At 32.7% G+C, this 42,339-nt stretch carries 35 protein-coding genes, 1 pseudogene and 1 riboswitch (1 of these 37 cut by a window edge); of the genes and pseudogenes, 17 read left to right on the top strand and 19 right to left on the bottom strand.

Translation table 11 applies throughout. The annotated features are described in order from the left end of the window. The 5 genes and pseudogenes from R6X41_RS14000 to R6X41_RS13980 form a co-directional block, all read left to right on the top strand. A pseudogene (locus tag R6X41_RS14000) lies at positions 1-107 on the top strand (IS1595 family transposase); the annotation flags it as partial. 90 nt (positions 108-197) lie between these two features. Then, positions 198-1,337: a DUF3732 domain-containing protein gene (locus R6X41_RS13995; RefSeq protein WP_318500966.1), complete on the top strand. Its 1,140-nt coding sequence runs from the start codon at positions 198-200 to the stop codon at positions 1,335-1,337. A gap of 95 nt (positions 1,338-1,432) precedes the next feature. Beyond that, positions 1,433-2,641 (top strand): retropepsin-like aspartic protease, encoded by a 1,209-nt coding sequence (locus tag R6X41_RS13990; protein WP_318500965.1) that lies wholly within the window; start codon positions 1,433-1,435, stop codon positions 2,639-2,641. Positions 2,642-2,790: 149 nt separating this feature from the next. Next, positions 2,791-3,705: a glutaminase gene (locus R6X41_RS13985; protein WP_318500964.1), complete on the top strand. Its 915-nt coding sequence runs from the start codon at positions 2,791-2,793 to the stop codon at positions 3,703-3,705. A gap of 69 nt (positions 3,706-3,774) precedes the next feature. Then, positions 3,775-4,311, top strand: coding sequence for a GNAT family N-acetyltransferase (locus R6X41_RS13980; RefSeq protein WP_318500963.1), 537 nt, complete (start codon positions 3,775-3,777; stop codon positions 4,309-4,311). Positions 4,312-4,470: 159 nt separating this feature from the next. Here R6X41_RS13980 and R6X41_RS13975 read toward each other — a convergent pair whose 3' ends face one another. The 6 genes from R6X41_RS13975 to R6X41_RS13950 all read right to left on the bottom strand — a co-directional run bounded on the left by R6X41_RS13975 (position 4,471) and on the right by R6X41_RS13950 (position 10,344). Further along, entirely contained in the window at positions 4,471-4,920 is a 450-nt protein-coding gene (locus tag R6X41_RS13975; RefSeq protein WP_318500962.1) for a hypothetical protein, read from the bottom strand. Between the two features lie 612 nt (positions 4,921-5,532). Beyond that, positions 5,533-6,864, bottom strand: coding sequence for a serine hydrolase domain-containing protein (locus R6X41_RS13970; RefSeq protein WP_318500961.1), 1,332 nt, complete (start codon positions 6,862-6,864; stop codon positions 5,533-5,535). 46 nt (positions 6,865-6,910) lie between these two features. After that, complete coding sequence (locus R6X41_RS13965; protein WP_318500960.1) at positions 6,911-7,729, bottom strand: sulfurtransferase; 819 nt, start codon at positions 7,727-7,729, stop codon at positions 6,911-6,913. A gap of 99 nt (positions 7,730-7,828) precedes the next feature. Then, a complete protein-coding gene (locus R6X41_RS13960; protein ID WP_318500959.1) occupies positions 7,829-8,509 on the bottom strand; it encodes an ABC transporter ATP-binding protein in 681 nt (226 codons plus the stop codon). Next, positions 8,506-9,423 (bottom strand): ABC transporter permease, encoded by a 918-nt coding sequence (locus R6X41_RS13955; protein WP_318500958.1) that lies wholly within the window; start codon positions 9,421-9,423, stop codon positions 8,506-8,508. Before R6X41_RS13955 ends, R6X41_RS13960 begins: the two co-directional genes overlap by 4 nt. A gap of 99 nt (positions 9,424-9,522) precedes the next feature. Next, positions 9,523-10,344, bottom strand: coding sequence for an alpha/beta hydrolase (locus tag R6X41_RS13950; RefSeq protein WP_318500957.1), 822 nt, complete (start codon positions 10,342-10,344; stop codon positions 9,523-9,525). 884 nt (positions 10,345-11,228) lie between these two features. Further along, positions 11,229-11,419: riboswitch (cobalamin riboswitch) on the top strand. Positions 11,420-11,527: 108 nt separating this feature from the next. On the opposite strand from R6X41_RS13950, the gene R6X41_RS13945 reads away from it, so the two are divergent. The 3 genes from R6X41_RS13945 to R6X41_RS13935 are packed head-to-tail and all read left to right on the top strand — an operon-like array spanning position 11,528 to position 15,840. Next, the gene (locus R6X41_RS13945) at positions 11,528-13,540 is read left to right on the top strand and encodes a TonB-dependent receptor plug domain-containing protein (protein WP_318500956.1); all 2,013 of its coding nucleotides are present in this window, start codon (positions 11,528-11,530) and stop codon (positions 13,538-13,540) included. Positions 13,541-13,557: 17 nt separating this feature from the next. Then, the gene (locus tag R6X41_RS13940; protein ID WP_318500955.1) at positions 13,558-14,694 is read left to right on the top strand and encodes a YncE family protein; all 1,137 of its coding nucleotides are present in this window, start codon (positions 13,558-13,560) and stop codon (positions 14,692-14,694) included. An 18-nt stretch (positions 14,695-14,712) separates the two neighbouring features. Further along, positions 14,713-15,840: a PKD-like domain-containing protein gene (locus R6X41_RS13935; protein WP_318500954.1), complete on the top strand. Its 1,128-nt coding sequence runs from the start codon at positions 14,713-14,715 to the stop codon at positions 15,838-15,840. Positions 15,841-15,933: 93 nt separating this feature from the next. Here R6X41_RS13935 and R6X41_RS13930 read toward each other — a convergent pair whose 3' ends face one another. Beyond that, on the bottom strand, positions 15,934-16,311 hold the full coding sequence (locus R6X41_RS13930; RefSeq protein WP_318500953.1) for a PH domain-containing protein: 378 nt from the start codon (positions 16,309-16,311) through the stop codon (positions 15,934-15,936). A gap of 322 nt (positions 16,312-16,633) precedes the next feature. On the opposite strand from R6X41_RS13930, the gene R6X41_RS13925 reads away from it, so the two are divergent. Both R6X41_RS13925 and R6X41_RS13920 read left to right on the top strand, forming a co-directional pair. Continuing rightward, positions 16,634-16,996 (top strand): CidA/LrgA family protein, encoded by a 363-nt coding sequence (locus R6X41_RS13925; protein WP_318500952.1) that lies wholly within the window; start codon positions 16,634-16,636, stop codon positions 16,994-16,996. 9 nt (positions 16,997-17,005) lie between these two features. Further along, positions 17,006-17,713 (top strand): LrgB family protein, encoded by a 708-nt coding sequence (locus R6X41_RS13920; RefSeq protein WP_318500951.1) that lies wholly within the window; start codon positions 17,006-17,008, stop codon positions 17,711-17,713. Positions 17,714-17,811: 98 nt separating this feature from the next. Here R6X41_RS13920 and R6X41_RS13915 read toward each other — a convergent pair whose 3' ends face one another. The 4 genes from R6X41_RS13915 to R6X41_RS13900 form a co-directional block, all read right to left on the bottom strand. Beyond that, on the bottom strand, positions 17,812-18,501 hold the full coding sequence (locus R6X41_RS13915; protein ID WP_318500950.1) for a DUF4369 domain-containing protein: 690 nt from the start codon (positions 18,499-18,501) through the stop codon (positions 17,812-17,814). Between the two features lie 51 nt (positions 18,502-18,552). Then, positions 18,553-19,818, bottom strand: coding sequence for a DUF819 family protein (locus R6X41_RS13910; RefSeq protein WP_318500949.1), 1,266 nt, complete (start codon positions 19,816-19,818; stop codon positions 18,553-18,555). A 545-nt stretch (positions 19,819-20,363) separates the two neighbouring features. Beyond that, positions 20,364-20,960 carry an alpha-ketoglutarate-dependent dioxygenase AlkB family protein gene (locus R6X41_RS13905; RefSeq protein WP_318500948.1) on the bottom strand — a complete coding sequence of 199 codons (597 nt, stop codon included), beginning with the start codon at positions 20,958-20,960 and terminating at the stop codon, positions 20,364-20,366. 2 nt (positions 20,961-20,962) lie between these two features. Continuing rightward, positions 20,963-21,322, bottom strand: a complete 360-nt coding sequence (locus R6X41_RS13900; protein ID WP_318500947.1) for a DoxX family protein — start codon at positions 21,320-21,322, stop codon at positions 20,963-20,965. A gap of 44 nt (positions 21,323-21,366) precedes the next feature. On the opposite strand from R6X41_RS13900, the gene R6X41_RS13895 reads away from it, so the two are divergent. After that, a complete protein-coding gene (locus R6X41_RS13895; RefSeq protein WP_318500946.1) occupies positions 21,367-22,032 on the top strand; it encodes a M15 family metallopeptidase in 666 nt (221 codons plus the stop codon). An 8-nt stretch (positions 22,033-22,040) separates the two neighbouring features. On the opposite strand, the gene R6X41_RS13890 is transcribed toward R6X41_RS13895, so the two are convergent. From R6X41_RS13890 to R6X41_RS13875, 4 genes are all read right to left on the bottom strand, one after another. Then, a complete protein-coding gene (locus tag R6X41_RS13890) occupies positions 22,041-23,279 on the bottom strand; it encodes a DEAD/DEAH box helicase (RefSeq protein WP_318500945.1) in 1,239 nt (412 codons plus the stop codon). A gap of 86 nt (positions 23,280-23,365) precedes the next feature. Continuing rightward, positions 23,366-25,615, bottom strand: coding sequence for an FUSC family protein (locus tag R6X41_RS13885; protein WP_318500944.1), 2,250 nt, complete (start codon positions 25,613-25,615; stop codon positions 23,366-23,368). Positions 25,616-25,670: 55 nt separating this feature from the next. Next, positions 25,671-26,066 carry a hypothetical protein gene (locus R6X41_RS13880; protein ID WP_318500943.1) on the bottom strand — a complete coding sequence of 132 codons (396 nt, stop codon included), beginning with the start codon at positions 26,064-26,066 and terminating at the stop codon, positions 25,671-25,673. 80 nt (positions 26,067-26,146) lie between these two features. Continuing rightward, complete coding sequence (locus R6X41_RS13875) at positions 26,147-26,515, bottom strand: 6-phosphogluconate dehydrogenase (protein WP_318500942.1); 369 nt, start codon at positions 26,513-26,515, stop codon at positions 26,147-26,149. A gap of 733 nt (positions 26,516-27,248) precedes the next feature. Here R6X41_RS13875 and R6X41_RS13870 point away from each other — a divergent pair. From R6X41_RS13870 to R6X41_RS13855, 4 genes are all read left to right on the top strand, one after another. Continuing rightward, entirely contained in the window at positions 27,249-28,073 is an 825-nt protein-coding gene (locus R6X41_RS13870) for an SHOCT domain-containing protein (RefSeq protein WP_318500941.1), read from the top strand. Between the two features lie 334 nt (positions 28,074-28,407). After that, the gene (locus tag R6X41_RS13865; protein WP_318500940.1) at positions 28,408-29,577 is read left to right on the top strand and encodes a Pycsar system effector family protein; all 1,170 of its coding nucleotides are present in this window, start codon (positions 28,408-28,410) and stop codon (positions 29,575-29,577) included. Positions 29,578-29,586: 9 nt separating this feature from the next. Continuing rightward, positions 29,587-31,932, top strand: a complete 2,346-nt coding sequence (locus R6X41_RS13860; RefSeq protein WP_318500939.1) for a hypothetical protein — start codon at positions 29,587-29,589, stop codon at positions 31,930-31,932. Between the two features lie 17 nt (positions 31,933-31,949). Further along, positions 31,950-35,606: a metallophosphoesterase gene (locus R6X41_RS13855; RefSeq protein ID WP_318500938.1), complete on the top strand. Its 3,657-nt coding sequence runs from the start codon at positions 31,950-31,952 to the stop codon at positions 35,604-35,606. 244 nt (positions 35,607-35,850) lie between these two features. Here R6X41_RS13855 and R6X41_RS13850 read toward each other — a convergent pair whose 3' ends face one another. Together R6X41_RS13850 and R6X41_RS13845 are read right to left on the bottom strand one after the other, a co-directional pair. After that, positions 35,851-36,345, bottom strand: coding sequence for a DUF6265 family protein (locus tag R6X41_RS13850; RefSeq protein ID WP_318500937.1), 495 nt, complete (start codon positions 36,343-36,345; stop codon positions 35,851-35,853). A 19-nt stretch (positions 36,346-36,364) separates the two neighbouring features. Further along, complete coding sequence (locus tag R6X41_RS13845; RefSeq protein ID WP_318500936.1) at positions 36,365-38,653, bottom strand: heparinase II/III family protein; 2,289 nt, start codon at positions 38,651-38,653, stop codon at positions 36,365-36,367. A gap of 314 nt (positions 38,654-38,967) precedes the next feature. Here R6X41_RS13845 and R6X41_RS13840 point away from each other — a divergent pair, with 314 nt between their 5' ends. Continuing rightward, complete coding sequence (locus R6X41_RS13840) at positions 38,968-39,288, top strand: 2Fe-2S iron-sulfur cluster-binding protein (protein ID WP_318500935.1); 321 nt, start codon at positions 38,968-38,970, stop codon at positions 39,286-39,288. A gap of 38 nt (positions 39,289-39,326) precedes the next feature. Beyond that, positions 39,327-40,274, top strand: coding sequence for a tRNA dihydrouridine synthase (locus R6X41_RS13835; RefSeq protein ID WP_318500934.1), 948 nt, complete (start codon positions 39,327-39,329; stop codon positions 40,272-40,274). Between the two features lie 85 nt (positions 40,275-40,359). On the opposite strand, the gene R6X41_RS13830 is transcribed toward R6X41_RS13835, so the two are convergent. Together R6X41_RS13830 and ribB are read right to left on the bottom strand one after the other, a co-directional pair. Further along, positions 40,360-41,154 (bottom strand): gluconate 5-dehydrogenase, encoded by a 795-nt coding sequence (locus R6X41_RS13830; protein WP_318500933.1) that lies wholly within the window; start codon positions 41,152-41,154, stop codon positions 40,360-40,362. 315 nt (positions 41,155-41,469) lie between these two features. Then, positions 41,470-42,339 carry the 3' portion of a 3,4-dihydroxy-2-butanone-4-phosphate synthase gene (gene ribB, locus R6X41_RS13825; RefSeq protein WP_412176269.1) on the bottom strand. The gene runs 288 nt beyond the window's last position, so 870 of the gene's 1,158 nt are visible here — the last part of the coding sequence; its start codon lies beyond the right edge, outside the window — the gene reads right to left on this strand; the stop codon is at positions 41,470-41,472.

Genomic DNA, 42,339 nt, shown 5'->3' with positions numbered 1-42,339 from the left:
GTTTTAGAATAAATCGTTCGCAAAGTAAGAACACAATATTCAATAACTTAATAACAAAAATGGTCGATAGAGATAAAATATATCAAACTAAATTAATAAGTAACTAACTACTGACCTCTAAAAGTTTAATAAAACTTAAGCGTAAGGAAACTGAAATAGCGAAAAAATCAGAATATTTTCAAAAAGAGCAAAAGGCATTGATTAAAAAGGCTAAAGAATTTGCACTGATCAATCCTGATACAATTGAAAAAGATGCATTAAGAGAATTAAACAATGTCGTAAAAGGTGTAATCATTGAAGCTGGTTCAGGACTTGAAAGAGAAAAACTAGAAAAAGAAAGGAACATTATTAAAAGAAAAATTAAAAACTTAAAAGATTTTACTAATGAATATTCCTCTTTTAAAAAGAATCTGACAGAAATTGAAGATAGCCTTAAACCGATAGATTTTATAAAAAAGGAAACAGGGGTAATTGAATCAGATAGTTTCAACACTTTAATTTCACAATTATCTAAAGAATTAACTGAAATAAAAGAAGCTAGAAAAACAAAAACTCCAATTGACAAACAAGTTCTAGATGAAATCTCTTTGTTAAATTATCAATTGACTACAATTGAATCTAAATTAGAATCTTTACCAATAGAAAACAAAATTTTTGAGAATGATAGAAATAAATATATGTTTATTGGTGAGGTTAAAGCTAAAATAAACTTATATACTAAATCAGATTCTTCCCCAACGGCTTCAATAGAGAAAGATATCAAAAAAATTGAAGAAGAACTTGAATCAATTACTATAGATGATACAGAAATAAAAAGAGAATTGACAATTAAATTAATTGAGGAAGTTATTAGAGAATATATGATTACTGTTGGTAATGCAATGGAAAATTATAAAGGTTTTTTACCCGAATTTGATTATAAAGAAAAGTCATTAAAATTAAGGAAACCAAAATCAACATTTTATGAAAATGTTGGTAGTAGTTCAAACCATATGTTCTTACATCTTTTTTTCTCACTAGCAATGCAAGAGATTATTTTCAAAAACAAATCACCTTATGTAGCACCATTAATTATAATTGACCAACCAAGTAGGCCATATTATGGTGATGATGGTTTTAGAAAAGCAGATGAAGACCAAAGTGATGATTTTAAAATCACCCAAGCTTTTAAGTTACTAGATAAATTCATTGCAGAACGAAATGAAAATAAAGGTGAATTTCAAATGATTGTTTTTGAGCATATTTCTAAGAATCTGTTTAAAGACATGGAAAACGTTCATCTTGTAGATAGTGAATTTAGGAATGGGAATGCTCTAATTCCAGCAGAGATGTTGTAGAATAAAGCTATTTTATCCAATCCACAGGTCTCACATTTATTCCCTAAATTAGAAGATTAATCCCACAAATAACTACCAAAACAACCTCTACATTTATGAAAAATAACCTACTCCTAATTCTAATATTTTCAGTTTCAATAGTGAGTTGTTCTTCTTTAAAACGATTAAAAACGGTAACTCAAGGCGATGTTAAACAAGAGCATTATTTTGAAGAAATCCCGTTTAAATACATTAAAAATCAAATTGTATTGGAGGTTTCTATTGATGGGAATGCCTATAATTTTATATTCGATACGGGTAACGATTTAACCGTGATAGATTATAGTGTATTGGAAGCGATTCATTATGAGTCGAATAACGTAAATGGCGAAATTTCCGATTCTAATGGTATTAGCCGTGAAAGTAAATATGTCTCTATCGACGACTTAAAAATAGGAAACATCAACTTTCTAGATACGGGTGCATACACTTCTGATCTTTCTCATTTTTATCAGTTTTTAGGAAAAGATAGTTACTCAGGCATTATCGGGAGTAATCTTATGCGGAAAGCAAAATGGCAAATCGATTACAAAAACAAAGTCATTCGATTATCCGATAATATGGACCATTTCAAGATTAGTACTGAAGCACTTATTTTTAAGACTAATTCTGGAAAATATGGAGATGCAGAAATAAAAATCAAATTAAATACAACTGAAAACAAGTATACGTTCGATACAGGATATAGCGGATTTGTAAGTGCCCAGTTATCGACCTTCAATACTCTAAATGCAAATAATACAATTCCGTATATAACCACTACAGGTATAAATAGTATTGGTGCGAATGGCATCATGACAAATATAAAATATAGCACTTTACTTTCTATTCAGTTACTAGATATTTTAAATGCTACAGAGCAACTTGTCACGTTTGCCGAAGGCGATTCAAATGTATTAGGGAATTCTTTTTTCGAGAAATTTACAGTTACCTTGGATTGGAATAATGAAAAGTTTTATCTAGACCAAAATGACCAATTTGAACCTTCAATATTAGAAGAATATCAAGTGTTTTTTCATCCCGATTACCTGAAAAATCAGATTATAATATACGGTTACGAAAATAATTATGTGTTGGACAAACCTATAGCAATAGGAACACAGATTTTAGCGATTGATGGTGTAGATGTTTCACATTTAGATACACAAGCGCTACATACGTATTGGACAAACAGAAATTTTGCAAAGACGATAGAAATTGAAGTCAACGAAAATGGGACGTCAAGAACAGTGCTTTTAACAGAAAAACAATTGCTTCCGAAGTAAATGCGTCCGCAGTATATTTCTAATTCCATTTAACGACTCACGATATACGTACTAAACCATTTTCTTATTTTATTTTTCGTTTGTAATGTTTACATTCGTTTTTTTACAGCGCATACAACACAAGAGTTTATTTAATACCATAGGGACACGTGAATTTTAAAGACATCATTGAAGACAGCTACCACAACGTTAAAAATATAACGAATGAAGGGCATTTAGCGGCTTATATTCCAGAATTAGCTCGTGTAGATCCTGAGAAATTTGGAGTACACATTTCTACAATGGATCATCAAAATTTTGGAATGGGAGATTGGGAAGAACGATTCTCGATTCAGAGTATTGCCAAAGTATTGTCGCTCACTTTAGCGTATAGTCGACTGGGAGCAAAAATTTGGGAACGCGTAGATGTCGAACCTTCTGGAAATGCTTTTAATTCGCTATTGCAATTGGAAGTAGAACATGGCATACCTAGAAATCCGTTTATTAATGCTGGTGCGTTGGTGATTTCTGATATTTTATTGAGTGAGTTAGAGAATCCAAAAGAAGAATTTTTAGCTTTTGTAAGGAGTATTTCTAATAATGCAGAAATTAACTATTCTAGTGTGATTGCGGAGTCTGAAAAAAAAGTAGGATATGGAAACATCGCTTTATGTAATTTTATTAAATCCTTGGGAAACATAAAAAATGAACCTACGGATGTGCTTGATTTCTATTTTAATCTGTGCTCACTGGAAATGAATTGCAAAGAACTTTCTGAACTCTTTTTATTCTTAACAAATAATGGTCGCAGACCAACAGATCAATACCAGATACTTACAGAAACTCAATCGAAACGTATAAATGCACTCATGCAAACCTGTGGGTTTTACGACGAGTCTGGGGAATTTGCGTTTAGAGTAGGTTTACCAGGAAAAAGTGGTGTTGGCGGAGGTATTATCGCAGTGCATCCAGATAAATATGCTATTGCTGTTTGGAGTCCGAAATTAAATAAAAAAGGGAATTCGTATAAGGGTATGAAGTTTCTAGAAGAGTTTACCACTGTGAGTAAACTATCTATATTTTAAGACTATTGTAATGAAAAATACGTTCAAAGAAACCTAGTCCAGATCTTTAATATAAATATCAAACTCAAAATGAATACTAATTTCCCTGTTTTAGAATCCGAAAGAATCCTTTTAAGACCATTTGTCAATTCAGATTTAGAACATGTTTTTAAGGGACTTTCTCATCCCGAGATTATAAAATATTATGGTATTAGTTTTAAAAGTTTAGAAGCAACTAAAGAACAAATGCAATGGTTTTCCGATCTTGAAAAAAATGAAACCGGTATATGGTGGGCCGTTTGCTCTAAGGTTAATGGTGAATTTTTAGGTGCTGGAGGTTTAAACGATTTAAGCAAAGCTCATAAAAAAGCGGAAATCGGATTTTGGTTATTAGCGGAACACTGGGGAAAAGGATTTATGACTGAAACTATTCCCCTTATTTTAAATTACGCTTTTAATACTAAGGGGCTGCATAGAATTGAGGGATTTGTTGAAACTGAAAATACCAATTGTAAAAATGCGCTTTCAAAACTGAAATTCAATTTAGAAGGAACCATGATAGACTGTGAAATTAAAAATGGCGAATTTATTAGTTTAGATATATATTCTAAATTGAATACTCAGTAACGTCTTAGAATAAAATAGCATTGAAATACTAATAGTGTCCTTTTTTATATGATAAAAAGCTCTGCATATTTAACGCAGATTAGACGTATTTACAAGCGTGTTAAAATATTGGAGAACAATAAGGGATTGTAAACACCTAGACCTCTAACTAGTGTAGTTTTAATGTTTTTCGGCGTAATTAAATTTATTAAAATTTTCAGGAATCTCATTCGTAACGTCGAGTCTGTTAGACGTAACTGTCGGTTTAATTTTAATTATTTTGGTGTCTTTATCAACTATTACGGTGTGGTTACTAGACATTTTTACAAAATCTATATGAAGCAGTTTAAATTCATATTGTCCAGGTTTAAAGTTAATAATTACGTACTCGCTAGGTCTAATTTGTCCTAGCTGTTTGTTATCTATCCAAACATTTAATCTTGCCGTATTATCCAATTTATGCAAAATATCTGCACTATTATAAATCAGAATTTGTCCGTTGCCCAACTGGTCGATATCGACATTTTCTATATCCGTTTTAACAAATGTGTATTCAGAAGTAATTGGTTTTAAAGCACAAGAATGTAGTAGAAAAAAAATTGAAAGAAGAAGAGGTTTGATTATTTTCATAAATGTCGTCTTACGGACGTGTGTTAATTTTTATTTTTTTTACTGAATGGTGGTTTGTGAATTTTTATTCTATAGGAGTCGCACTGTTAGATTGATTTAAGATTCATAACACTAAAAATTAAATAGTTCCTGCAAAGCGGCTTTTTAACAAATTGAGTTTAAATCGAAAGTGATTACATCAGCCTTATATCGACTGAAAAACTAAGATTAAAAATAGTAAATTTTAGAAGATGTTGTTACTGTATATTACTTAATTATTCATACCAATATCGAACCCTTGGAGCATAAAATTAAAAAACCTTCCCAATCTAAAACAATCCAAATAATAGGGATGAATAATAACACAGTTACAATATAAATATTGGCTTTGTGTTCTTTCTTGGAGAGTTTATTTGTCGTGAAATACACTATTAAATAATATAAAAATAAGATACCAAAAAGAACGGCAAATAGGATTATTAAATCTCCCATGAAAAGTGATACAAGGGTTAATACGCCTAATATGATTAATACTATTTTAGTGATTCGTTTAATAGTAGGCATTGGGTAGATTAAGGATATGAGTGCTATTAATGTCTAGGACTACGGAAATAGGTGAAGTGCTGTTATGATTTAATCATTTTGAAGTGAGAGCTTCTGGGTGCTTAATTTGGTTTCAAATTCTGATAAAGCCATCCAAATGGATTCTATTTCGGGCCATACAGCATCATTAAAATCGGTATCTGTATTTGTTAGGACAAGTTTTCCTAGGTCTGTTTTAGGATTGAAATACATAGCTGTCATTACGCCTGGATCAGATCCATTATGACCCACTAAATTTTCTTTAATACCAAAAAATCCATCTCTAAATTCCATAAAAACACCAACTATTTTATCTTGATCAGGATTGTTAAATTGTTTAATCTCAAACAGCGTTTTATAACTCTGGGCAGTTAACAATGTGCCTTTACCTTTATAGCCTTTAATGAATTCTGATAAGAGTAAACCTAAGTCTTTACTAGAGGTAATAAATCCGCCATCTGCAAAGGTAATAAGAGAATAACCTGCTACAGTCATCGTTTTAGTTACAAATAATTCAGAACGTTTTGTACTGTCAATATCCGCGTTAGACCAACCAGAATTAGTCATTTTTAAGGGCTTTAAAATATTGTCTATGGTAAATGATTGATAATCTTTTCCGGTAGCATTTGCAATCACTTGTGCACAAAGTGCCGCGGCGATATTCGAATATTCCCTAGCTTCTCCGGGTTTAGATTTTAAAAAAGTATCTTCAGTGTACCAAATCCCATCTTCCGATAAGCTATTCTGAAAAAAGGCTAAAGGTGAGATTTTAGTGTTTGGCTGATTAAAATATTCGAATACACCTTCATCTTCTTCGTGTTCAGATTTATCTAAAACATACGATTTTGAATAGATTTCATCAAGATCTGTAATAGATGAGGTATGATATGCCAGGTGTTTGATTAAAATAGGAATTTCTGGATAATTAGGATTTACAATTTTAAAAGGTAAGTAATCGTTAATCGGATCATTAATATTTAAAGCTCCTAATTCTTGCGCCTGCAGTAACGCTATCCCAATTAATGTTTTAGAAATGGAAGCAATGTTTTGAATACTAGAAGACGTATAAGGATGCTTTTTCTCAATATCTGTAAATCCAAATCCATTATCGTAAATCAATCCGTTTTCATTTACCACAGCTACCGAAAATCCCATTATAGCATCTTGTTTATAGACCGAATTTAGGTGTTTAGCTAAGGAGTCCTGTAATGCCGAAATATCTTGTTTCTTATTTGTAGTGACCTTGTTTTGTTGTTTACAAGACAATAAAAATGTGGTAAATATTAAAATTAAAAAGATGTGTTTCATGTCTTGTTGTGGAATGTTTTTGGTTTTTAATGCCTTTAAAGAGAAGTTGTAATCAAGAAATTTTATAGTCTCCAAAGCTTACCTTTTTGTTATATTAAAGGTGAGTAATTAATATAAATCTTTAAGATTTCACCTTTTCTCCCCATTCGGTCCAAGATCCATCATAAACGGCTTTAGCGTTTTTTAATATCCCTTCTGTTGCTAAATACACCACACAAGCTGTAATTCCAGAACCACAACTAAACACAACATTTCTATGCTCTTCTTCTAAGAAATTGAATAGTTGTTTTATGTTTTCTTCAGTTTCAAATTTTCCGTCCTTTAGAACTTTTGTATATGGTAAATTAATAGAGTTTTCAATATTTCCACTTCTAAGTCCTTCACGAGGTTCTTCAGATAAACCATTAAATCGGTCCTCTGAACGCACATCTATAATGAGTTCTTTTTTAGAAGATAAATTATTGAAAATAGCATCGAATTTTCTAACCATAACAGGATCCAATTTGGCTTGAAAGTCTCCTTTTAAATAGTCTTTTGTTGATTTTTTTTCGGAAGGGAAATCTTTTTTTATCCATTCAGGTAAGCCACCGTCCAAAACATAAACGGCTTTATGTCCCATAGATTTAAATAACCACCAAACTCTCGGACTAGAATAAATGCCATTAGCATCGTAGACCACTATAATACTATCATTATTAATTCCCAGATTTTGCGCTTCTTTTTCAAATTGCGCTTTTTCAGGATAAGCCGTAGGGAATGCATTTGTTAAATCACTGAATTTAAACTTTAGGTCGAAAAATCGAGCGTTTGGAATTTGAATATCCTGAATTTCTACAGGTTGTTTAAGAAGTTGATTTTTTAGGGTACAGTCTAAAATGACTAAATTTTCAGTGCTCAGGTGGCTATTTAGCCATTCAACAGTTACTATAGATGGATTCATTTTACTGATTTTATAAAATTAGAAACCACTAAAATACAATTTATGACTTAATCTGAAGTGTTGAAATTATCCATTATAACATTTTAATGTCACGGTTTTTTATTTTAATTCGAGTTTGTCTATGCGGTTTCCAATAGTAAATGCTTTCATTTCTGATTCAAGATTATCAAAATCTATTTGCTTTACTTTTTTAATGATTTCACCATCTTTCATTAGGAATATTTCATCACATGTATCTGCTAAAGTCGAAAAGATATGAGATGAAATAATTATCGTTTTATCTAAATTTTTAAGCTTTTTTATAATTTCAGTAATCATTAAATTACTTTGAATATCTACGCCGTTAAAGGGTTCGTCTAGAATAAATACAGCATTGTCTTGTAAAAGTATAGCTGTTAATGCCAATTTCTTTTTCATGCCAGTAGAGTAGGTGGAAGCGTACTGATTTAGCGGTAAATCAAATATATTTCGTTCTTCGATATTTGTCAGTGTAATTTGTCTAGAATTCGCTAAAAGTTGAATATATTCTTTTCCTGTAATTTTTGAGAAAAAAAACGGTTCTGTAAGTAACAGTCCTAGGTGATTTTTTAACGGATTAAGATGTGATGCGATTTTACCTTCGAAGGATTCTAGTCCTGCAAGGCATCGAAACAAGGTGGTTTTTCCTGCGCCATTTTCTCCAACAATACCGTATACATTCCCTTTTTTTATGTCTAAATTAATGTTATTAAGCACTTGGTTTTTTCCATAAGACTTCGATAAATTTTTAATTATAATCATTTTAAAACGGTGTTTAATTTTTTTATGGATTGCGAATAAAAGAGCGGAATTATAACAAATAACATAGGAGGAAACATTATGCTGATAGCTATTAAAATGCCTTGAGATATGTTCATCTCCTTAGGGAAACTTGAATATTTAGCAAAAATCAAGGTGATAAGATAAGCATGACATAAAAGAAAAAACACAAGTAATATAGAGATTTCATGAACAAAACAAATACATAAAGCAATTAGAATAGGCAGGCATAAAATAGTAAAATACGTTAAACAGGTTTTTGTTTTTTCAAATAAAAAATCTTTAGCAGATACGTTGAAGTTCCACACAAAATACTCGTGTTCTATTTTAGAATAGTATGACAAACAAATTAAGGCAATCAGGATCATAGCAAATACGCCCAGATTAAAATTACCAACTGTAATTGATATGTATGTTAAAAAATAAGAGATTGGAAAGATAAAAAAGGTCTTTCTAAATCCAACAACAAACTCAAATGGTTTTTTCCCAAAAGGCGTAGGGATGGTCATATTAATATGCGTATTAAAATTAAAGAGTATAATACTAATTCCCAATAAGTTTAAAAGTATTGCTGTTAAAAATTGGGTTTTATAGATTAAAAATAGTGTGAATGGTAGTGCATAGATAAGGTTTTCTATACTCCTTAGTTTTAAATAGTTGGTTTTGTTATAAATAGATTTTAGAAAATCGTTACGTTTCGGGTCGCTCAGTTTTGAGACGAAACCCAATGCAATTAAGCAATAAATAGGAGTTTCAAATTCAATGATTGAGAATAGATAATTAGAGAACAAAACAAATAGAAGCGGTATAAGTGTATATCCAATTAAAAGCGGCAAACCGAACGCAATCATATTTCTATTAAACATTTTAAATTGAAGTCGGAAATATGCTCTCATTCAGCGTTTTCTTTAGATAGACAACGAATGTAGTAATTATAAGTGGAACAAAACTTTGCAATTAAGCAGCTTTCTGCCATGTCTGATTAGATAGCTTTCTTAATTTTCATCAGTATCTTTTAAAGCCCATATCAAAGCCTTTTCTTTTGTCGCTCGGAAGATGGTATTATGCTGTTCATTTTCTTCTTCAGAATAGGTCCAAGTCAAATTATCTGGAGCATGTTGTACGAGCGTTTTAGCTAAGTTATTTGTGTGAACAGAAATATCTTCGGCAGTAGAACCTGCAAACCAAAGTTTAGTCTGAGCTTCTGGAAAAACATCCAAATAGATTGCAGATTGTTGTTCTAAATAATGGTTGTTCCACCATAATGAGGGATCCATGGCGATATAAAAATTGAATGTTTCCGGAGCTATAAAAAAGGTTTCCATAACAAATAATCCTGCTAGAGATTCTCCAATGATTCCTTTTTGATTAGATACGCGATAATTTTTATTTATCTGAGGCATTAATTCATCTGTAATAAAGGCTCTAAAGTTTTTGGCTCCATCTGTAAGCGGACAATATTCTGCATCGGCTTCTTCTTGAGAAGGACCGGATAAATCTCGACCTCTTTCTGTGTTTTCAATACCAACAAGAATAAAAGGTGGAATGCTACTGCTTTCTATAAGTTTTTCAAGTGTATTTGCAATATGTGGAAAGTCTTCTTTTATACCTCCGTCGGGCATGTATAACACAGGAAAGGTGTCATTTTTAGTGCTGTAATTTGGAGGAGTCCAAACATTAATTACTCGTGTTTCTTCTAGAATTTTAGAATCGATAGTAAAATTGTCATGTTTAGGTATGGGATCGTTAATTGCAGATTTTTTTGCACATCCCATAATAAGGAATCCGAGGAATAGGTAACATAATATGTTTTTCATAATGGGTGTTTTTTGTAACCTCTGTACATGATAAATTTAAATATTCAATTTACGATTTTAAAAATAATTTATTTAGATTAATAAACGGACGAAACTTTGTAGTCGTTCCTGGGGTAAGATATGAAAAGTTGAGATTTGCATTAAATCCTTGATTGACTATTGTGATCTTTTAGTTCTTTATATTAAGATTAAAACTGAAATGATTTTATCGTTTTCAAGGTGCCATAGGATATTTAACAACTTATTTTATTTCGTTTTCAAGTTGTATACCATGAAATTTATATTGACTAAACCTAGTAGAACTAGTCACAATTGGATCTCGGAGATGCATCGTATAAATTGCTGAATAAGAATAGTATTATGAAACATGGCTATTTTAGAAGTACATATTCTTTCTGCAACGAGAAAAATGATTCCAGTGAGTCTGTATTAAAAGGGGAATAGATATCAAAGTTTTCAAAATGACAATTTTTATATTTTTATAAGAATATTTTTTTACCTCAAATGGGAGCTTGGTATAATTTAGTGCTTAAAAGATATTGAATTGATTTGTTCTATCGAGATGTCTGTTAATTCTTATTTAACTCTGAATTCTTACTTTTAGGGTGCAAATGAGGTGTAATAGAATTACAATAATTTCTATATCATTCAAACCTGAAGGAAGATCTTAACTTCAGAATAATTACAAATTAGAAGCAAATTGATATCGTATGATAAATATCATAATTTATCAATTTTTGAGCTTTTACTTTTGTCGTCCTTATTAAAGGAAATATTTCATCTTAAATAAGTGAGATAAAATTAGTTTACAAATAATTTTAATAATATGAGCGTCAAATTTTGATTGTTTGTTCCTTAATTATTTGATTAAATTTGTTTTTTTTAAAGTATAAAGGGAAAATGGTTGTTGTGTTTTTTTTAACGCAAACATTAAAAGGGAATTCGGTGTAAATCCGAGACTGTCCCGCAGCTGTAAGCTCATAACTGAAGCCTAATTTAGTGTCACTTTTCAATAGAAAGGGAAGGCCGGGTGGAAGGAGTAAGTCAGAAGACCTGCCATTTTTTAGTAATTCAAATAGCTTTCGGGGATAAAAGCTGGGATTAGAATCTTATTATTCTTCTCTATAGGAGTAGCCATGTTTTGTCGTGGTTAGTCTACCTCGTTGGCGCTAAATTAAATGAGGTGAGGTTTTTAAAATATTTTTATAATTCTATTTTAATTGGGTGTTTAGCATGTTGCTGTTCGGTGTCGGTATTTGCACAGGAACAGGATACGATTTCTACTACCACAACATTAAAAGAGGTTGTTTTAAAATACAACAATTCACAACATAAAAAACATGTGTCTCCGGCGCCTGTACAGACTCTTGATGGAGCGACACTAACCCGATTAAATAGTTTAAATGTAGCCGATGCGATTCGGTATTTTAGCGGTGTTCAGCTTAAGGATTACGGTGGAATTGGCGGATTAAAAACAGTGAACATTCGTAGTATGGGATCGCAGCATACAGGAGTGTTTTACGATGGTGTACGCTTGGGAAATGCTCAAAATGGTCAAGTCGATTTAGGGAAATATTCCTTAAGTAATATGGAAGAAGTGAGCCTTTACCAAGGACAGCGTACCGATTTAGACCAGTCTGCAAATGGCTATGCTTCTGCAAATAGTATTTATTTAAAATCTAAGCTTCCGGATTTTGAAAATGAGAAAAAATATGCAGCTGATTTAACTTTTAAAACGGGGTCTTTCGGATTGGTTAACCCTTCGTTGTCATTCGATTATAGATTAAGTGATAAACTAGCCGCACGAATAAGTTCGGAATTGGTGTCTGCCGATGGGGAATATGAATTTAGATACACCAACGGAAGTTACGATACGATTGCTGTTCGAAATAATGCCGATATAAAATCGTATCGTTTGGAAGCGGCACTTTATGGGAATCCTTCAGAAAAAAGTAGCTGGCAAATAAAATACTATTTTTTCGATTCCGAACGCGGATTGCCTGGTGCAATTGTAGCGAATCGCTTTGAACGTCCGCAACGCTTATGGGATCAGAATAGTTTTGTTCAAGGGGAATTTAGATATGAAGTGAGCGATTCTTATTTCTTTGTGATTCGTGGAAAATATGAAGATGTCTACACCCGATATGTCGATCCTGAAATTGTGTCTCTAGATGGGATTTTAGACAATAGATACAATCAGAAAAAATATTATACTTCCATAGTAAATACTGTTAAACTAAAGCCTTTTTGGGACGTATCTCTAGCTTCAGATTTTGAGGAAAGCACACTCGATGCCAACCTGTATCGTTTTGCATATCCCAAGCGATTTACCTTGTTGAATGCTTTGGCGAGCAATTTCTTTTTTAAACGTGTAAACCTTCAACTAAGTGTACTAAGTACTACCGTTTATGAAACAGTACAGGCTTATGATTCTGCAGACGATTTTCAGAAGTTTTCACCTTCAGTATTACTTAATGTACAACCTTTTCAAAATTCAGATTTAAGATTACGTGCGTTTTATAAAAATATTTTCAGGATGCCAACTTTTAACGATTTGTATTACACCTTTGTTGGAAACACCTTCTTAAGACCTGAAGATTCCGAACAAATTGACTTTGGGTTTTCGTATCAGCATGCGAATCCGTCGGCATTTTTTGAAGTCCAAGCCGATGTTTATAAAGTATGGATTACCGACAAAATTGTAGCTGTTCCCGGAGCAAATTTATTCCGATGGATGATGCTCAATTTAGGAAAAGTGGAAACGACAGGTGTTGAGGTTGGCTTAAAATCATCCCTAAAATTCACTGCTGATTTGGATGTTACGGGAATGGTTAATTATACGTATCAAAAATCCATAGATGTCACTCCAGGAAGCAATAGTTATGGCGATCAAATTCCGTATATCCCATTAAACAGTGGGAGCGCAACTGTAATGGCGGGTTTCAAAGCCTTTCAGCTTAACTACAGTTTTATCTATACGGGAAGCCGTTACAGTCAAAAAGCAAATATAGAATCTAATTATGTGCAGCCGTGGTACACGCATGATTTATCGGTGAATTATACATTTCCATTTTTTGAAAATCCCATGCAAGTTGGGGTAGAGGTCAACAATGTTTTAAATCAACAATACGATGTGATTAAGAATTTTCCAATGCCGGGACGTTCGTATCGCCTTACACTTAATTATACACTTTAAAATTTATATAAAATCCTATGAAAAAGTTTCTACTCCTTTTTGTAACTGTTTTATCAGTTTACTCCTGTCGAACAGACGACACATTTTCTGTCGATGATGATATTCAACAACCTGAAGAACCCGATGTTGAGTCAGTTTTGAAAGGATTCTATGTTGTTAATGAAGGGAATATGTTTATGAACAAAGCCTCCCTAGATTTTATGGATTTTGAGTCTGGAGAATATAAAAGAGAGCGCTTTAAAGACGCGAATCCAAACGAAGTTGGAGGTTTAGGGGATGTTGCAAATGATATAGGAATCTACGGTTCTAAAATGTATATCGTTGTTAATGCATCAAATAAAGTTGAGGTTTTAGATGTGAAAACAGGTGAAAAATTGAAACAAATTAATGTTGACAATTGTCGCTATATCACCTTTTATGAAGGGAAAGCCTATTTAAGCACCTATTTGGGTGTTATTGGAGATCCGAGTGCTCCACAAGGTCAAGTTAACGAAATTGATACCACAAGTTTAAGTGTGACGCGTAAAGTAGATGTTGGCCGCCAGCCTGAAGAATTAGTTGCTTACAATAATAAGATTTATGTTGCAAATTCTGGAGGCTATAGTCCGCCAGATTATGAAACTACCGTTTCTGTAATTGATATTCCAAGTTTTACAGAAACAAAACGCATTGAAGTTGGTATAAACTTACATCGCTTAAAAATTGATGATGAAGGCGATTTGTATGTGTCTTCTAGAGGGGATTATTTTGAAACGCTTTCAAAGCTTTACGTTGTAGACACAAAGACAGAAACTGTTAAAAAAACATTCGATTTAGCCGTTAGCAATATGACTATTCACAACAATATAGCTTACATCTACAGTACCGAATTTAATTATTTTACTGGAGAAAACACCATTTCCTATAGCAAATTAGATACGAAAACGGAAACCATTTTAGACGGTTCTTTTATCGCAGCAGGTAATGAAGATCTTATTCAAATTCCTTACGGAATCGCTATAAATCCAGATAACGAAGACATTTACATTACAGACGCCAAAGATTATGTTACGCCGGGCGATTTGTATTGTTTCGATTCGGATGGTGAATTTAAATGGAAAGTCGTTACTGGCGATATTCCTGCCAAAATCCAATTTGTATATCAACCTCAATAAATATAAATAAAGAAGAACATGAAAAAATTAAATTTTTTAACAACAAACAAATTCGCCCTTTTAGTAGGATGTAGTGCTTTATTCTTAGCATGCTCAAACGATGAAGATCCACTTTTAGCTCCTGAAGTTGAATTGTCTGTAGAAGAACAAGCCGTATCAATGTCTATGGGATCGACTATTACTTTTGAAGCTACACCTTTAAATAATACAGAGTATACAAACGAATGGTTTATTGGAGATAGTTTAGTGTCTGCAGAAACCTCTTATAATTTTACTCCTGAAACTTCAGGCGACTATGCATTATCGTATCGTGCATATAATATAAGTGGAGAATTTACTTTCGATTACGCGATAACTGTAGATGCTTTTATTCGTCCTACAACAGCCAGTAGTATAGCTTATGTTACAGATTTATTTGAATATTTACCTGCTCCGGGACAATTCATAAATAAAAATCCAGGGAATTTAGAAAGTGCAGAAGGTGTTTTAAATGGAGCAACTGGACTTGTAACTCTAGGTGCTTGGGGAGGTTCAATTACTTTAGGATTCGACCATACAGTTATAAATACTACAGACGAAAATGATTTTATAGTGTATGGAAATGCAATGTCTAGTTTTGCTGAACCTGGAGTTATTTGGGTAATGCAAGATGAAAATGCTAACGGAATCGCTGATGATACTTGGTATGAAATTAAAGGAAGTGGTCACGATTTAGAAGGAACAATTCGTAACTACAGTATGACTTATTTTAAACCAGCTTCAGACGATGACGATGTGGCTTGGGAAGATAGCGAGGGCGCTACAGGAGTTGTGGCTAAAAATGCATTTCATAAGCAAGCGTATTATCCAGAATGGATTACCGAAGATTCTTATACCATACAAGGGACGCTTTTAACAAGTGAAAATGTGAATATGACTAATCCTACATTTATAACAAGTGCGGCATTTGAATACGGTTATGCAGATAATACTGCCGGTGGAGATCGTATCGATATTGCTGATGCTATTAATGCAGCAGGAGAATCAGTTTTATTATCAGGAATAGATTTTATTAAAATCCAAACAGGTATCCAAGCTAATATGGGTTGGTTAGGTGAATTATCTACAGAGGTAAAAGGTGTTGCCGATTTAAGTTTAATCGACTAGTTCTTTTAAGTTTAAACTATAAATTAAAAACGCTTCAAAATTTATTTTTGAAGCGTTTTTTCTTAGGTATTACTTTAGATTGCTATAGGGAAATCACATGACTTTCTGGGCCAAATACTTCTGAACTTCGTAGACATTTATACTCTTATTAAACTTTTTGCTTACGGAAGGTAAGTTCTCACTCGATATCCAAATTTTTAATTCAGCATCTAAATCGAATGTCCCTGCCGTTTCTAAAGAAAATCTAGAAATACTCTTATAAGGCATCGACCTATATTCTTGCTTACTTCCTGTAAGTCCTTGTATATCAATTAAAATTAAACGCTTATTTGTGAACATAAAAGTGTCTCTTAAGAGTTTAAATCCTAATTCTACAGATTCTCCATCAATTAGTAATCGTTTGTATTTTTCATTTAGTTGTTCAGGAGACACTTCAGAAGCATTTCCTAATATTTTATTGAATATTCCCATGTGTAATTAGTTTAAAATTTTAATGAGTCGTATAATGACAACTTTATATCTTACAAAGATATTTTGAATACGATGACATCATAGCGTTTTTACAATTTTTAATAACTTATATCCTTTTTTAGTAATTTTCATGCCATATATAATGGATATTCTGAATCATTTTAGTCGTGTTTGCTTTATTGTATAAAATCTCTTAAAATGGTTAAAACAAATGGGTTTCTGTCCATTTTTAGTCAGTTAATGGTTATTTTTGTGGTTAGAATAATTAATATGTGTGCGACTAATTAATTGAATTTAGTAGTACTTATAAAGACTACATTATATGCGGCAAGTAGTAATAATTTTAGGGTGTTTACTTTTTGGTGAGATTGTGGTTTATCTTACAGGAATTAAAATGCCATCGAGTATAATAGGAATGTTGCTTTTAACGCTGTCTTTAGAATTAGGTTGGATAAAATTAGAGTGGGTTAGGGGACTTAGTACTTTTTTAACTAAGAATATGGCATTCTTTTTTGTGCCTCCAGGAGTTGCCATTATGTTATATCTTGATTTAATTAAAGCCTCTTTTTGGCCTATAATTGTAGCCTCTACTTTGGGAACCATTATCGTTTTTGCATGTACAGGTTGGACACACCAACTGTTTATGAGACATAAAAACACCTTCAAAAAAAATAAAAACTCTTAAGCTAAGTTTATGAATGCTATTTTAAACTCAGAAATTTTTATTCTTACCTTAACGTTTGTCGCTTTTTTTATTGCACAGAATATTCAGAAGAAGACAAAAATGTTATTTCTTAATCCGGTATTAATTGCTATCATTTTTATCATCGGATTTTTAACTCTTTTTAAAATTGATTTTGAAGCCTACCATAAAGGAAGTAGGATGATTGAGTTTTTGTTAAAACCAGCAATTGTGGCTTTAGGTGTGCCTTTATATCAACAATTAGGAAAGATTAAGAAACAAGCTATTCCTATTATTGTATCGCAATTAGTAGGCTGTATTGCAGGCGTTGTTTCTGTAGTTTTAATTGCTAAAGCAATGGGAGCACCTAAAGAAATAATATTTTCGTTAGCTCCAAAATCGGTTACAACACCTATCGCTATAGAGGTATCTAAAACTTTAGGAGGAATTCCTCCTTTAACAGCTTCGGTTGTTATATTGTTCGGAATATTAGGATCTATTTTTGGATATGAAATCATGAAAATTTCACGTATAAAAAGCACCATTTCTCAAGGGATTTCAATGGGAACGGCCGCTCACGTTTTAGGAGCTTCAAAATCCATGGAAATTAGTGGTAATTTTGGAGCGTTATCTAGTATCGGGCTTATTGTAAACGGTATTTTTACGGCCTTTTTAGCGCCTTATATTATTGCGTTCTTAGGAATATGGATTGAGTTTTAGTACAAGAACAACTATTCTATAAAAGTCAAATTTCAACACAATAAAGGCTTCACGAAAATTAAACGTGAAGCCTTTGTCTTTTGTATTTAAGAAGGATATTACTTCTTAATATCTTCAAGATAACTCTGTAATTGCTTACCATATTTAGAAGATTTAATTTCTGGTGTAAGCGAGCTATTAATAGTATCTAACCACTTAACGTTAGCATCGTATATTTCAGATAATGCTAAATATGGTGCTATTTCTGCACCACTGTGATTTATGGCGTAATTTACAGTATATAAATATTTACGTTTAATTAAATTCATGTCATAATTAATAATACTGTCAATCTTAACCGAATCTTGTGCTCTTGTAGCTTCAAACTTAGCTTTAATTAAATCCAAACGCGCATTACTTATTTTTGAATTTATTAAATTGTATTCGTCTAAAAATACTTGATTTTTCGATCCCGTAATTTTAGCATCAATTACGAAATTTTTAAGTGTAGTATTAATATTAATGATTCCTGGTTCAGCAAAAAACGGAATACGTTCGTAAGAATTGTCATGTTTATTTAATACTAAATAAAATATTTCAGGCGAATCTACTTGTCCGTGTAATTCAAAAGCTTCATCACCATTAATCGTTAAAGAATCTATAGAAACTAAAAGAGAATCTTCAATTTTTTGAAGATAAATAGTTCCTTTTTTTAAGCCTTTAACATGAGCATTCACAGTTAAATTTCCTTGATCTTTTCCGCAGGATGCTACGATTAGTAAAAGGAATAAAATAGATAGATTTTTCATTTGTATTATTGAATTTTGGAGGGCAAATATGCCATATTTATTTATTATAAACTAACTGGTTGCAATGATTTTCATTAACTCGGTACAAAGAATTGCACCATATGTTCCTACAACATAACCAAACACAGCTAGAAGTGCTCCAACAGTTGCTAACGACGGATGAAATGCAGCGGCAACTACAGGTGCAGAAGCGGCTCCGCCAACATTGGCTTGACTACCTACTGCTAGGAAAAAATATGGAGCTCTTATTAATTTTGCAACTACAATAAGCAGCACGGCGTGGATAGTCATCCATACTATACCGATTAGGATTAAGCCTGGGTTTTCGAATAATTTGGTTAAATCCATTTTCATTCCAATGGTTGCTACTAATATGTAAATAAAAATGCTTCCGATTTTACTAGCCCCTGCACCTTCGTAGTTTTTAGCCTTTGTAAATGATAATAAAATTCCGATAAGGGTTGCTATGGTAATTAACCAGAAGAAACTGTTTCCAAATGAGGATAACGGACTTTTAGAATCGCTTACTGCTGTGAAATTTGTAGATAGAAAAGATGAGATTACTTCCGAACCAAAATGAGCAAATCCAACAGCTACAAAGGCAAATGTTAGAATCATCATATAATCGGTTAATGTAGGAATTTTTGTAGTTTTATCACTAAAACTTTGAACACGTGCTTGTAATTCATCAATTGCCGTATTATCTGCCTTTAACCAATTGTCTATTTTTTTGCGTTTACCAATCCCTAATAGAATTAATGCCATCCAAATATTAGCGACTACAATATCTACTAAAACCATTCCGCCATATAACTCCTGATTGTATTCATAAATTTCTAACATGGCAGCTTGGTTAGGTCCACCACCAATCCAACTTCCTGCAAGCGTAGAAAGTCCACGCCATACCGCATCGAAACCAGCTCCTCCAACAGTTTCTGGAGAAAAAGTTGAAATTAGTAAAATAGCTAATGGTCCTCCAATAATAATTCCTATTGTGCCAGTAAAAAACATAATTAGAGCTTTCCAACCTAAATTAAAAATAGCTTTTAAATCGATGCTAATAGTCATTAATACCAATGCAGCTGGTAATAAATAGCGACTTGCAATAAAATAAGTTTGAGATGTATCTGCCGAAATAATACCTAAAGAATTAAAAATCGCAGGGATTAAATAGCACATTAATAATCCTGGAATGTATTTGTAAAATGTTGTCCAGAATTTTGTTTTTTTAGACTCTGTATAAAATACGAAACCTAGAGAAAGCATAAGTATGCCAAATACTATGGCATCGTTAGTGAAGAGTGGCGTGTTTTCCATAAAATTTTGTTAAAGTCGCAAAATAGCAATTTAAGACCTCAAAAAAAAGGAGTTTGTTTTAAACTTTGGCACGATGATTGCATTTTATATATTAATTATTATGATGACAATTATTAGAGTGTGGTTACTTTAATATTAGAGTAGTAATTTTTCATATTGGTTGGTTAGTTAGTGAAAAAGCATCCCCAGAGGATGCTTTTTTTGTGCCTTATTTTTAGTGAATGAACTCTATAATTCATTAAAAAGAGTATCATGATCAAGTTTATTTCAGATTCTATTTTATTAAACACAAGTGTTATTCATGCCTTTTATGATGTTTTTTGTCGATTTTTGTTAAAATTTTGTGTATTTCATCGAAACAAATAGTCGTTTATCAGTTTAATTCATTCTTAATTTTATATTTGACTTGTACTAAATTTTTTTTAGTGAATGGATTAATTAATTAATGTTTGCATTATGTTGTTGATACTGGATTCCCAAATCTAACTACATTATAAAATGCAAATGACAAGAAACCGAGGTTGAGGGACCTCGGTTCTTTTTGTTTAATAGACTGTCCTAAACGTAAGATTAATACGTTTTCCAATCTGCTTTTTTGTTTTTGGAAGCTGATGAAGCCAGTATTGCTGAGTTTCCCCTTTCATAAGTAAAAGACTTCCGTGATTTAAAATTAGCTTCTGTTTTAAATCCGTTTCATGTTTGTGTTTTAGATGAAAAATACGCTCGGCACCAAAAGACACCGAAGCAATTATGGGATTAAGACCAAGCTCTTTTTCGTTATCTGCATGCCATCCATTACTATCTTGTCCGTCTCGATATAAATTACATAAACAAGTCGTGAATTTGTGCTTAGTTTCTGTTTCAACTTTAGTCTTAATACCTGCAAGTGTTTTTGTAAAACTGTGCGGATTCATACTGATGCCAGAATAGGAATAAGATTTGTTGTTATTGGCATATAGAGCGGTAAGTCTCGGTTGCTGAAATGTCTTTCCGAACAATGTAATATCATCCTGTTGCCAATTAATAGACTTTAAAAGTGAGTTATAATACTGGTCAGCTTCAAAAGGACTAAAGAATGAAGGAAAATAGATGACTTCTGCATCCTTCATTTTTAAAATTATAGAATCATCTTCAAACAGCATCACTAAATATTTAAATACATATACGCCCAATACATTAAAACAAACTGCAGCGGAATTCGTGAAATTAAAATCCATTTCGGAATGCCTGCTCCAGTCTTTTCATTCTTCAGCATATAAAAATGCACCAGTAAAAAGACAAGTAACATGGCTATAATGCCATAAATAGCAACTGTTTTTAATACAGGAATACATATGGAAATACCAAGAGCAATCTCAAAAAAGCCACTTAATGCTACTAGTAGCTTATGATTTGGTAAGTAATTTGGCATGATTCTTAAATACGTTTTTGGATTTACAAAGTGTAAAATTCCAGCAACAACATATAAAAAGGACATGAGATATAAATGCCAAGGATACAACATAGGAGAAAATTATTTTATCTAAATTAGCCTTTAATGTTGATGTCATGAAATTTAAAGTTGCCTTTTTCTGTTTTCTTATAAGTTACTATGCTTTTTCGCAGTTGCCTAAAGGATTTGTGTATGTAAAAGATATTGCTCCAACCATACAATTGGAAATGCGCTATTGTACGGATTATAATTTTGTAGGAGAACCTATTTACGGCTATTATAATGCAGTTGGTATTGTAACAGCAGAAACAGCAGAAGCTTTAAAGGCTGTACAAATGGAATTAGAATCTCAAAATCTGTCTCTTAAAATATATGATGCTTACCGTCCGCAAGAAGCCGTTAATCATTTTATAGACTGGGCAAAGAATGTAAATGATACGCTGATGAAACCCAATTTTTATCCAGATGTAGACAAACATTATTTGTTTAGAGATGGTTACATTGCATCTAAATCCAGACACAGTAGCGGTAGTACTGTCGATTTAACGATTGTACATAATGATACGGGTGAAAGTTTAGATATGGGTTCGCCTTTCGATTTTTTTGGAGAACCGTCTTGGGTTGCATTTACAGATTTATCTAAACAGCAAAAGCAAAATAGAATGTTGTTACAACAGGTGATGCAAAAACACAGATTTATTAGTTACAGCAAAGAATGGTGGCATTTTACATTAAGAAATGAGCCATTTAAAAATCAGTATTTTAATTTTCCTGTAGAGTAAGCGATGGTTTAATACCAGCGCTTCTTTTTCTTTTTAGAGGCTTCAGATTTTCTATTCTTTTTATGCTTACTTCCACCTTGTTTTTTATGTACTTCAGGCTTTGCTTTAGGGTCTAAAAGATATGGATGATCTTCTTCTATTGCGATTTCTTTCTGAATTAATTTCTGAATGGTTTTTATGTATGGCTTTTCGTCTGCAGAACAAAACGAATAAGACATTCCTGTCTTTCCTGCACGACCAGTACGTCCAATTCGGTGTACATAGGTTTCTGGAATATTAGGAATATCAAAATTAATAACAACATCTAAATTGTCGATATCAATTCCACGAGCTGCAACATCAGTGGCAATTAGAATATTTGAATCACCATTTTTAAAATTACTTAAAGCTGTTAGTCTGTCATTTTGAGTTTTATCGCCATGAAAACTTTCTACCTTATAGCCGTTTTTAATTAAAGTTTGTTCTAATTTTTCGACACCAAATTTTGTGCGTCTAAAAATTAGCATATTACCTTGAATTGTATTTCTTAATAAATGTAAACACAATTCGATTTTTTTAGGTTTAGGAACATAAAAAAGCAATTGAGATACACTTTTAGCAGCCGAAGATGTTGGAGAAACTTCAACACGTTCTGGATCTTTTAATATCGTTTTTGCGAGTTGTTCAACTTTAAAAGGCATGGTTGCCGAAAACAACAAAATTTGCTTTTCTTTAGAGCAAAGACGTTCAATCTTTTTAACATCGTCTATAAAGCCCATGTCCAACATTAAGTCGGCTTCATCGAGGACTAAAGTTTCAATAAAATCTAAATTAACAACATCTTGTTTATGTAAATCAAGTAAACGACCAGGCGTTGCAATTAAAATATCTACACCCTTTTTTAAAACCTCAATTTGTGGCTCTATAGAAGTACCACCAAAAACTACGGCGCTTTTTAAGTTGGTGTATTTACTATAATTATTGAAGTTTTCTTCAATTTGGATTGCTAGTTCTCGGGTCGGACTTATAATTAAAGCTTTAATCTTTTTTCCGCGTTTTGGAGCATCCTGATTATCGAACAATAATTGAAGAATTGGCAATGCAAATGCGGCTGTTTTTCCTGTTCCAGTTTGTGCAGAAGCAATAACATCTTTCCGTTGTAAAACGAAAGGAATTGTCTTTTCTTGAACCAAAGTAGGTTCGTTATATCCAGATTCTGCTATGGCACGTAAAAGCGGTCTGTTAAGTTGTAAGTCTTTAAACGACATGATTTAAATAAATAAGATTGCTGCAAAGATAGTGTAAAAGCCACGAGAAACAGTGACTTTGTGTTTTTACTCTAATCGCTTAAATTTTAATTAAAGATGTGGACGTATTTTTCAGTCGATTTTTTAAGGTTTTCCGAAAGCCCTTTTAGCCAAAGCAGTTGGTTATAAATTAAATGCGCTTCTTGTAAATCGTTAAGTAAAGTTTTATCGATAACAGTTTTGCCTTTTTCAATTTCTTTATTACGCTTTTTTGAAAGCTTTTGGAAATTGAGTAGTAGCTTGTCCTCGGCTCCAGAAATGTCTAATTCCTTATTTAAAGGTTTTAGTTCTTCTTTATGTAATAAGGAGTAAGTATGATCTAAATTGTTTTTAATATGAATAATAAAAATATCAAACTGCTCTGAAGCATCTCTAGTTTTATGATGCTGTATAAAACTACCTAAAGATGCAATTGCTGCCAAAAAGGTGTGATTTAATGTCACAATGTTATAAATTAAATCTAACTCAATTTGTTTCGATTTAGGATCTTGAGTCATACGCTGAAACGCAGCATTTAAATTTCCAACCGATAAAAAAGCTTCCTTTCTAGAGACTTTGTAATTTATATTATTGGCATTTTTATTATGATATAGGTTTTGTGTGGCTAACAAGTAAATGGTACTGTTTTTAATTACAGATTCTATAACATCGTCTAAGTTCTTATATTCCCAATTTGGCCATAAAAAGTAGGTGGCACAAAGTGATATTAATGCGCCTATAAAAGTGTCAATAACTCTAAATTTAATTACAGACATCGCATTAGGATCTAACAAGGCATACACGAATATGATGTATGTTGTAATAAATGCTGCGCCAACTCTGTAGTTTTGCTGAATTAAAGAAAATGCAAATGTTAGCGATACTGCTGCTAGAACAGCATAAATAATAGTATTTGTGGTTAACATAATAACCGCAATAGCGAAAATAGCGCCAATTAAAGTTCCTAAAATTCTGTTTTTAGTACGCTCTTTTGTTAATCCGTAATTAGGACGCATAATCACGATTACAGTTAAAATAATCCAATACGCATTTCTGATTTCAAAAAATTCACCGAATGAAAAAGCTACTAAAATTGAAATAGTTAAACGTAAAGTATGTCTAAAAATAGGTGATTTTAAACTGATGTTTTCGAAAAATATGGATGTAGAATATTCTTGATGTGTTATAAATTGAACTGCTTCTTTATCTTCTAATTTTAAACTTGAAGCACTTTTTACATTAGCCATAACTCGTCTTATAGAACGAATTTCGTATAACAGTTTTTCTTGGTAATCGTATAGATTATGAAGCATCATCGCACCTTCTCGTGCTTTAGGAAGTTGTACATCGTCTACATAATGTTTAATCCCTTTTGATGCTTTACTTAGTGCTTTTAGAAGTTTATTTTTAGTTGGAATTTTATTACCCTTTATTACCGATTCCGATAACATTATAAGGTGATCTCCCATTACGAAATTTAAATTCTTGAAGGGTTTTAAATGCTGTTTTCTTTCGCTAAAATGAGTGTCAATTTTTGTGTAATCTAAGTTGTTCGCTAAAGCCAATTCAAAAATGTCGACTAACGAAATAAAAATAAGTAAACGCTTTTCATCAAAATGCGACCGTCCCGAACGCTTACGTTCAGTTAAAAGCATTTCTCTTAAGGTTTCATGCTTTTCACTAATTTGTGTCTGAAGCAAAAATAATTCTTTTTGAAGTTTCGTTCTGTTCGTTTTTTTAGTGATAAGCTTTGCTCGAATTTTAAGGTATTTCCCAGTTAAAAGTAAGGTTTCAGAAATGACTTGATCCTCGTCTTTTTTTGGAATAACCCTATTTACTAGTAGTGTATATAGTAAATACCAAAGCCCTCCACAGGCTATTAAAGCGCTATGAATTATAATTTGTAAAGGTGTTTCATGATGTACACCTAATGCGATAACCATTGCAAGAAGTCCCGAGAAGGCAATTAAAGAACCTCTAAAGCCGTAAGCAGAAATTAATGAAATAAAGAATGTTAAAACAGTAATAAGGACTACTAAAATAAATAGATATGGTTTAGCAAAAAGAATGATGCAAGTTGTTACTGTTGTAATAATAATACTGAGTAATGTTCCATTTATTTTTCGTCTTAAACTTCCAGGAATATCACTAGGGGCATTTACAAATATACCAATAGCAATAGATGGTGCGTACGAAAACAAACCTATAAAGTGAAAAAGGAATAAAGGGATTAAAATGGAGGTGGTTAGTATAAGGCCTCGGTAAAAATGAGATCCTTTAAAGAATAATTCTATAGATTTTAAATTGTCTTTTATCATGGGTGAAATTCATGAGTAAAGATAACCTAAAAGTCTTAATCCGAATAAATATTAATTAATGTTTTACGTATTCAATTTTTCGGAAACGAAGCGCATTCCAATCAGAATTAAGTTCAATTTGGCGAATAGGTTGCAGGCTGTAATCCATAATTTCATCCCAAGCTTCATCCTTATATAATTCTAAAATATAAGCTTTAGATGTTTTATTAGGGTAAGCTATCCAAAGCACAGTATCGTCTGTAAGTTTAGGGAAAAGAGTTAACATTTGGTCTATTAGCTCTTTTTTTGAAGTGATAAATAATAGGGCACAAGAGACACTAGAGGTCTTTATTAGTGAACCTAAAACATTACAATCTAAGTGTCCGACGAGTGAAGAAAATTCTTCTGGTTCGTTTAACACCAAGATTTCGTTGTATTTATCGAGTTTTAATTTCTGACAAAGTGTTTTCATAACTTTTAAACTACTGATTGTTTTAAAGTTAATAAAAATATAAATGATAGCCTAAAGAATTTTAGTTCAGTTTAAACCAATTAACGGTTGTTTATATGCGGTGAGTTTTCAGCCGTAACCTTAGTTACAAAATACTTGCTATCTCCCCAAATAAAGAAAGTTTTATAACGTTCTTTGTATTGAAGTTTAACGTATTTACCTTGTAATTCGTTTAATTGTTCAATCACTTCTTGATCGTCGTCCAGGATAGAGAATGAAAAAATTTGAGCGCCACTAATACCTTGGCTAATTTCGCCTTCCCACGTTTTAAAAACCACCCCTTTCTTACTTACTTTTATAAGTTCGCCTGCGCGAGTACCTGTACTATAAGGTACATAATAAATAAAAGCCATGTATGCTCCAACCAAAATACCAAGGCCTAATAAGACAAGAATAATTGTTTTTTTCATTTCAAGAAATTAATTAATAAAAATCAAATTTAAGATAAATTTTATTCGAAATAGAGTCTGACTCTTATTTAATGTGTAGTATTTTGATAATAAGTGTTTTATATTTGGTTAATCTCTATTTGTGAATAGCCTATCGAATATTTTTTCTCTGAAATATGATCTAATCAGTTAAAGGAGATATGTCTTAAAAAGTAGAATAAAGATAGGCATAAATTCCTATTTAGAGTTTTTATTCAAAAAGATTTACCGCTGCTGATTTTATGGAATTACTTGTGATGAGAGAGGTGCTTTTTCTACATAAGTTGAATTTTGTTTTTTGTGTTGGCTTATCGAAAATTTAGATAAAAGTTCGTAAGCCTATATTTTTTGGCTTGGTTTATCCAGAGCGAAGCCGAAGGATCTTTTTATCAATGAAAAAAATGAATATGTAATATTATTTAGAACACGACTGATATTAAACCTAACTTTTTTATGGATACATTGTTACATTTTAGATGGTTAATTTATGATACACACACCCAATATAAAATCCGTTAGAATTCTCTAATGTGATCATTTCAATAAAAAAATGTAAATTTTTCGATAAATATTATTTAATCAGGGGTTTATGAGGAATTATTTCACCTTTTTTTTTAAAACTTCTATATAAAAATTGACTATTGATATGAGTAAGCACTACATTTGCACAAAATTGTTAGAAAAATATTTTTAACTAAAAAGAAAAGACACAATTATGAACGCAATATTCACAGATGCTAGTTTTCAGAATATGATAAATGTAGGAAATCGTTACGGAATAAGCAATAATGCCGTAAGCGATTTAACGCATGCCCTTATGTTAAGTAATGGAACAATGGCACAATTTAACATCCCCGAATTAGGTGGTGGAGGTCAGTGGATGCAAGGAGGAATGACAATGGTAGGCGATATGTTTAACAATAACCTTAAAGCTACTGTAGATGGACTTTGTGTCGAATTATCAAATTTAATTAATCAAGGAGCTATTCAGTTCAAGCCTTTACCTAAAATACAGAATCAAAATGGTTTTCAATCAAATTCCGGAAACTGGTGGGGAGATTTAGGTTCGCCTAATTCTACAGGAAGTCAGAATGGAATGAGCTATGCTATATTTTCTAATATTCACCGTTTAGCCATTCAGCAGAATGGAAATGTTACGGTTTTTGATACTCTAGACAATAACATTGGTGGTGTTGGTCAACAACAAGGTGGTAACTATTCTGTTACATTTACGAGCCAATATGGTACGGTTAATTTAGATTCTTTACCTATCGTTTCAGGTCAAGGTAATTCACAAAATAAGCCACAAGAGACAACTAACAATAACAATAATAATAATAATAATGTTCAACCTGAACCACAACAGGCGCCACAACCAATGGCTGTAGAACAACCTGTTCAGGAGTTTAAAAATAATTCTAATGGTTTAGAAGAGGATATTTTTTCAAAAATTGAAAAGCTAGCAGCTTTAAAAGATAAAGGTATACTTAGTGCAAATGAGTACGAAAATAAAAAGGCAGATTTATTAAGCCGTTTATAAAAACAAAATATTTTAAGTATAAAGCCTAATTTATTGATTACAATTGTAGTCTATTAATTAGGCTTTTTTTTGTTTCTTCTCTTATCTATAGGTCTTAATAAATATGGTTTTTAAGCCAGATTAATGTGTGTTTAGTGTTTTTTAATCATCTAAATGTTTTTTCGGGTTATTCAATTTTGTGTTTATTGATTCTGTTTTGCGGAGATTTAAAAGTTAAGTGAATGTTTTAGTGTTACTAAGACGTCTAAAACAGTCATTATTTCTAGATTTTAAGTTGTACATTATTCTAATTGATATTCAATTTCGGTTATTTTAGAATTATTATCTTTATTCCATGATAGAAACACTCTTACAACAAGCAGAATTTTTTGTTTGTAATTTATTTGAAACACAACTTTCTCCTAAGAATTATTACCATAATATAGAACATACACGAAATGTTCTAAATATGGTAACGCGACTTGCTGAAATGGAAAATTGCAGTGAGCAAGAGACTTTATTGCTACAATTAGCCGCTTGGTTTCACGATACGGGATATGTTAAAATAGATGCAGGACACGAAGAAGAAAGTGTTAAAATAGCACATCAATTTATGGTGAATTCGGGTTTTTCTCAAGCAGATTTATCTACAGTAGAAACACTTATTTTAGCTACAAAAATGGATGTGATTCCAGATTCTCAGCTTGAAAAAATAATGAAAGATGCCGATTGTGCGCATGTGGCTTCAGACGATTTTTTTGAAATTTCAGAAAAATTAAGACTAGAATTAAAATACAAAAACGAACAAGATATTCCAGAATTAGACTGGCTTATAAAAAATAAGTCTTTCATTTCTAATCATATATTCTATACCAAATTTGCTCAGGTAAAACTGCAGCCAAAAAAGGAAATGAATGCTTTCGAGCTTCAACAAAAAATTAATAAGATTGAAAAGAAGCTAGCTAATAAATTAATTGCAAAAAAAACGGGTAGAGGTGTAGAAACCATGTTTAGAGTTACACTTAAAAATCACATGGAATTAAGCGCTATTGCAGATACTAAAGCCAATATCTTATTGTCTGTAAATGCCATAATTATCTCGGTTGCACTGTCTAATTTGGTGCCTAAACTGGATAATGCTTCTAATGCGTTTTTGGTTTACCCAACCTTAATACTTCTCATTTTTAGTGTTACATCTATAGTGTTGTCTGTGATATCTACACGTCCAAATGTCTCAAATGTAAATGTGACTAGAGAAATGATAAAAACAAATCGGACTAATATTTTATTCTTCGGGAATTTTTATAAAATGAATTTGAAAGATTTTGAATGGGGTATCGACTATTTAATGGAAAATGAAGATACCTTATACAATTCGTTAACCAAAGATTTATATTTTTTAGGTTTGGTTTTAGAGCGTAAATATAGACTTTTAAGAGTAACGTATACCGTGTTTATGATAGGCATTGTAATATCGGCTTTATCATTTATTTTAAGCTATCATTTTTTTGTAAACGTTACCTAAAAAACTAATATGGAACAGTTAGTAGCAGGACCCTTTCAACCTATAATATCTTTTAGGTTTCTAAAATTGAAATTTGAAGAACTCACAATTTCAGGAAATCCTATGGGACAACTCCTAGCAAAACAGGTGCTGTCCATTTTAGAACGTAATCCGGAATTGGTTTCAGGAATTCGCTCTGTCGAAATATTTAATACTTATAAAAAGGAAGTAGATGAAGTCATGGCTTATTTGTTCCCATCCGTCTTGGGAGAAAACGAAATTAAGGCAGCGCTTTACCCATATTCTAATCAATATTTTTATTTAACCAATCGTTTTAAAACCATCATAAAAGATACGACTTCCAATGTAGATGAGGTGTTACGTAAGCTCTATAAAGATAATGAAGACTCTTTAGATTTAAATCCGTATGCCATAATTTTAAATACATATTATGGTTTTAATGTAGATTTCGAAAGACCAAAACAGATTAAGTTGGTCGATGGTTTAGGAAAAATTAGAACTTACAGAATTACGTTTAATGCCGATTTTTTAAACATTTATCCTAATGATAATGCTGTAGAAATTACGCCAGAAATACTGGACGAACTTCTAGAACATGCACAAGATAAAGAAGTTTGGAAACGGTATTTTCCGGATAATTCATGGACTGTAGAAGGTTTTGGTGTTTTAAGCATGATTGATACAACTTTAGACGAAAAGATAGATCAATTTAAAACGCATCTTATTCAGGCAAATGCCAAAAACTCTAAAATGATTTTAGAAGATGTGCGTAAAATATTCAATATAGACGATCTAGAAGTTGGAAATTATATTGTCGATGGCGATGCCTTAATACGTCCTTTTGGGGATGATGTAAAAGCTTTAACATTGCATCATGGAAATTCTATTTCATGTAAATCGTATGCTTGTAAACATGTTTATAATAGGTTGTTTCAAAAACATCTACCTGTTGTTTTATCTAATGTTCCTAATTATAGTAAGCAATCTAATGGTGATGTTTTAAGCGAAATGTTATTAGAAAAAGGGTTTAAAAGTGCGATTTTGTTACCTATAATTATCGATGGTAAACTTCAATTTATTGTAGAATTGGCGGCTTATAAAATCAACCAATTAAACGATATTAATAAGGTGAAGTTAGACACAATTATGCCTTTTATTTTAAGTCATTCAAAACGGTCAATTTCTGAATACGATAACGAAATAAGTGCTGTCATTCAAAATCAATGTACTTCTATTCATCCTGCTGTAGAATGGCGTTTCGTTGAAGAAGCACATCGATTTATTCAGGATCGAAACTCAGGAAATTCGGCTTCTTTTAAAGAAATTACTTTTGAAGACGTTTTGCCTCTTTATGGACAAATAGACATTGTAGGATCTTCTGTTGCTCGAAATCACGCGATTCAGGAGGATTTAAATATGGCGCTTAAACAAATAAAAAGCATCCTGCAACAATTGCTAGTCGAAAGAAATATGCCGTTCTACGAACAACTTATTTATAAAATAGACAAACAGATTTACGAGCTTGATGCCGATTTTAATAATAATACAGAACAAGAAATTCATTTGTTTTTCGAAAAGGATATTTATCCTTTGTTTCAGCATTTAAAGACTTCAGGAACTAAAAATAATGCTATACATGAGTTTTTAAATTTTATTGGTGAAGAAAAACAATCCTTTTATGTAGCAAGAAAGCAGTACGACCAAACGATAAATGTCATCAATAAAAACCTGTCTAGTTTTTTGGATAAACAGCAAGTTAAAGCACAAGCCATTTTTCCTCATTATTTCGAAAAATTTAAAACAGATGGTATCGAACACAATATATATGTTGGGAATTCTATTGCGCAATATGGCAATTATCACGAATCGGTAATTTATAATTTAAGGTTATGGCAACTGCAAGTGATGTGCGAAATGGAATCTTTGTATTATAAAAGTCAGGAATCATTTCCTGTAAAGTTGGATGTGGCTTCGCTTATATTGGTTTACGATGTGCCGTTAACGATTCGTTATCGCATAGACGAAAAACAATTCGATGTAGATGGTGCTTATAATGTGCGATACGAAATGATTAAAAAACGTATTGATAAGGCACTTATTAAAGGCACAACCGAGCGTATTACACAGCCTCATAAATTATGTGTAGTCTTTTCTACAAATGTTATTGAGCGTGAATATTTAAGTTATTTTGAATTTCTTCAATCTAAAAATTACATCGGAGGTAATATTGAAATAGTCGAAGTTGAAGAGCTTCAGGGTGCAAGTGGTATTAAAGCCATTCGTGCAGATATTAACCCAAATCTAACGCATACTGAAACCGTGTTTTCTATTGCAGATTTACAAGCATCACTTTAAAAAGGAACCTCTCGCTTATGAATAAATTTCTACTTTATTTTATCTTTATTGCCTTAACTAGTTGTGCAACTTATCAGTCTAGTAGCACCCTAAAAACATCAGAACCATTACAAGATATAAATACTGAAACTATTAACCTTTTCCTAGTCGGAGATGCTGGTAAACCTGAAAACGACCATGCTCCAAAAGCACTTTTAGAAATACAAAAACAGTTTGCATTGGCAGATAAAGAAGATTTTTTGTTTTTTTTAGGTGATAATATTTACCCAAAAGGATTTCCTGACAAAGGCGAAAAAGGACATAAAGCAGCTAAAAAAGCGATGGAATTGCAGTTAGAAGTTGCAGAAAATTTTCCTGGTTCTGTGTATGTAATTCCAGGAAATCACGATTGGTACAGCGGATTAAAAGGATTGAAACGGCAAGAGAAATTAGTAGAAGATGCCTTAGGTAAAAATACGTTTAAACCCGAAAACGGTTGTGGGATTGAGCGGATTAATATTAACGACGATGTCGTTTTAATACTGGTAGATTCGCAATGGTATATAACCAATTGGAACAATTACCCGACCATAAACGACGATTGTGAGATTAAAACTAGGGATCAGTTTTTAGAAGAATTTAGAAGCGAAATTAAAAAAGCCAGAGGGAAAACAACTATAGTCGCGATTCATCATCCCATGTTTAGTAATGGCCCGCACAATGGGCAATACACCTTTGGTGATTATATGAAACCGTTGCCTGTTCTTGGCAATGTGAAAAATATTTTAAGAACAACAAGCGGAATTTCTAATGCCGATATGTCCAATTGGTTTTATAACGATTTACGTAAAAATCTAATCGCAGCAGCACAACAGAACGATAATGTTGTTTTTATTTCTGGTCATGAGCATAGTCTACAATTTATTCAATCAGAGAATTTAACTCAGATTATAAGTGGGTCAGGCTCTAAAACAACAGGAGTAAGGCCACGAAGAGACGATCAATTTGGGTTAGGAGCAAATGGCTATGCGGTATTAAATATTCATAAAAATCAAGATTCAGATGTGCAATTTGTGGCAGCAGAAACGAATACCGTTGTGTTTAAATCTGATATTTATAAGTCGAGTCCTAATACTATAATTAATTACCCAAAGCTGTTTCCAGATTCTATCTCGGCGTCTATATTTACCAAAGATGAAACTACAAAATCTCCGTTTTATAAATTCCTGTGGGGAGAACGTTTTCGCGATTATTATAGTATACCAGTCGCTGCTAAAATAGTAAACTTAGATACACTTAAAGGCGGATTAACACCTGTGCGAAAAGGAGGAGGAACACAATCGCGGTCGCTACGATTAGAAGATCAAAATGGTACGCAATACGTTATGCGTGCACTCAAGAAAAGCGCAACACAATACATTCAGGCGGCCATGTTTCGTGATCAATATGTAGAGGGACAGTTTACCGATACCGCTACAGAAGCGCTCGTTGCCGATGTGTTTACAGGCGCACATCCGTACGTTTCTTTAACCATTAGCACCTTGTCTGATGCTATTGGTGTGTATCATTTAAATCCTGAATTGTATTACTTACCAAAGCAAAATGCATTGCTGGAATTTAATAATGAATTTGGAAATGAACTTTATTTTTTCGAAGAACATACCTCTGAAGGACATCCAAATTTAGCCGATGGTTATTTTACAGGAGATATTATAAGTACCATGGATTTGTTTGAGGAACTTCACAAAGATGAGGATATAAGTATAGATCAGGACAATTATATAAAAGCCCGATTATTTGATATGCTTATTGGCGATTGGGATCGGCATCAAGATCAATGGCGCTGGTTAGAGTTTAAAGAAAATGGTAAAACCATTTATAAAGCATTACCAAGAGACCGAGATCAAGCGTTTTCTAATATGTCTGAAGGTTTAATGTTAGGTGCAGCTGTGACTTTAATTCCTACCGCTCGCGTGCTTAGAAAATATGAAGGCGATTTAAAAGACGTGAAAGGTGTTAATGCCGAACCTTATCCTTTAGATGTGGCATTTCTTACCGATATAGATAAATCGGTTTGGGACGCTCAAGTTGCCTATATCCAAGAGCATATTACAGATGAGGTTATCGCCGAAGCCTTTTCTAAATTACCAAAAGAAGTTCAAGACCAATCGGTTTCAGAATTTATAAAACTCATAAAAGAACGTCGTGCCAATCTTCAAATTATTGCCGATCGTTATTATAAACTGGTGAGTAAATTCGCCATAGTGACAGGAACCAATAAAGACGATTATATATTGGTAAATGGACTAGATGATGGTAAAGTTGAAGTGTCTGTATTTAGAAAAAAAGATGATACAATTAAAGATCGATTTCATCATAAAATATATAATCCTAAAGAAACTAAGGAGATTTGGATTTATGGTTTAGATGATGATGATACATTTGTTGTTAAAGATAAAAGTAAGCGCATTAAAATCCGATTAATTGGTGGGCAAAACAACGACGACTACAGTGTCGAAAACGGAAAGAACATTGTTATTTACGATTATAAATCGAAAAAAAATGATATGCTAAATGCAAAATCTGCTAAAATAAAATTAACAGACGATTACGATACGCAAGTTTATAATTACAAGAAATTCAAGAATAACACCAATCAATTGGTACCGATTTTGGGTGCAAATCCTGATGACGGATTTAAATTAGGGGTTTCAGATGTGTATACAACTTATGGTTTCGAACGTAATCCATTTACCAGTCAGCATACTTTTAAAGCGGCATACTATTTTGCAACAAAAGGTTACGAAGTTTTATATACTGGTGAATTTGCTTATGTCGTTGGACAGTTAAATCTGAAGGTTAAAGCCGACTTCCAGAGTCCAAATTATACCCTTAATTTTTTCGGATATGGAAATGAAACCGTTAATGATGATGCCGAGTTTGGGATGAACTACAACCGCGTTAAAGTGAGAAGTTTTGGTGTAAAACCGACTTTAGTTTGGAACTCTCAGCGTGGAAGTGAAATTGAATTTGGTTTGCAATATGAGACCACCGAAGTCCATAATGCAGCAGATAGATATGTTGAAGATAATGGAGAAACCTTGCCGTCTTATGTGTTTGATGAAGTACAATTTGGAGGATTGCATGCGGCTTATCATTTTACGAACTACGATAATAAAGCATATCCGACAATGGGACTTTTATTCGATTTAGAAACAGGGTATAGTCAAAATTTAGATGTTAACGGACGCGGTTATGGCTATGTAATTCCTAAGTTAGGTTTGGCACATAAACTAGACTACGCTGGGCGTTTGGTTCTAGCATCAACTTTAAAAGCGCATCTTAATATTGGTAATGATTACGAATTTTACCAAGCAGCCGCAATAGGAGGTGAGGATGGTTTACGTGGTTTCAGAAATCAGCGTTTTACAGGTAAGCGATCCTTTTATCAGAATACAGATCTTCGTTATAGTTTAACCAATTTAAAAACACCTTTACTGCCTATTAAAATAGGGATGTATGGGAGTTTCGATTATGGTCGTGTGTGGTTATCTCAGAGCACTTCAAACAAATGGCATAACTCTTATGGTGGTGGACTCTTTGTTAATGGGGCAGAATTAATGACTGCCAATTTGGGAGTATTTAATTCGGTGGATGGTGTTCGAGTGGCCTTTGGTTTAGGGTTTGGATTTTAAATGAAAAGAGAAATGAACATCCGTATTAACTCATAATGTTGTTATTGTAAGTTTGAGCGGAGTCGAAAATTATTAAATACGATCTTCGAGGCCGCTCGATTTTATACTTAGTTAATTAAAACACTATAACTAAACACCTAGCAGATATTCAAAAGAGCATAATTAGATTTCTAAAATTATCCTCTTTTTTTAAATTTCAGGGTTGAAAATGTATATGTCTAAATCAAATTAATGTCTGCAAAGATTACTCTTTGGTTTTTTCAAATTCAAATGAAATTTCCATGTCTCCACCAGAAACCATAGCATGTAATGTCGTTCCGTTAATCCAATATTTTATCGTGTTAGGAAATTCAATTTCGGTGTTTTCACAAGTAAAAGAATCTGTATTATGCTTAATACCTTCAAATATGGTCCAAGAATCCTCTTCAGGCGTTTTTACATTTAAGTCCCAAGCTTCGTTCACTTTTATTAACTGAATCAGTTCTTGACTAATAGTATCTCCATTTTGCTTAGTAAATCCTATTCCGGAATATTCGGTGTCATTAATCTTTTTCCAATTTTCGAAAGTAGCTTTGCCTAGTTCTTCATCTAATCGTTTCCAGTTTCCTAATAACCAATCAAAATCTTCAGACTGTTGTTCCGAAACGGTATGAGACGGTTCCGTTGTCTGTTGCTTTTTTTTCCCTTGATTGCAACTGCAAAGGAATAATGCGAAACAAATTATCATCAGGTTTTTCATAGTCGTACATTTAATAACACTAATTTAGATTAAAAATATGCGTTTCTCCGGGTTTTAAACTGATTTTAAGATTACTATTCTTATTTAAAGTGACCGTTATGTCTTGGTCGCCCAACGCACTAACGCGAAATTTACCGTCTTTTTCAGATAGATATAAATCGGTTTCTACAGAGGTATCTAAGGTGACACCTTTTAAACTCATCTCCTTAATCCCAAAAGCAAAACAAGCCCCGTTAACGGCAAGTACTGTGGTGTCGTCTCCATGTGCTCCCCATGGAAAAGTAATTACTTTCCAATTTTTTAATACTATGTCTTCTAGAGTCTGGTCAATACCATTATTGTAGCCTTTATACGGCAAAATAACCGTTAAGAAGTCAAAATTTTGTTGATTTTCCTTTGTAATTACCGTCCAGTTTTTTCCGTTAGCTCCAGAAATTTCAGCGGTATCTGTGGCATTAAGCTGAAAAATATCGCTACCAACCGCATCCGGGAAGGAAGCACGAATAAGGTCTGAACTCAATTCGGAAGTGTAATGGCCTTGCCAAACCTGTTTGTAATCGTGAGTCTTATCAGATTTAAAATTATCTTTTACAATCCAAAATTTATCTTTTACATAAATCACCTGGCGCGAATAGTTTACGCCTATATTTTCAAAACCATCATGTGTTCCTACAAAAAGATCGTATTCAGTATTTGTATTCCAAGCAATGGTTTTAGGCGTTGGTAAATTCTTAAACTTTCCAAAACCACTTCCCCCTTTGTTCGATGTCCATGCTTTACCTTGTAATTCATTATCTACCAATGCGACGTTTTTCACCATCGAATTTTTAAACACATCTAAATCTTCAAGCGAATATCTAACCTGATAATTCGGAAGTATAATATGTCCGTTAGCCATCGCCTGAATTCCTAAAACATCGCCATGCTGGTGGTCTGGCTTGTCGGCATCTACACCATTACTTATAATCATCATATCATCATCTGCATCCCAACCTTGTCTCATAATATAATACTCGGTGTCTTCAAAGGCTAGCGAGCCATATTCAGGACGTTTCTTTTCGATATGATTTAATTGTTCTACTTGTGCATTACTCAAAAACCAATACATGCTGGCATCCACTTTATTGGTCGCGAAATATCCAAAACTAGGATCGTTGTATAGTAAGTACCCGAGTGTTAACGCTCCAGAAATATCATTACTTTCTGCCCAAGGTTTACGCGTGTCGTCTTGAAGAACCGGAGCACTTTTGTCTGGATACGCAATTTTTGGTAAAGTGGTAAACAGCGATTTTAGTTTGTCTTCCCAGGCTTGATCCACTTCTATATCATTGATTTTTATTAATTGGTAGGTATATAAATAGTTGTTAATATCGTCCATATGGTAGTGCACAGAACGTTCAAATTGAAAGCCATCTGCGTTAATTTCTTTATCCAAATGCTCACTTAATCGTAACATCGCTCTGTCGTACCAATTATCGGTGCCTTCAAAATCATGTAATAAAATAGATATTGCTGCCAAAGCCGACATCCCTTTTGTTTGATGATTTCCGGGACTAAATTTGCTGTTGTTTTTATAAAGATGTGCTCCTGTCTGCAGCAGTGTGGCTATGGTTTGTAACTGATCTGCATCGGTATAGGCCTTGTCGCTTAAAAACATATTGTGTATCCATAACCAATTGGTAACACGATACCCCGCACGGTATACTTCGTAAACCCCATTTCCGTCTTCAATAGTTTCAAAATTTTCAGATTCAAGCGCAAAGTTTAGTGAACGCATCTGTTCCACAAAATACCTAATATATTTAGGGTCTTTACCATCGTTAAAGTATAACATGGCAATATCTACCATTTTATGCTGTCTCGCCAAATGTCTCAATGCATAGGCGTCTACAGGGCCTCCTTTTAGGTAGTTAAATGGCAGTTCCCAATCGGTAAAATCGGGGAATTTATTAAGATGGTCTAGTGCTCTTTCTTTATGACTTGAAGCATTATTGTAAGTGTCGTTGTAAATTTTTAAACGCTCTGGAAATGTTTTGTAATCGTAATAAAAGCGTTTAGAAAACTGTTCTCTAAAATATGCTGCGAGTCTAGCTTCTGTTATTTTTCCGTCAACTTCTAATTGCTCACGGACTTCAGGTTTAAGATAATTAGGAAGCTCTGTGACGGTTAAAACTTTCTGACTAGGAATCTCTTGTGCCCAAAGGGTTGTTGAAAATACAGTTAAAAATAGGATGCTAAAACTGAATTTATAGAGGTGGTTTATGTTGAAAAAATGTGAAGAGGTTGAGGTGCTAGAGCGTTCAATCATGTATTTATGTTTACTAATGAAGATTAAAAAATAAAAATTTAAAGATAATAAAGTTATGTTGAATTGAAGAAAACTGAGGGCGTGATAATGTTTGTTTTTAGATGAAATTGTGTTGTGATTTAATGTTATGTGTCGAAGATTATAATGTTAGTTTTTCGTCCTCTTAAAAATAGAAAAACACGGGTTTTAATCATTTTATTTGATGGCGATTTAGTATTTTTAAGGTATCAGTATTAGATTTTTTGTTTTGAACGAAAAAGGAAATTTAAGCAACCAAATAGGTGAAACTATTTTTGAATTAATAGAGATTAGACATGTATAAAATTCATTTAGAAGATAGTGATGGCCACTTAAGCACATTTACATTCAGACCGAACGGTGATGAAAATCTAATGACTTTTATTGTTGATAATTTGGCTGAAGATATTGGCGATTGCAAAGGTAGAGCCTGGTGCGGTACGTGTATGGTTAAGCAAATAAATGGAAACTACGACGACACTATTATTCCTGATGAACAGTTGCTATTGGATGCGTTTCCCGATATTCCAAATATACGTTTATCGTGTCAGATTTTTTTAAATCCAAAGTTAGATGGCACAACATGGAAGGTTCTAGATTCAAGGCAATTTATGTAGCGAAGTTTTTCACTACTTTTGCAAAAATATTTTTCTGAATGTCTATCACTCTATTATCATCGCCTTTACAAGGATTTACCGATTTTCGTTTCCGTAATGCATTTCATCAATCGTTTGGTGGCATAGATACATTTTATGCGCCTTATATTAAGATGAATGGTAAAATGGTGATTAAAAATAATTATCAGCGCGATTTAAATCCGGAGCATAATACCGTTCCATATTTGATTCCGCAAGTGATGACAAACGATCCCGATGAGTTTCTGTTCGTGATTAAATACATTGAATCGTTAGGTTATAGAGAACTGAACTGGAATTTAGGCTGTCCATATCCGATGGTAACTAAGCAAGGTATGGGGTCTGGACTAATTTGCAATCCAACAAAAATAGATGACGTGCTTCACAAAGCACATAACGAAAGTGATATTACTATTTCTATGAAAATGCGTTTGGGTTACGATGAACCTGACGAGATTTTAGGTGTGTTTCCTATATTAGAAAAGTACCCGATTAAGAATGTTGCAATTCATGCGCGCCTGGGGAAACAGTTATATAAAGGTGGAACAGATTTAGAAGCTTTTCAAAAATGTGTAGATCAGAGTCCGCATAAATTATACTATAACGGAGATATTACAAGCGTACAAGCGTATAGAGATTTGCAAGAACGTTTTCCAAGTATCGACCATTGGATGATTGGGAGAGGCTTAATTTCAGATCCGTTCTTACCACAAATGATTAAAAATAATACCACGGTATATCCAGAAAATAGATGGCAAGTTTTCAAGGAATTCCACGATACTATTTATCAGCAATACGATGAAGCTTTATCAGGGCCGATGCCTATAAAAATGAAAATGCTTGGATTTTGGGACTATTTTTCTCAGTCTTTTAAAGATCCTAAAAAGGTATATAAAGCCATAAAAAAAAATGGTAGCCCTAGAAATTATAGAGCTACCGTAAATGAGATTTTTGCAAAGCAGAAGTAAGTTATTGATTCTCTATATATCAAAATCAAAAGACTTAGATTATCTTATTCTGTTTTTTAGTGCGAAATGAAGTTTTCAAAGTGATTTAAGCTTCGTTTGCAGGTTTTCCTATAGTGGCTAAAATACCACCATCTACATATACCACATGTCCGTTTACAAAATCACTCGCTTTAGAACTTAAAAAGATAGCTGCTCCGGCTAAATCTTCTGGGTTCCCCCATTTTTCAGCGGGTGTTCTATTTATGATAAATTCGTTAAAAGGATGTCCGTCCACACGAATGGCAGCAGTTTGTGTGGTTGCAAAATAACCAGGTCCTATACCATTAACTTGAATGTTATATTTTGCCCATTCGGTAGCCATATTTTTAGTTAACATTTTTAGACCACCCTTTGCAGCAGCATAAGCTCCTACATTGTTTCTTCCTAATTCGCTCATCATAGAACAGATGTTAATCACTTTTCCTGCTTGGCGTTTAACCATATTTTTAACCACATATTTAGAGACAATAAACGGACTTACTAAATCAATATCTATGACTTGTTTAAAGTCGGCAACTTCCATATCTAAAAGTGGCGTTCTTTTTATAATTCCAGCGTTGTTTATTAAAATGTCTATGGGGCCAACTTCATTTTCTATTTTTGTAACGGCTTCAATAACATCGGCTTCAATCGAGACATTAAATTTATAACCAACAGCAGTAATACCTTCTTTTTTTAATTCGGCAACAGCGTTATCAATCTTGTCTTGCGAAGAATTTCCATTTATAATTATGTTAGCTCCAGCAAGGCCCAATCCTCTTGCCATAGCCATTCCTAAACCGTGTGTGCTTCCTGTAATTAAGGCGTTTTTTCCTTTTATATTAAATAGATCTAAACTCATTTTGGTATCTTGATTTGGTTATTTTGCAATATTCTTGTTGCATTAATCTAATGCTATATCTAACTATTCATCTTTGTAATAGATAAATTATAGCTATTTGTATTCAAAAAAATATTTTTAAAGATATAATAAATGATATTGGAATTAAAATTAAAATTCAAAAATCAATTTAGTGGAGTTTAACTCCTAAAAGCAAACCCTTACTTTAGTATTGTGTAATACAAAACAAAAAGGGTAGTGACATAAAATCACGACCCTAAGTATATTTATTTTTTAAAAAGTATTAGCAGTCTAAAACAAATGAAAATGTTTGTTTTAGTAATTTACGTAATCAATAATTTCTAATCCGTAACCTATAATTCCTACACGCTTTGTGTGTTCACTATTCGAAATTAATCGAAGTTTATGAATACCTATATCGTGTAATATTTGAGCTCCAATTCCAAAATCTTTATTATCCATTGAAATAATCGGAGCTTTAGTTATGCTATTCTCCTTTTGTTCATCTTTTAAAATAGTTAATCTTTTCAAAATATTCATAGCTTTTGGCTCTTGATTAATAAAGAGCACTGCACCACTTTCGGCTTCGTTAATAACCTTAAACATACTGTCTAATTTAGCATCGGCATTATTAGTTAAAGTACCTAAAATGTCGTTGTTTACTAAGGTTGAATTTACTCGAGTTAACACCGGATCATCAGATTTCCAACCTCCTTTTGTTAGTGCTATATGTACTTGATTATTTGTAGTTTGCTTATAAGCTCTTAGACGAAATTTACCAAAGCGCGTTTCGATATCAAAATCCTCTTTCTTTTCAATTAATGAGTCATGCTGCATTCTGTAAGCCACTAAATCTTCAATAGAAACAATCTTCAAATCAAATTTTTTAGCTACCTCTTTTAGTTGAGGTAGTCTAGCCATGGTACCATCTTCGTTCATGATTTCGACAATCATTCCTGCAGGTTCTAATCCTGCCAATCTAGCCAAATCTATTGCTGCTTCTGTATGTCCTGTGCGACGTAAAACACCACCTTCTTTAGCGACAAGTGGGAATATATGTCCTGGTCTAGATAATTCGAACGCTTTGGTCTCAGGATCAACTAAAGCTTGAATAGTACGTGCTCTATCTGCAGCCGAAATTCCTGTAGTAACGCCTTTACCTCTTAAATCTACAGATACTGTAAA

Origin of the sequence: Formosa sejongensis (assembly GCF_033447105.1) — a bacterium.
Taxonomy (GTDB): Bacteria; Bacteroidota; Bacteroidia; order Flavobacteriales; family Flavobacteriaceae; genus Formosa.
Note: the sequence above shows the minus strand (reverse complement) of the source record. Positions and strands in the feature narration are given on the sequence as shown.

Bases quoted from the DNA above. Each gene is read 5' to 3' on its own strand.
- R6X41_RS13990 (WP_318500965.1), top strand. From the start codon at position 1,433: ATGAAAAATAACCTACTCCTAATTCTAATATTTTCAGTTTCAATAGTG.
- R6X41_RS13980 (WP_318500963.1), top strand. From the start codon at position 3,775: ATGAATACTAATTTCCCTGTTTTAGAATCCGAAAGAATCCTTTTAAGA.
- R6X41_RS13975 (WP_318500962.1), bottom strand. From the start codon at position 4,920: ATGAAAATAATCAAACCTCTTCTTCTTTCAATTTTTTTTCTACTACAT.
- R6X41_RS13965 (WP_318500960.1), bottom strand. From the start codon at position 7,729: ATGAATCCATCTATAGTAACTGTTGAATGGCTAAATAGCCACCTGAGC.
- R6X41_RS13960 (WP_318500959.1), bottom strand. From the start codon at position 8,509: ATGATTATAATTAAAAATTTATCGAAGTCTTATGGAAAAAACCAAGTG.
- R6X41_RS13955 (WP_318500958.1), bottom strand. From the start codon at position 9,423: ATGAGAGCATATTTCCGACTTCAATTTAAAATGTTTAATAGAAATATG.
- R6X41_RS13950 (WP_318500957.1), bottom strand. From the start codon at position 10,344: ATGAAAAACATATTATGTTACCTATTCCTCGGATTCCTTATTATGGGA.
- R6X41_RS13940 (WP_318500955.1), top strand. From the start codon at position 13,558: ATGAAAAAGTTTCTACTCCTTTTTGTAACTGTTTTATCAGTTTACTCC.
- R6X41_RS13935 (WP_318500954.1), top strand. From the start codon at position 14,713: ATGAAAAAATTAAATTTTTTAACAACAAACAAATTCGCCCTTTTAGTA.
- R6X41_RS13930 (WP_318500953.1), bottom strand. From the start codon at position 16,311: ATGGGAATATTCAATAAAATATTAGGAAATGCTTCTGAAGTGTCTCCT.
- R6X41_RS13925 (WP_318500952.1), top strand. From the start codon at position 16,634: ATGCGGCAAGTAGTAATAATTTTAGGGTGTTTACTTTTTGGTGAGATT.
- R6X41_RS13920 (WP_318500951.1), top strand. From the start codon at position 17,006: ATGAATGCTATTTTAAACTCAGAAATTTTTATTCTTACCTTAACGTTT.
- R6X41_RS13915 (WP_318500950.1), bottom strand. From the start codon at position 18,501: ATGAAAAATCTATCTATTTTATTCCTTTTACTAATCGTAGCATCCTGC.
- R6X41_RS13910 (WP_318500949.1), bottom strand. From the start codon at position 19,818: ATGGAAAACACGCCACTCTTCACTAACGATGCCATAGTATTTGGCATA.
- R6X41_RS13905 (WP_318500948.1), bottom strand. From the start codon at position 20,960: ATGCTGTTTGAAGATGATTCTATAATTTTAAAAATGAAGGATGCAGAA.
- R6X41_RS13900 (WP_318500947.1), bottom strand. From the start codon at position 21,322: ATGTTGTATCCTTGGCATTTATATCTCATGTCCTTTTTATATGTTGTT.
- R6X41_RS13895 (WP_318500946.1), top strand. From the start codon at position 21,367: ATGAAATTTAAAGTTGCCTTTTTCTGTTTTCTTATAAGTTACTATGCT.
- R6X41_RS13890 (WP_318500945.1), bottom strand. From the start codon at position 23,279: ATGTCGTTTAAAGACTTACAACTTAACAGACCGCTTTTACGTGCCATA.
- R6X41_RS13885 (WP_318500944.1), bottom strand. From the start codon at position 25,615: ATGATAAAAGACAATTTAAAATCTATAGAATTATTCTTTAAAGGATCT.
- R6X41_RS13880 (WP_318500943.1), bottom strand. From the start codon at position 26,066: ATGAAAACACTTTGTCAGAAATTAAAACTCGATAAATACAACGAAATC.
- R6X41_RS13875 (WP_318500942.1), bottom strand. From the start codon at position 26,515: ATGAAAAAAACAATTATTCTTGTCTTATTAGGCCTTGGTATTTTGGTT.
- R6X41_RS13870 (WP_318500941.1), top strand. From the start codon at position 27,249: ATGAACGCAATATTCACAGATGCTAGTTTTCAGAATATGATAAATGTA.
- R6X41_RS13865 (WP_318500940.1), top strand. From the start codon at position 28,408: ATGATAGAAACACTCTTACAACAAGCAGAATTTTTTGTTTGTAATTTA.
- R6X41_RS13860 (WP_318500939.1), top strand. From the start codon at position 29,587: ATGGAACAGTTAGTAGCAGGACCCTTTCAACCTATAATATCTTTTAGG.
- R6X41_RS13855 (WP_318500938.1), top strand. From the start codon at position 31,950: ATGAATAAATTTCTACTTTATTTTATCTTTATTGCCTTAACTAGTTGT.
- R6X41_RS13850 (WP_318500937.1), bottom strand. From the start codon at position 36,345: ATGAAAAACCTGATGATAATTTGTTTCGCATTATTCCTTTGCAGTTGC.
- R6X41_RS13845 (WP_318500936.1), bottom strand. From the start codon at position 38,653: ATGATTGAACGCTCTAGCACCTCAACCTCTTCACATTTTTTCAACATA.
- R6X41_RS13840 (WP_318500935.1), top strand. From the start codon at position 38,968: ATGTATAAAATTCATTTAGAAGATAGTGATGGCCACTTAAGCACATTT.
- R6X41_RS13835 (WP_318500934.1), top strand. From the start codon at position 39,327: ATGTCTATCACTCTATTATCATCGCCTTTACAAGGATTTACCGATTTT.
- R6X41_RS13830 (WP_318500933.1), bottom strand. From the start codon at position 41,154: ATGAGTTTAGATCTATTTAATATAAAAGGAAAAAACGCCTTAATTACA.